54 protein-coding genes (1 of these 54 only partly in view) are annotated in these 56,118 nt (G+C 67.2%); 20 read left to right on the top strand and 34 right to left on the bottom strand.

Annotation, left to right across the window (positions count from 1 at the left end):
- On the bottom strand, nt 1-212 hold the 5' portion of the coding sequence (locus AC57BR_RS14840; RefSeq protein WP_102972999.1) for a 3-hydroxybutyrate dehydrogenase. The gene continues 538 nt to the left of window position 1, outside the view; 212 of the gene's 750 nt are visible here — the first part of the coding sequence; it begins with the start codon at nt 210-212; the stop codon falls past the left edge of the window.
- Nucleotides 213-364: 152 nt separating this feature from the next.
- Here AC57BR_RS14840 and AC57BR_RS14835 point away from each other — a divergent pair, with 152 nt between their 5' ends.
- Nucleotides 365-1,306 carry a LysR family transcriptional regulator gene (locus AC57BR_RS14835; protein WP_496361872.1) on the top strand — a complete coding sequence of 314 codons (942 nt, stop codon included), beginning with the start codon at nt 365-367 and terminating at the stop codon, nt 1,304-1,306.
- On the opposite strand, the gene AC57BR_RS14830 is transcribed toward AC57BR_RS14835, so the two are convergent.
- From AC57BR_RS14830 to AC57BR_RS14820, 3 genes are all read right to left on the bottom strand, one after another.
- On the bottom strand, nt 1,285-2,316 hold the full coding sequence (locus tag AC57BR_RS14830) for a spermidine synthase (RefSeq protein ID WP_496361836.1): 1,032 nt from the start codon (nt 2,314-2,316) through the stop codon (nt 1,285-1,287). The genes AC57BR_RS14835 and AC57BR_RS14830 overlap by 22 nt on opposite strands.
- Before the next feature lie 103 nt (nt 2,317-2,419).
- Nucleotides 2,420-3,919: a D-glycero-beta-D-manno-heptose 1-phosphate adenylyltransferase gene (gene rfaE2 / locus AC57BR_RS14825; RefSeq protein WP_496361870.1), complete on the bottom strand. Its 1,500-nt coding sequence runs from the start codon at nt 3,917-3,919 to the stop codon at nt 2,420-2,422.
- Between the two features lie 128 nt (nt 3,920-4,047).
- Nucleotides 4,048-5,466, bottom strand: coding sequence for an aldehyde dehydrogenase family protein (locus AC57BR_RS14820; RefSeq protein ID WP_496361834.1), 1,419 nt, complete (start codon nt 5,464-5,466; stop codon nt 4,048-4,050).
- A 242-nt stretch (nt 5,467-5,708) separates the two neighbouring features.
- On the opposite strand from AC57BR_RS14820, the gene AC57BR_RS14815 reads away from it, so the two are divergent.
- Complete coding sequence (locus AC57BR_RS14815; RefSeq protein ID WP_496361832.1) at nt 5,709-6,980, top strand: glycosyltransferase family 9 protein; 1,272 nt, start codon at nt 5,709-5,711, stop codon at nt 6,978-6,980.
- On the opposite strand, the gene AC57BR_RS14810 is transcribed toward AC57BR_RS14815, so the two are convergent.
- The 7 genes from AC57BR_RS14810 to AC57BR_RS14780 are packed head-to-tail and all read right to left on the bottom strand — an operon-like array spanning nt 6,946 to nt 13,751.
- Nucleotides 6,946-7,647 carry an SDR family oxidoreductase gene (locus AC57BR_RS14810; protein WP_496361830.1) on the bottom strand — a complete coding sequence of 234 codons (702 nt, stop codon included), beginning with the start codon at nt 7,645-7,647 and terminating at the stop codon, nt 6,946-6,948. The genes AC57BR_RS14815 and AC57BR_RS14810 overlap by 35 nt on opposite strands.
- 43 nt (nt 7,648-7,690) lie before the next feature.
- A complete protein-coding gene (locus AC57BR_RS14805) occupies nt 7,691-9,064 on the bottom strand; it encodes a PfkB family carbohydrate kinase (RefSeq protein ID WP_496361828.1) in 1,374 nt (457 codons plus the stop codon).
- On the bottom strand, nt 9,061-9,789 hold the full coding sequence (locus AC57BR_RS14800; protein WP_496361826.1) for a D-sedoheptulose-7-phosphate isomerase: 729 nt from the start codon (nt 9,787-9,789) through the stop codon (nt 9,061-9,063). The genes AC57BR_RS14805 and AC57BR_RS14800 overlap by 4 nt, the downstream gene beginning before the upstream one ends.
- Nucleotides 9,786-11,039: a glycosyltransferase gene (locus AC57BR_RS14795; RefSeq protein ID WP_496361824.1), complete on the bottom strand. Its 1,254-nt coding sequence runs from the start codon at nt 11,037-11,039 to the stop codon at nt 9,786-9,788. The genes AC57BR_RS14800 and AC57BR_RS14795 overlap by 4 nt, the downstream gene beginning before the upstream one ends.
- Nucleotides 11,036-12,115, bottom strand: coding sequence for a glycosyltransferase (locus AC57BR_RS14790; RefSeq protein ID WP_496361822.1), 1,080 nt, complete (start codon nt 12,113-12,115; stop codon nt 11,036-11,038). The genes AC57BR_RS14795 and AC57BR_RS14790 overlap by 4 nt, the downstream gene beginning before the upstream one ends.
- Entirely contained in the window at nt 12,112-13,188 is a 1,077-nt protein-coding gene (locus AC57BR_RS14785) for a glycosyltransferase family 9 protein (RefSeq protein WP_496361820.1), read from the bottom strand. Before AC57BR_RS14785 ends, AC57BR_RS14790 begins: the two co-directional genes overlap by 4 nt.
- Nucleotides 13,185-13,751 (bottom strand): D-glycero-alpha-D-manno-heptose-1,7-bisphosphate 7-phosphatase, encoded by a 567-nt coding sequence (locus AC57BR_RS14780; protein ID WP_496361818.1) that lies wholly within the window; start codon nt 13,749-13,751, stop codon nt 13,185-13,187. Before AC57BR_RS14780 ends, AC57BR_RS14785 begins: the two co-directional genes overlap by 4 nt.
- Nucleotides 13,752-13,865: 114 nt before the next feature.
- Between AC57BR_RS14780 and AC57BR_RS14775 the strand changes: the two genes are divergently transcribed.
- The gene (locus AC57BR_RS14775; RefSeq protein WP_496361816.1) at nt 13,866-14,810 is read left to right on the top strand and encodes a glycosyltransferase family 9 protein; all 945 of its coding nucleotides are present in this window, start codon (nt 13,866-13,868) and stop codon (nt 14,808-14,810) included.
- On the opposite strand, the gene AC57BR_RS14770 is transcribed toward AC57BR_RS14775, so the two are convergent.
- On the bottom strand, nt 14,705-15,655 hold the full coding sequence (locus AC57BR_RS14770) for a sigma-70 family RNA polymerase sigma factor (protein ID WP_496361814.1): 951 nt from the start codon (nt 15,653-15,655) through the stop codon (nt 14,705-14,707). The two genes, AC57BR_RS14775 and AC57BR_RS14770, sit on opposite strands and share 106 nt — an antisense overlap.
- A 199-nt stretch (nt 15,656-15,854) precedes the next feature.
- Here AC57BR_RS14770 and AC57BR_RS14765 point away from each other — a divergent pair, with 199 nt between their 5' ends.
- Entirely contained in the window at nt 15,855-16,919 is a 1,065-nt protein-coding gene (locus AC57BR_RS14765; protein WP_496361812.1) for an NAD-dependent epimerase/dehydratase family protein, read from the top strand.
- 59 nt (nt 16,920-16,978) lie between these two features.
- Here the strand turns inward: AC57BR_RS14765 and AC57BR_RS14760 are convergent, their stop codons facing one another.
- A complete protein-coding gene (locus AC57BR_RS14760; RefSeq protein ID WP_496361810.1) occupies nt 16,979-17,536 on the bottom strand; it encodes a hypothetical protein in 558 nt (185 codons plus the stop codon).
- A gap of 204 nt (nt 17,537-17,740) precedes the next feature.
- Between AC57BR_RS14760 and AC57BR_RS14755 the strand changes: the two genes are divergently transcribed.
- Together AC57BR_RS14755 and AC57BR_RS14750 are read left to right on the top strand one after the other, a co-directional pair.
- Nucleotides 17,741-18,019 (top strand): hypothetical protein, encoded by a 279-nt coding sequence (locus tag AC57BR_RS14755; protein WP_496361808.1) that lies wholly within the window; start codon nt 17,741-17,743, stop codon nt 18,017-18,019.
- Between the two features lie 118 nt (nt 18,020-18,137).
- Entirely contained in the window at nt 18,138-19,316 is a 1,179-nt protein-coding gene (locus AC57BR_RS14750) for a YihY/virulence factor BrkB family protein (protein ID WP_496361807.1), read from the top strand.
- A gap of 60 nt (nt 19,317-19,376) precedes the next feature.
- Here AC57BR_RS14750 and AC57BR_RS14745 read toward each other — a convergent pair whose 3' ends face one another.
- The 6 genes from AC57BR_RS14745 to AC57BR_RS14720 all read right to left on the bottom strand — a co-directional run bounded on the left by AC57BR_RS14745 (nt 19,377) and on the right by AC57BR_RS14720 (nt 25,594).
- Nucleotides 19,377-20,132, bottom strand: coding sequence for a glycosyltransferase family 2 protein (locus AC57BR_RS14745; RefSeq protein ID WP_496361805.1), 756 nt, complete (start codon nt 20,130-20,132; stop codon nt 19,377-19,379).
- Nucleotides 20,129-21,496, bottom strand: coding sequence for a PIG-L family deacetylase (locus AC57BR_RS14740; protein WP_496361803.1), 1,368 nt, complete (start codon nt 21,494-21,496; stop codon nt 20,129-20,131). The genes AC57BR_RS14745 and AC57BR_RS14740 overlap by 4 nt, the downstream gene beginning before the upstream one ends.
- The gene (locus tag AC57BR_RS14735) at nt 21,490-22,755 is read right to left on the bottom strand and encodes a hypothetical protein (protein ID WP_496361801.1); all 1,266 of its coding nucleotides are present in this window, start codon (nt 22,753-22,755) and stop codon (nt 21,490-21,492) included. The genes AC57BR_RS14740 and AC57BR_RS14735 overlap by 7 nt, the downstream gene beginning before the upstream one ends.
- Before the next feature lie 72 nt (nt 22,756-22,827).
- Nucleotides 22,828-23,307, bottom strand: a complete 480-nt coding sequence (locus tag AC57BR_RS14730; protein WP_496361799.1) for a Dps family protein — start codon at nt 23,305-23,307, stop codon at nt 22,828-22,830.
- A gap of 119 nt (nt 23,308-23,426) precedes the next feature.
- Nucleotides 23,427-23,876: a signal peptidase I gene (lepB, locus tag AC57BR_RS14725; RefSeq protein WP_496361797.1), complete on the bottom strand. Its 450-nt coding sequence runs from the start codon at nt 23,874-23,876 to the stop codon at nt 23,427-23,429.
- A 113-nt stretch (nt 23,877-23,989) separates the two neighbouring features.
- The gene (locus AC57BR_RS14720) at nt 23,990-25,594 is read right to left on the bottom strand and encodes a multicopper oxidase family protein (RefSeq protein ID WP_496361795.1); all 1,605 of its coding nucleotides are present in this window, start codon (nt 25,592-25,594) and stop codon (nt 23,990-23,992) included.
- Nucleotides 25,595-25,956: 362 nt separating this feature from the next.
- Between AC57BR_RS14720 and AC57BR_RS14715 the strand changes: the two genes are divergently transcribed.
- Complete coding sequence (locus AC57BR_RS14715; RefSeq protein WP_496361793.1) at nt 25,957-28,110, top strand: FG-GAP-like repeat-containing protein; 2,154 nt, start codon at nt 25,957-25,959, stop codon at nt 28,108-28,110.
- Nucleotides 28,111-28,204: 94 nt separating this feature from the next.
- Here AC57BR_RS14715 and AC57BR_RS14710 read toward each other — a convergent pair whose 3' ends face one another.
- Together AC57BR_RS14710 and AC57BR_RS14705 are read right to left on the bottom strand one after the other, a co-directional pair.
- The gene (locus AC57BR_RS14710; protein WP_496361791.1) at nt 28,205-28,882 is read right to left on the bottom strand and encodes an O-methyltransferase; all 678 of its coding nucleotides are present in this window, start codon (nt 28,880-28,882) and stop codon (nt 28,205-28,207) included.
- A gap of 46 nt (nt 28,883-28,928) precedes the next feature.
- Nucleotides 28,929-29,276 carry a thiamine-binding protein gene (locus tag AC57BR_RS14705; RefSeq protein WP_496361789.1) on the bottom strand — a complete coding sequence of 116 codons (348 nt, stop codon included), beginning with the start codon at nt 29,274-29,276 and terminating at the stop codon, nt 28,929-28,931.
- Between the two features lie 112 nt (nt 29,277-29,388).
- Here AC57BR_RS14705 and AC57BR_RS14700 point away from each other — a divergent pair, with 112 nt between their 5' ends.
- Nucleotides 29,389-30,009, top strand: coding sequence for a TetR/AcrR family transcriptional regulator (locus tag AC57BR_RS14700; RefSeq protein ID WP_496361787.1), 621 nt, complete (start codon nt 29,389-29,391; stop codon nt 30,007-30,009).
- A 199-nt stretch (nt 30,010-30,208) separates the two neighbouring features.
- On the top strand, nt 30,209-30,406 hold the full coding sequence (locus AC57BR_RS14695; RefSeq protein WP_496361785.1) for a hypothetical protein: 198 nt from the start codon (nt 30,209-30,211) through the stop codon (nt 30,404-30,406).
- A gap of 94 nt (nt 30,407-30,500) precedes the next feature.
- Here AC57BR_RS14695 and AC57BR_RS14690 read toward each other — a convergent pair whose 3' ends face one another.
- The 4 genes from AC57BR_RS14690 to AC57BR_RS14675 all read right to left on the bottom strand — a co-directional run bounded on the left by AC57BR_RS14690 (nt 30,501) and on the right by AC57BR_RS14675 (nt 33,330).
- A complete protein-coding gene (locus AC57BR_RS14690; protein WP_496361783.1) occupies nt 30,501-31,154 on the bottom strand; it encodes an SIS domain-containing protein in 654 nt (217 codons plus the stop codon).
- Between the two features lie 137 nt (nt 31,155-31,291).
- Nucleotides 31,292-31,603 carry an AzlD domain-containing protein gene (locus AC57BR_RS14685; RefSeq protein WP_496361781.1) on the bottom strand — a complete coding sequence of 104 codons (312 nt, stop codon included), beginning with the start codon at nt 31,601-31,603 and terminating at the stop codon, nt 31,292-31,294.
- A complete protein-coding gene (locus AC57BR_RS14680) occupies nt 31,600-32,394 on the bottom strand; it encodes an AzlC family ABC transporter permease (protein WP_496361779.1) in 795 nt (264 codons plus the stop codon). Before AC57BR_RS14680 ends, AC57BR_RS14685 begins: the two co-directional genes overlap by 4 nt.
- Before the next feature lie 12 nt (nt 32,395-32,406).
- Nucleotides 32,407-33,330 carry a glycerophosphodiester phosphodiesterase gene (locus tag AC57BR_RS14675; RefSeq protein ID WP_496361777.1) on the bottom strand — a complete coding sequence of 308 codons (924 nt, stop codon included), beginning with the start codon at nt 33,328-33,330 and terminating at the stop codon, nt 32,407-32,409.
- Between the two features lie 50 nt (nt 33,331-33,380).
- Between AC57BR_RS14675 and AC57BR_RS14670 the strand changes: the two genes are divergently transcribed.
- Entirely contained in the window at nt 33,381-34,751 is a 1,371-nt protein-coding gene (locus AC57BR_RS14670; protein ID WP_496361776.1) for a DUF445 domain-containing protein, read from the top strand.
- A 176-nt stretch (nt 34,752-34,927) separates the two neighbouring features.
- Nucleotides 34,928-37,120, top strand: coding sequence for a M1 family metallopeptidase (locus tag AC57BR_RS14665; protein WP_496361774.1), 2,193 nt, complete (start codon nt 34,928-34,930; stop codon nt 37,118-37,120).
- A 20-nt stretch (nt 37,121-37,140) separates the two neighbouring features.
- On the opposite strand, the gene AC57BR_RS14660 is transcribed toward AC57BR_RS14665, so the two are convergent.
- From AC57BR_RS14660 to AC57BR_RS14650, 3 genes are all read right to left on the bottom strand, one after another.
- Nucleotides 37,141-37,890, bottom strand: coding sequence for a LamB/YcsF family protein (locus AC57BR_RS14660; RefSeq protein ID WP_496361772.1), 750 nt, complete (start codon nt 37,888-37,890; stop codon nt 37,141-37,143).
- Nucleotides 37,874-38,656, bottom strand: coding sequence for a hypothetical protein (locus AC57BR_RS14655; protein ID WP_496361868.1), 783 nt, complete (start codon nt 38,654-38,656; stop codon nt 37,874-37,876). Before AC57BR_RS14655 ends, AC57BR_RS14660 begins: the two co-directional genes overlap by 17 nt.
- A 119-nt stretch (nt 38,657-38,775) precedes the next feature.
- A complete protein-coding gene (locus AC57BR_RS14650) occupies nt 38,776-39,366 on the bottom strand; it encodes a hypothetical protein (RefSeq protein ID WP_496361770.1) in 591 nt (196 codons plus the stop codon).
- Nucleotides 39,367-39,426: 60 nt separating this feature from the next.
- Here AC57BR_RS14650 and AC57BR_RS14645 point away from each other — a divergent pair, with 60 nt between their 5' ends.
- Nucleotides 39,427-40,716, top strand: a complete 1,290-nt coding sequence (locus tag AC57BR_RS14645; protein ID WP_496361768.1) for an MFS transporter — start codon at nt 39,427-39,429, stop codon at nt 40,714-40,716.
- Nucleotides 40,717-40,788: 72 nt separating this feature from the next.
- Here the strand turns inward: AC57BR_RS14645 and AC57BR_RS14640 are convergent, their stop codons facing one another.
- The 3 genes from AC57BR_RS14640 to AC57BR_RS14630 all read right to left on the bottom strand — a co-directional run bounded on the left by AC57BR_RS14640 (nt 40,789) and on the right by AC57BR_RS14630 (nt 45,225).
- Nucleotides 40,789-43,158, bottom strand: coding sequence for a glycoside hydrolase family 65 protein (locus AC57BR_RS14640; RefSeq protein ID WP_496361766.1), 2,370 nt, complete (start codon nt 43,156-43,158; stop codon nt 40,789-40,791).
- Between the two features lie 85 nt (nt 43,159-43,243).
- A complete protein-coding gene (locus tag AC57BR_RS14635; protein WP_496361764.1) occupies nt 43,244-43,990 on the bottom strand; it encodes an HAD family hydrolase in 747 nt (248 codons plus the stop codon).
- A 617-nt stretch (nt 43,991-44,607) separates the two neighbouring features.
- Nucleotides 44,608-45,225: an alpha/beta hydrolase gene (locus AC57BR_RS14630; protein ID WP_496361762.1), complete on the bottom strand. Its 618-nt coding sequence runs from the start codon at nt 45,223-45,225 to the stop codon at nt 44,608-44,610.
- 171 nt (nt 45,226-45,396) lie between these two features.
- On the opposite strand from AC57BR_RS14630, the gene AC57BR_RS14625 reads away from it, so the two are divergent.
- From AC57BR_RS14625 to AC57BR_RS14595, 7 genes are all read left to right on the top strand, one after another.
- Nucleotides 45,397-45,654, top strand: coding sequence for a DUF6458 family protein (locus tag AC57BR_RS14625; RefSeq protein WP_496361760.1), 258 nt, complete (start codon nt 45,397-45,399; stop codon nt 45,652-45,654).
- A 231-nt stretch (nt 45,655-45,885) separates the two neighbouring features.
- Nucleotides 45,886-46,692 carry a DeoR/GlpR family DNA-binding transcription regulator gene (locus AC57BR_RS14620; protein ID WP_496361758.1) on the top strand — a complete coding sequence of 269 codons (807 nt, stop codon included), beginning with the start codon at nt 45,886-45,888 and terminating at the stop codon, nt 46,690-46,692.
- Nucleotides 46,689-47,687 carry a 1-phosphofructokinase family hexose kinase gene (locus AC57BR_RS14615; protein WP_496361756.1) on the top strand — a complete coding sequence of 333 codons (999 nt, stop codon included), beginning with the start codon at nt 46,689-46,691 and terminating at the stop codon, nt 47,685-47,687. The genes AC57BR_RS14620 and AC57BR_RS14615 overlap by 4 nt, the downstream gene beginning before the upstream one ends.
- Before the next feature lie 2 nt (nt 47,688-47,689).
- On the top strand, nt 47,690-49,732 hold the full coding sequence (locus AC57BR_RS14610; RefSeq protein ID WP_496361754.1) for a PTS fructose transporter subunit IIABC: 2,043 nt from the start codon (nt 47,690-47,692) through the stop codon (nt 49,730-49,732).
- Between the two features lie 51 nt (nt 49,733-49,783).
- Complete coding sequence (locus AC57BR_RS14605) at nt 49,784-50,062, top strand: HPr family phosphocarrier protein (RefSeq protein WP_314193380.1); 279 nt, start codon at nt 49,784-49,786, stop codon at nt 50,060-50,062.
- 254 nt (nt 50,063-50,316) lie between these two features.
- Nucleotides 50,317-50,796 carry an SRPBCC family protein gene (locus AC57BR_RS14600; RefSeq protein ID WP_496361751.1) on the top strand — a complete coding sequence of 160 codons (480 nt, stop codon included), beginning with the start codon at nt 50,317-50,319 and terminating at the stop codon, nt 50,794-50,796.
- Nucleotides 50,797-50,849: 53 nt separating this feature from the next.
- On the top strand, nt 50,850-51,116 hold the full coding sequence (locus AC57BR_RS14595) for a DUF7218 family protein (protein WP_496361749.1): 267 nt from the start codon (nt 50,850-50,852) through the stop codon (nt 51,114-51,116).
- A 40-nt stretch (nt 51,117-51,156) separates the two neighbouring features.
- On the opposite strand, the gene ku is transcribed toward AC57BR_RS14595, so the two are convergent.
- The gene (gene ku / locus AC57BR_RS14590; protein ID WP_496361747.1) at nt 51,157-52,311 is read right to left on the bottom strand and encodes a non-homologous end joining protein Ku; all 1,155 of its coding nucleotides are present in this window, start codon (nt 52,309-52,311) and stop codon (nt 51,157-51,159) included.
- A gap of 40 nt (nt 52,312-52,351) precedes the next feature.
- Here ku and AC57BR_RS14585 point away from each other — a divergent pair, with 40 nt between their 5' ends.
- Nucleotides 52,352-54,991, top strand: a complete 2,640-nt coding sequence (locus AC57BR_RS14585; protein ID WP_496361745.1) for an ATP-dependent DNA ligase — start codon at nt 52,352-52,354, stop codon at nt 54,989-54,991.
- A gap of 83 nt (nt 54,992-55,074) precedes the next feature.
- Here the strand turns inward: AC57BR_RS14585 and AC57BR_RS14580 are convergent, their stop codons facing one another.
- Together AC57BR_RS14580 and AC57BR_RS14575 are read right to left on the bottom strand one after the other, a co-directional pair.
- The gene (locus tag AC57BR_RS14580; protein ID WP_496361743.1) at nt 55,075-55,335 is read right to left on the bottom strand and encodes a hypothetical protein; all 261 of its coding nucleotides are present in this window, start codon (nt 55,333-55,335) and stop codon (nt 55,075-55,077) included.
- Nucleotides 55,336-55,561: 226 nt separating this feature from the next.
- Nucleotides 55,562-56,068 carry a hypothetical protein gene (locus tag AC57BR_RS14575; protein ID WP_496361741.1) on the bottom strand — a complete coding sequence of 169 codons (507 nt, stop codon included), beginning with the start codon at nt 56,066-56,068 and terminating at the stop codon, nt 55,562-55,564.
- Between the last annotated feature and the right edge of the window lie 50 nt (nt 56,069-56,118).

Here is a 56,118-nt window from a genome sequence, read left to right as displayed (position 1 = left end):
AGGCTCAGCGCGGCCAGTGCCTCGACGTCCAGGAGGTCGACTGCCCAGGACGTGCCGCCCACCTCATCGGCGAGGGCCGCGGCGCCGGCTTCGTCGACGTCGGCCACCACCACTTTGGCTCCCCTCGCGGCCAGTTCCCGTACACACGCCGCGCCGATGCCGCTGGCACCGCCGGTGACCAGGGCCTTGCGGCCGTTCAGGTTCTTTTCCACGTCCGGACCTTGTGCGTCCACAGTCTGCTCCTCAAAGTGTCCACGTTGACACGTGCCGCCACGTGCAGCACTTCCGATTCACCCGAGTATTCCTGCAGAAGGAACGCGGTTCAATGACTAATCAGGCACTGGATTCGTGCAAAATTGCAGATATGGATGCCAACCCGGACGACCTGCTGGTGCTGCTCACCGTCTCACGCTCGGCGAAGTTCACGACGGCGGCCCAGGTCCTGGGCCTGAACCACACCACCGTTTCACGCCGGATTGCCGCACTGGAAAAAGCCCTGGGCGGCCGCGTTCTGGCCCGGGCGTCCGGGGGTTGGGAGCTGACCGAACTCGGCGCCCAGGCCGTGCTGGTAGCCGAGCAGGTGGAAACGGCGGTGCGTGCGCTGGGACCGTCAGGCCGCGCGCCTGACCCGATTACCGGCGTCGTACGCATGACGGCGACCGACGGTTTCAGCGCGTACATCGCCGCTCCGGCGGTAGCCCGGCTGAGGAAGGATCACCCCGGGCTCAGCGTCGAGATCGTCACCGTCACGCGCCGGGCCCTGCAGCAACGCTCGGGACTGGACATCGAGGTGGTGGTGGGCGAGCCGCAGGTGCACCGGGCCGAAGCGTTCCGGCTGGGCGAGTACGAGCTCGGGATGTACGCGTCCCGCTCGTACATCGAGGCCAACGGAACGCCGGACTCGGTGGAGGCCCTGACCGCCCATCCGCTCGTGTACTTCGTGGATTCGATGCTGCAGGTGGACGACCTCGATGCACCGCGGCGGCTGGTGCCGGCGATGCGCGACGGCGTCAGCTCCACCAACGTGTTCGTGCACGTCGAGGCCACCCGGGCGGGCGCCGGGGTGGGGTTCCTTCCCTGTTTCATGGCCGACCGGCACGAGGACCTGGTGCGTCTGCTCCCCCGGAACATCGCCGAACGGCTGCCCTACTGGATGGTCCTGCGGCCCGACTCGATGCGCCGGCCGGCCGTCGCCGCGGTGGTGACGGCGCTGCGCGAACAGACCACGGCGCACCGGGAGTGGCTCCTCGGGCGCGGACGCGGCAGCTCAGGCGGGGTCGCTACTCAGCCGCTGACAGAACGCTGAGGCCCGGCGTCGGCGGCGGATCCCACAGCGGTGATCGCGGCCTCGGTGCTGGGCCGGGCATTTGTGCCTGGCACAGGGTCGTGGCGCACCTGGGCTCCGGCGGCGAAGGCCCGGACCCTGGCATCGTCCCAGATGTGGGCGGGTACCGCGCCGCCCAGGAGCCGCCGCGCGAGCTGCGGATCGTCGTCGAACGGCAGGTCGCTGCCGGCCATCACCATATTGCCGTAGCGGCGTCCCTTCAGCATGGCCGGGTCCGCGATGATGATGGTGTGCTCGAACGCGGCCGCGATGGTGGCGGCATCCTCACGGGCGTTTTTCAGGTCCGGGCCGTCGCCCGAATTCACCACGTAAATGCCGCCGGGCGCCAGCACCCGACGCACATGCGCGTTGAACTCGGCGGTGGTCAGCGGAAGGGGGGTCACCGCGCCGGCGAACACGTCCCGGATGATGAAGTCGCGGGTGTCGGGGGTGAGGGTTTCCGTCACAGCGCGGGCCTCGCCGACGCGCAGCCGCAGCAGCGGAGCCTTGGGGAGGTCGAACCAGCCGCGGACGTATTCGGCAAGCTTCCCGTCCAGCTCCACCACCACCTGCCGGGCGTCCGGGTAGGCAGCATGGAAGTACCGGGCCAGCGAGCAGGCCCCGCCGCCCAGGTGCAGGCCCCGCAGCCGAGGCTTGGCCTCAGTCGGCCAGCGGGATTCGATCAGGGCGGACATCCAGCGCATGTACTCGAATTCGAGGAATAGCGGATCGGCAAGGTCGATGTGGGAACTCATCACGCCGTTGATGCGCAGGAGCCAGCCGGTGGAGTTGTCCTGGTCGGCAATGAGCTCGCAGTCGCCGGTATCGATGTAGTAGATGCCCTCAACGGGGCCATCTGCACGGACTCCCCCTGGACGCGCTTGCCTGGGATCTTCCAGCACGTCGGAGGCCGCTGCCGTGCCATTCCTGCCGCCGGATCTGGTGCCGGCCTTGGGCCCCGATTTCCCGCCTGACTTGACGCGCCGTGCCATCAGTTCCCCGCCGCTTCCGTCATGCTTCAAGCCTAGTTGACCGCAGGTGCCCCCGATTCCGCTCCCCGCCCGATCAGCGGGCAACAGGCCCGACCAGCGGGTTCTACCCCTCCGGCACGGGCGCTCCCTCGCCGTTGCGGATGCGCTGGACCATGGCCGTGGTGGAGCGCTCGGCCACGTAGTCGAGGATGGTCACCGTGCCGCCGTAGGCCTCCACGGCCTCGGTTTCGGCCAGCATCTCCGGCGTGTAGTCCCCGCCCTTGGCGTAGATTTCCGGCCGCAGTTGTTCAATCAGGGGAATCGGCGTCGGGGTGTCGAAGACGGTCACGTAGTCCACGCAGCTCAGGGCGGCGATCACGGCTGCCCGGTCGGCCACGCTGTTAATCGGGCGGTCCGGCCCCTTGAGCTTCCGCACGGAGTCGTCACTGTTGAGCGCCACCACCAGGATGTCGCCGAGCTGCTTGGCTTGGTTCAGGTAGCGCGTATGCCCACGGTGCAGGACATCGAAGCAGCCGTTGGTCAGCACGACGCGCTGGCCGTCGTTACGGTGGGCACGGATGTGCCGCTCCAGTTCGTCGGCGGACAGCGCGGTGTCCGCGAAGCTTTCCAGGTAGCGGCCCAGCTCGTCCGTGCCGCATACCGACGTCCCGGGATGGTGGACCACCACGTCCGCCGCCGCCTGGGCCAGGTCCAGGCTGGCCGTCAGCGGCAGCGACGCGGCACGCGCCAGGGTCAGCGCCGCCACGAAGGTGTCGCCCGCGCCGGAGGCCTGCTTCTCGGTAGCCGGCCGCGCCCACGTCCGGTGCGGGTTTCCGGCCGCCGGGATGAGGACCGTTCCGTCCCGGTCCAGCGTGACCACGACGGCGCGCGCTCCCGTTGCCCGCAGCAGTTCGGCGCCGTGCGCGGTCACCACCTCGGCGCGCTCGGGCCCGCTGCCCAGCCGAAGGTCCAGCATCCTGGCCGCCTCCTGCGCGTTGGGCGTGACCAGGTCCGGTTCAAGTCCTGCCCACGGACGGGGATCGTGCGCGTCCACCACCACGAGCGTGTCCTGCCCGCGCCCCGCCAGCGATTCGATGAGCCGGCTGCGCACCGGTTCCGCGAGGACTCCTGTTCCGTAGTCGCAGATCACCACCGCATTCTGGCGTCCGACGGCGGAGGGCACCGCCGCTTCGAACGTCGCCAGGGCGTCGGCCGGGACAGCTTGCGCGGAGTCGTCGAAGCGCAGCAGGACCTGGCCACCGCTGCTGATCCGGATCTTCGTGGTGGTGACCATCCGCGGGTGCTCGGCGAGCAGGGTGGTGTCCACCCCGGCGGCGAGCAGTTGGCGCTTAAGTTCCGCGCCGGCGTCGTCCGCCCCGATGATGCCGGCCACGCTCACGCGGGCGCCGAGGGCGGCCAGGTTCATGGCGGTGTTGGCGGCGCCGCCGGGAGCAAAGTCACGCCTGTTGATGTCCACCACGGGAGCCGGGGCCTCGCGGCACATCCTGTCGATCGAGCCGGTCCACCAGCCGTCGAGCATGAAGTCGCCCACGACCGTGATGGCCGGCTGCTCCTCGGCCAGCCTCCGGGGAAGCCACGCCGCAAGGCCGCGCTGTTCGGACAGCGCCGGTTCGGAAAGCGCTGCGTCGGAACGTTCTGCGTCGGAACGTTCTGCGTCGGAAAGCACCGGCTCGGAACGCTTCGGCCCGCCGTCGTCCCCCGTGAGTCCTCCGGCGCCCCGGGCTGCGGCCGTCACGACGCTGCCCCGTGGGTTCCATCAGCAGGCGGCGCAGCGATGTGCACCACCTTGACCCGGGTGAATTCATCGAGGAGTTCTGGGCCGTAGCCAAACCCGTGCCCGCTTTCGCCGCGGGGCTGGGCAGCCCCGCCGGGTGCGCCACCGAACACCTCGTTGACCTTGACGGTCCCCACCGGCAGCGCTGCGACGGCTTGCTGGGCGTGGGCGATGCTGCCGGTCAGGACAGTGGCGGCAAGTCCGTACCGGCCGGCTGCGGCGAGCGCGAGCCCTTCCTCGAAGCTGTCCACCACACACACGGGAGCAACTGGGCCGAACGCCTCCTCGGCCATGACGTCCATGGTGTCGTCGCAGTCCACCAGGACCGTGGCCGGATAGAAGGCTCCCGGCCCCTCTGGGACCGCGCCGCCCTCCAAGGCCCTCGCGCCCAGCTGCAGCGCTTCGGCAACGTGCCGGTGGACCGTGTCCCGCATCCGGGTATCCACGAGCGGCGCGAGTGGGTGTTCCGTGTTGCGGTCCCGGGCCTGCCCGGCGAGCGCCTGGCAGAACTCTTCGGCGATGGACCGGTGGACGTAGATCCGCTCCACGGACGTGCAGATCTGCCCGCTGTTACTGAAGGCCCCGATCGCCGCCTGCTCCGCGGCCCAGCCAGGGTCCACGTCGGCGTCCACCAGCAGCGGATCGTTCCCGCCGTTTTCCCTGATGACATACGCGCCCGTCAACACCGCCGCCCGCGCAATGCGGGCACCGGTCTCACTGGATCCGACGTGGGCGAACATATTAACGTCCGGCTGCTGTGTGAGGAGGGTCCCGACGTCGGCCCCTCCCGTGAGCGTGACGAGCACGTTGGGCGGAAATACCGGCCCCAGCGCCTCCCCAAGCAGCTTCCCCAGGTGGGGGCACCGCTCGCTCGGTTTGTGGATGGCGGTGTTCCCGGTGACCAGGGCGGCCCCGATAAGTCCGCAGGCCACGGCCACGGGATCGTTCCACGGAGTCAGCAAGACTGCTACGCCGCGGGGCTCGGCGACGGTGTAATCAGCTGCCAGCGCGTTGCCGCGCAGGCTGTGCCCGCGGTGCACGGGACCAAGTTCCGCATATTGCTCCAGCGTGGAAACGCCGGCGGCAATCCCGGCAAGTGCCTCCTCCACCGGACGGCCGGTCTCCTGCGCGTTCAGTTCCGCAAGCCCGGCAGCAGCCGCCTCGAGCGCCCGGGCGGCCTCGCGCAGCAGCTTGCCGCGCTCCCCCGGAGGCGTTGCCGCCCAGCCGGGCTGGGCAGCGCGGGCAGCCGCTACGGCTCCCGCCACATCATCTGCGCCGGCGACGGAAAGGCTGCCAACGGTTTCTCCGGTTCGCGGGTTCAAGATGGTGAGCATGTCTTCCGCGTTGGCCAGATCGCTGGTCATGGTCGATTGCATGTGGCTCCTCACTGGGGATTGGCCTGTGACTGCCGGACCTTCAGTCCCGCCCTCTCTGAGGTGATCCGTACCCCGGCGCCAACGGGTTTACACGCCCCAGGTACAGGTGTTTCAAAGCTGGCGGGCCGGGTCTCATTGAGCTGGCAATACAGGGCCGATGCACCGTATGGTGGCTCCACTGAACCCATCCCGACCTGAACGCATCCTGACCTAAACCATCCGGAACCGAGAGGGCTGACACTTTGGAACTCTTCAACGCCGACTTCGGCGGAGCACGCGTCACAGGGCACGGAATCGGCCCCGTTTTGGAAGAATTCAGCGGTGTCTCCCGCATCGCCGTTCTCCGTGGCGGCGGGTTGGGTGACCTGATGTTTGCCCTTCCGGCGGTGGCAGCGTTGAAGGCCGCCTACCCCGACGCCAGCGTCACACTGCTGGGCACGCCGATCCATGCTGAGCTGCTGTCCCAGACCGTGGGACCGGTGGATGAGACGGTGATTCTGCCATTTTCGGAAGGGGTCCGCCCGGGGCCGGAAGACGACGACGAACTGGAGCGGTTCTTTGGCGGGATGCGCGCCAGGAACTTCGACCTGGCCGTCCAGCTGCACGGCGGGGGCCGGTACTCCAATCCGTTCCTGCTCCGCCTCGGCGCCCGCCACACCGTGGGCACCAGGACTGCGGACGCCGCTCGGCTGGAGCGGACCGTGCCCTACCTGTATTACCAGCATGAGCCGCTCCGGGCACTCGAAGTGGCGGGATTCGCCGGTGCCCCTCCCCGTGAGCTGGAGGCCAGGCTCCAGGCGCTCCCGGAGTTTCGCCGGCAGCTTGAGCAGGAGCTCCTGGGAAACGGCGGGCCGGGGATCGACGACGGCGGGCCGGGATACGGCCAGGTGCTGGTGATCCATCCGGGCGCGACGGATCCGCGCCGGCGCTGGCCGGCGGAACGCTTCGCGGCGGTGGCCCGGAGGGCCGCCGACGACGGCTTCCGAATTTATGTGGTGGGCGACAGCAGCGAAAAGGAACTGGCGGAGACAGTGGTGGAACTCGCCGTCGAACAGTCCGGCGCAGGACAGTCCGGCGCAGGACAATCCGGCAGCGGGCAGACCGGCACCGGGCAGACCGGCACCGGGCAGTCTCAGGGCGTCCGCCCGGCCGTTGAGTCACTCGCAGGCAAGCTCAGCCTCGGCGAGCTCGCAGCGCTACTGGCCGGCAGCGCAGTCGTGGTGGCGAACGACAGCGGACCCCGCCACCTCGCCCAGGCCCTGGGCACACCCACTGTGGGTATCTTCTGGACGGGCAATGCCATCAACGCCGCCCCGCTGGGACGCAGCGTGCACAGAATCCACCTCGGCTGGGTCACGCGCTGCGAAGTGTGCGGCGTGGACGTCACCCAGGTCGGGTGGACGGCCCCCCGGTGCCCGCATGACGAGTCCACCGTGAAGGCCGTCGAACCCTCAGAGGTTTACGAGGATGTTCTCCAGCTCACGGCCACGAACCCTCTTCCTCATGGCAGATAAGCATTTCGCGGACCTCGCAGCCGGTGGGCTGCGACAACGCGAATAAAATGGCCTGGGCCACGTTGCCGGGGTCGTTCAGGCGTGAGTCGTCCTGCGGCTTGTACTGCTCGGCGCGGTCATCGAAGAAGCGCGTCTTCATGCCACCGGGAATCATGGTGGTCACGCCGATCTCGCCGCCAGTTTCGGCCGCCAGTGAATGGCTGAACCCCACTACCCCGAATTTTGAGGCGCAGTACGCCGTAGCCTCCGGCAGTGCCCGTTTGCCCAGCGTGGACGCAATGGTGATCACCCGGCCCCGGGACTCCTTGAGGTAGGGCAGGGCCGCCCGGACGACGGAAACAGTGCCCAAAAGGTTGACTCCGATGACGCGTTCCCATTCGTCCGCGGCCACGTCCTCCAGCTTTCCGCAGCGGTCGATGCCGGCCGCCGTGACCACGGCATCCAGTCCGTCCAGGGTCTCAGCAGCCTGCCTGACAGCCTCGGTCACGGCAATGCGGTCCGAGACGTCCACTTCAAATGCCTTCGCCGCGGAGACGTTCCGGATGTCGCGGTCCAGCACCACCGGGGTTCCCCCGGCTTTCAGCACGGCATCGACGACGGCGGCCCCCAGTCCGGAGGCACCGCCGGTTACCAGGACCCGGCCAGGCCGGAAAGTCGATTCAGTCATGGTGTTCCTTTCGCTTGGGACAAATTCAGGATTGCTTTGCAGTTCAGCTGACCTTCGCCAGGGCGTCTGCGAGGACAGAGGTGGACCGGGCCTGGTGGAACGGCACCGTCACGCAGCGCCCGCCCCAGCTCTCGACCAGCCCTGCTTCGGGCAGCTCGGAGGCGCGGTAGTCGCCGCCCTTCACCCAGACGTCCGGGCGCAGCGTCGCCAGGCAGGCCTCCGGAGTGTCCTCCCCGAAAATCAGGACAGCATCCACGCACTCGAGTGCCAGCAGGAGCTCGGCCCGGTCCTGCTGGCTCACAATCGGCCGCTGCTCGCCCTTGATCCGGCGCACCGACTCGTCCGAGTTCAGGCACACGATCAGGCAGTCGCCGAGATCCCTGGCCGCCGCCAGCGTGCGGGCATGACCCGCATGCAGCAGGTCGAAACAGCCGCCGGTGGCCACAACGGTTCCCCCGTTGGCCCGCACCCGCAGGGCAAGGCCGAGGGCGTCTTCCTCACGGCTGTGGTGCCAGACCGGCCGCTGTCGGTCCGGCAGCGAGGCCACCCCGCCTGCGCCGAGGAAGGCGGCCGCTTCATCGATGGCCAGTTCCGCTGCCTCTTGGATGCTGCGGCCCTCTGCCAGATGCACGGCCAGGCTGGCCGCGAGCCGGTCGCCGGCGCCGCAGGGATCGGTGACTTCGGTGGGAGGGGCAGGGATTGCCATGGGCGGTGTGTCGGGCCGGGACAGCAGGCCACCCTGCTCGCCCATGGTCACGAGGACCGCCTGGCTTTGCCATCGGTCCAGCAGTGTTTCGCCGAGGGTACTGCCGACGCCGGCAACCGCAGCAGGTGTTCCGGTGCCGGAATCCGCAGCCTTGGCAGCCTCGGACAGGTTGGGGGTCACCACGGCCACGCCGGGGACCGGGACGGCACCGGAGGGATGCGGATCCCACACGATCGGAATGTCGCCAGCGCGGGCCTCGAGCAACTCGCGGATCTCCGGGTTCGCGGCAACGCCCCTGCCATAATCGGCCACGACGATCACCTCGGCCTGGGCCAGCGCCCGGAGCATGCCCGCGGTGGCCGCCGGTACTTCCGGCCGCTCGCATCCCTCATCCACCCGCACCACCGGCTGGCGGCCCGCCCGGACCCGGGTCTTCACCGGTGTCCTGGCGCCGGAGGGCCCGGACACAACCCGCACGCCGGCCAGCGCGCCTTCGAGTGCCAGGGAGGCATCGTCGTCGGCGAGCACTGTCACCAGAGTGACCGGGTGGCCGTCGTGGGCCAGCATCCGGGCCACGAGCCCGGCACCGCCGGCCCGGCGCCGGACATCGGAAACGTCCACCACCGGCACTGGCGCGTCGGGGCATAGCCGGGTTGCGTCACCGGAAAGGTCCACGTCCAGCAAAACGTCACCCACCACTGTGATCCTCACCCGCGATCAGCCTCCAGCCCGGGAACGCCCTGGCCCCTGCGGGCCACCTCGGCCTCAAAGGCGCGGCAAATGGCGTGCAGCGCAATCAGGTGGCCCTCCTGCGCATTGGCAGAGATGGCATCTATGGCCACGGCATCATCGCAGCAGGACGCCAGCGGGTTGGGCGCCGGCCCGGTCAGTGCCCAGGTAGTCACGTTTAGCCTGGCCGCTGCCTCGGCTGCCCGGAGCAGGTTCGGGCTCTGGCCGCTCGTGGACAGCAGCACGAGGATGTCCCCCGACCTGCCGTGGGCGCGGACCTGCCGCGCGAAGAGCTCCGCGTAGCCGTAGTCATTGGCGATGGCTGTAACGGCCGAACTTTCCGCGTGCAGGGAGATCGCGGAAAAGGGCATCCGCTCGCCGTCGAACCTGCCCACGAGCTCCGCGGTCAGGTGCTGCGCCTCGGCCGCCGAGCCACCGTTCCCGGCGGCGAGCAGCTTCTGCCCGCTAAGCAAGCGCTGGGCCAGCTCCACGCCCCAGGCAGCCAGCCTGTCGGTTTGGCTTTCCAGGGACCGCAGGGCGGGCAGGACGTTCTCAAGATGGGTCCGCACTGCCTCCCGCGAACCGGCACGGGCCCCCTGTTCGGCGTCATCCTGTGAGGAGACCGCGTCCGGAGAGGGGAAACCGGGTGTGGCGCCAACCCGGTGCATGGCAGGAAGCTCAGCCTCCCGCAGGGATTCAGCAGTCACAGTGCCGCTCCTTCCATCGGTTCCAGGCTGCCTGCGTCCGCAGAGCCTGCGATGGCCAACTGGTAGGCCTTTTCGGTTTCCGCTGCCACCCTGTTCCAGGAGTAGCGGGCCTTCGCCCGCCGCTCACCGGCCCGCCCGAGTTTTGCGCGAAGGTCCGGGTTGGCCAACAGGGTGCCGATGGCTTCTGCGATGGCTTCGGGGTCTTTCGGCGGCACGTGCAGGCCGGTTCCCCGGTCCACCACGCTGTCAGTCAGGCCTCCCACCGCCGCGGCGACTACCGGAACGCCACACGCCATCGCCTCCAGGGGAACGATGCCGAAGGGCTCGTACCAGGGCGTGCACACCACAGCGTCCGCGCTTCGGAAGATGCCGGGCATGGCCTCCCGGGGCACCTGGCCCCTAAGCTCCACATGCGCCGCCACGCCGAGGTCCCGGGCCAGGTCCAGCAGCCTTCGCGCCTCCGGATCCTGCCCACCCTCATCGGCGCCGCCGCCCACGATGAGCAACTCGACGTCGTCGAACCCCTCCTTCAGCAGATAAGGAAGCGCGCGGATCACCAGGTCAACGCCCTTGCGCGGAACCAGCCGGCCCACGGAAAGGATCCGGTGGGAACGGGAAGGCGCGTCGGACAGGCCGTCGCTGGAGAAGAGGTCCAGGTCCACACCGCAGGGAGCGATGGAAACCCTGCGGGTATCAATCCCCATCGCCCGAAGCTCGAAGACCTCGTCGGAGCAGGTGGCCACGATGCGGTCAGCCGACCGGCCCACGGACGGTTCGAGGAAGCGCCGCTCGGCGGGGCTTGTGTCCGCGGCACCCTGGTGGCGGCGCTTGACCGTGCCCAGCGCGTGGAAGGTCTGCACCACGGGAACCCGGAAACCGCCGGGCTCCCGCCGGGCGGCGTCCAGCGCGGCGACGCCGGACATCCAGAAGTGACCGTGGACCACGTGCGGCGGCGAGTCACCCCAGTCCTGGACAACGCCATCCGCCAGGGCGCCCATGTAAGGGAGGAGCTCATCCTTGGGCACATGCTCAGCCGGCCCGGCGTCCACGTGGACCACCTCGAGCCGGGGATGCACCCGGACCCTCGGAGGCAGATCGGGCGCGTCCCGCCTGGTGTACACGGTCACGCGATGGCCCCGCCGGGCCAACGCTGATGAAAGCGCGGCCACGTGCACGTTCTGGCCGCCTGCATCCACTCCGCCGAGCGCTGCCAAAGGACTGGCGTGTTCCGAAATCATTGAGATCTTCAATGGGTATTCCTTTCTCGCGCCGCGGACAGGGCATCCGGCCCGGACCCCTCTGAAGCTGCGTCCTCGGATGCAGCCACCTCCTCAGACCCCCGCTGCCGACCGTCCCCCAGATGTCTCGGGGCCAGATCCGCCAGCACCTCATCCCAGTCCGCCAGGAAACGCTCAAGCCCGTAGCGCTCAAGGGCGGCCTCCCGTGCCGCCTTACCCCGCCGTCGGGCTTCCTCGGGGTCGTTGACCAGCAGCCGGGCACACCGGCGCAGTTCCTTAACATCTGTGGAGATGCAACCGGCCTCAGGCGGGACAGCCCGGGACGCCTCGGTGGTGGCCAGCGCCAAAACCGGCATGCCGAGGTGCATCGCTTCCAGCAGCGCCAGCCCCAGGGAGGTCCAGCGGAGTGGGTGCAGGTAAGCCCGGCAGCGCGCGAGTTCGCGGTGGAGTTCGTCGGTTTTCAGGTCGCCCCGGACCGTTAGCCGCGGCGCCGGAATTCCGGTGGCCTCCGCCAGCCCATCGCTGCCCATGCCGAAGACCTGGAGCGGGGCTGTGGTGGCGAAACGGGACAGCAAATCCGTGCCCGTCACCCGTCCGCGGCGGACCGGTTCATTGACCACCACGCCCAGCTCAGGGGCCTCGCCTGTATAGAGGTAGCCGGGGTCCGCGATGCCATGCTCGATAACCTTGGTCCGCGCGCGGCCGCTGTCCCAGAACAGCTCGTTGAAATGGGTCACGTGGACGATAGGAATCTCGCGTTGCTCCCCGAGCGGATGGACGGTGAAAGGAACATCGCCCTTGGGGGTGTTGTGTTCCACATAGACCGCGGGAAGATCGGTGCCGGGCCGGCGGCCCAGGACGCGCCTGACCTCCCCGGATTCCTCCGGACGCTGGAGCACCACGGCGTCAATGCTGCTGGCCTCCAGCCCGGCGAGCGGGACCTCACGCACGGAGGCTGGCCAGTTCCGACCCGCCCGCCCGAGCCCCCAGGGACCGCCCTCCGGCAGGACCGGCAGCAGGTACTCGTGCCGGCCACGGACAAATGCGTCCGTCCACGACCCGTGCACGTGCCAAAGCAAAATTCTCATCCTTTCCGGACCTTTCTCCGTGTGCTGAGCGAGGAGACCCCGCTCAGCAGCCGTTCGACCGCTTCCACCACCTGTTCTGGCGAGACCGAGCCAAGGCAGGGATGTCCCGGTACCGGACAGATGCGTGCGCGGCTCAGCCTGCATGGTGCATTTTGGTCTCCAAGCAGTTCCAGCGGAACGCCGTACGGCGCCCAGCGGACGGCCGGCACAACGGGCGAAAACAGGCTCACCACGGGGGTTCCGACGGCGGCCGCCAGATGCGCAGGTCCGGTGTTTCCGGTGACCACAACGTCAGCGTTGGCAAGGACACCGGACAGCGTGGAAAGGTCAGTCCGCCCGCCTAGATCGATGGCTGAAGGGCCGGCCACCGTTGCGGTAAGGGCTGTTTCACCCGAGCCCCCGGTCACGACCACCCTGTGGCCGGCGCCCTCCAGCAGCTCCACGGCCGCCGCATGGTGCAGCGGAGGCCAGGCCCGGGCCGGCACCGTGGCTCCGGGATGGACCACCACGTAGGGCCCGTCCCCCACCAAGTGCCGGACCGCCGGAGGATCCTTGACCATCAGCTTTCCGTCGTCTCCGGTCTTGAGCTGGAATCCCGCCGCGCGGGCGATGCCCAGCGCCCGCACGGACTCCGGCTGGTCCTCCGGGAAGTCCTCGCCGGGTTTCAGCCGGACGTCCAGGAGGGAGCCCGCGTAGTCGGTGGAAACCCCGGTGATGCGCTCTACACCAGCCAGTCGCAGGAGGAGCGCCAGGGGAAGAGGCGACTGGTGGAAAGAGGTGAGGATAACCGCTTCGGTGATGCGGGAATTCCGGACAAAGCCCACCAGCGAGTCCAGGTGCGGGCCCGTCACCGGCGGTGCTGGATTGGTGATCCACGGGGCATCCCAGGCAAAAACGTCCGCAACGTTGGGCAGCAGCGAGGCGGCCGACTGGCCCTGCGGCCCGCAAAGCACGACGACGTCGTTGGGGCTGCCGCCGTCGGCCCGCCGTCCGTTCGCGACTGCCCGGACTGCCGGGCCTGCCAGAAGAACGTCGCCGACGCTGTCCAGCCGGGCCACCAGGACCCTGCTCATGCCGGTCCTCGAAGCAACGGTTTCTGATGCAACGGTCCCTGAAGCAGCAGGGCGACGGCCTGTTCGAGGTCCGCGGCTACCTCGGCGGCCGCCTCGACTTCTTCCGTTCGGGTTTGGGGAGTGGGGACAAGGACGCCCCGTGCGCCGGCGGCCGTGGCCGCCTCGATGTCGCTGCCGATGTCTCCGATGAATGCCGCCTCTGACGGGTCGATGCCAAGACGCCGGCACGCGCTGTGGATCATTCCAGGCGCCGGCTTCCGGCACAAGCAGCCATCGCCGGCTCCGTGCGGGCAGACTTCCCAGACGTCAAAGGGGCCCAGCAGATCCTCCACCCGGGCGTTCACGCTGTCCACCTCTTCCGCTGTCAGGAGGCCGCGAGCAATGCCCGACTGGTTGCTTAGGACACCGGTCGCCAGGCCCAGGCTGCGGACCTCGTCGAGGACCTTCCGTGCCCCGGGCAGTGGCCTGACCAGCTCCGCATTGCCGTTGTAAGGCACGTCAAACACCAGCGTCCCGTCCCGGTCGAACAGCACGGCCTTGAGCGTAGAAGCATCAGTTGCCATATCCCCTTCGTTCCCCGCCCACCTGAGACCTAAACAAAAGGCCGCGTACTTCTTCTCGGCTAAAATCCTCGACAGGCGGCCCAGCCGGACCACCTGAAGACGAGGAAGGCCTCAGTGGAAGCTCCGAACGGCAAGCACGAACAACCTGTCCTGCTGGTCCTGCGGGCCCTGAAGCTTGGCGACCTGCTGGTTGCTGTGCCGGCGCTCCGCGCCTTGCGCCGCGCCTATCCCGAACACCGCCTGCTCTACGCGGCGCAGGGCTGGCTGGAGGACGCCCTGGAGCTGGTGGGGGGCTACGAACTGCTTCCGACCCACGGCCTGGATGTTCCGATTCCCATCGAGGCAGGCAAGGTTGACATCGCCGTGAATCTGCACGGCAGCGGACCTGAAAGCGAGGCACGGCTCGCCGCCGTGCGCCCCAGAACGATCCTTGGCCACCGCACGTCTGCCCGGCCCGGCCCGGAGTGGATGCAGGACATCCATGAGCGTGAGCGGTGGACCAGGCTGCTGCAGTGGCATGGCATTGACGCCGCACCGGACGATTTCCGCCTTCTCCCGCCTGCCCTTCCCAGCCCCTGCCCCGGCGCCACGGTGCTGCACGTAGGGGCCGCCTATGGCAGCCGGCTCTGGCCGGAGGACCGCTTTGCCGAAGTAGCCCGCACCCTCTCGGAGGATGGCCACCAGGTCGTGTTCACGGGCAGTTCAGGGGAACGGCCCCGGGCCGTGGACGTCGCACGGCTCGCGGGGCTACCGGAAGCACAGGTCCTGGCGGGAAAACTGCGGCTGGCAGAATTCATGGCCGCAATCGCGGAGGCCCGGCTGGTGGTCTCCGCAGACACCGGCGCAGCGCACCTGGCCTCTGCGTATTCGCGGCCCTCGGTGGTGCTTTTCGGTCCCGCCCCGGCCGAGGTCTGGGGCCCGCCGCCGGGGCCGCATATTGTGCTGACAGACGCTCAGGCGCGCCGCGGTGACACCTTCGCGGCCACGCCGGATCCGGCCCTGCTGGCGGTTTCGGTGGAAGATGTCCTGGATGCTGTCGGGAGGCTTCCGCTGCGCTGAGCTGAGGGGGCACTGTCCGGCGCGGCCGCACCATCCTGGCTGGCCGGCACCTGCGCCCGGCCAAGCTTGCCTGCGGTCCGGCCCTCCTCGTCAAGCAGCCGGTGCTGAAGCCACACCAGAATTCGGGACAGGCGCCGGGATACCTGCATCTGGGAAATGCCGAACCGTTTGCCCAGTTCTGCCTGGGTCTCCTCCCGGAAGTACCGCCGGTAGAGCATCTCGCGGTCGTCGGGGTCCAGTTCCTGGATGGCTTCGTTGAGGCATACCAGTTCCTCGAGGTGCTCGATCGGCTGGTCGGGCGAGACCAGGCCCTCGCCCATCGTCGGCCCTCCCCACGGGTCCGGACTGTCCAGCGAGTCGGGATGCATGCTGCTGCCTGCCGCCTGCGCTTCCCGCACGTCGGCGGTACTGACGCCCAGCTCGCTTGCAAGTTCCTGCGCCGACGGGGTCCGCCCCAGCGACTGGGCCAGGTCCGGGGCGCTGTGCAGGAGCTGTGTCCGAACGTCCTGGACACGCCGCGGCGGCCGGACGGTCCAGCACCGGTCACGCAGAAAACGCTTAAGTTCGCCGCTGATGGTGGGCGCGGCGTAGGCGGGAAAACTTTCGCCCTTCTCTGCGTCAAAGCCCCGCGCTGCCTTGACGAGTCCCAGGTAGGCCACTTGGACCAGGTCTGAACGTTCCCGTCCTCGAGCGGCGTACCGCGAGGCAAGGGACTCCGCCAGGTCAAGGTAATTGAGTACCAGCTGGTTCTGGAAGGCATCGTGCAGCCGTCCCGTTTGCGTCGAAGGCCGGGAGGCTGCCTGCGGTGGGCCCGTCATGGACAAGGAGGGCGGAGTTTCTGGCATTGTCGGGGTTCCTTCGATCGAGATCTCGAGAAAGCCTGCGGCAAGACTTAGAAGAAGGAAATCATAAGCGTGCTTATTACACAATGGTCCGAGGGGCTAGGCTCGAAGGAAGCACCACGGTAACGGCCCGCCGTCGGGCGCCCTGAGCGGAACGCCCACGGGGGCAACGGGCAACAAGCTATGGACGGGGAGCACTTTCATGCGTATCGCGATCACGGGCGCCAGCGGCAATGCGGGGACAGCGCTCCTGCGCAGGCTTCAGGACGCCAGGCAGGAACACACGGGTGGACTGGACCTGGTGGGCATCAGCCGCCGCGCGCCGGACACTTCACGGCCGCCCTTCGCCGGCGTCGAGTGGCACACGGTGGATGTGGGCGGGGAGGCTGCGGCACAGGACCTGGCCAAGGCCTTTGCCGGAGCCGATGCCGTGGTGCATCTGGCCTGGCAGATCCAGCCGAACCGGGACCTCCCCCAACTGCACCGCACCAATGTCACGGGCACTGCGAACATGCTGGCGGCTGCCCGGGAAGCCGGAGTGAATCACGTGGTGTGTGCCTCCTCGGTGGGCGCGTACAGCAAGGCACCCAAGGACCGCCGAGTGGATGAATCCTGGCCTGCCGGAGGCATGGAGGGCTCACATTACAGCCGGGACAAGGCTGAGCAGGAAAAGCTGCTGGACAGGTTCGCGGCGGATAATCCGTCGGTTGCCGTGGCCAGGCTGCGCCCCGGGCTCATCTTCCAGGGTCAGGCCGGAAGCGAAATCGGCAGGTACTTCCTGGGGTGGGTCCACCCTAGGTTCGTCCCGCGCCGGCCGGCGTTGCCAATATTGCCGATTCCGGAGGAACTGATCTTTCAGGCGGTGCATGCCGACGATGTCGCTGACGCATACTGGCGTGTACTTGAGCGCCGGGCCAGCGGCGCGTTCAATGTGGCGGCCGAGCCGGTGGTCACGCCCCAAAACCTGGCCCTGCTCTTTTCCGCCAGGAGGATCCTTCCCGTCCCGGTCCGCGCGCTGCACGCCATCGTCGGTGCCACCTGGCGGCTGCGGCTCCAGCAGACCGACTCGGGATGGGTGGAGATGGCGGCAGGCGCGCCGATCATGGACACCGGGCGGATCCGGAACAAGCTCGGCTGGGAGCCGCAATCGTCGTCATTGGAAGCCATCCGCGAAGTGATTGACGGCATGGGTAAAGGCGCCGGCGTGCCGGCGTCTCCCCCGCTCAGGCCGCGGCGGAGGCTCCTGACGTTCGTGCGCCGGAGTTAACTCCACGGCCGCCTGCTGCGGCGGGCATCAACCCGGCGGGCATCAGCGGCCGACGATGGCTACTCGCGGGGGGTGTTCCGCCGGGTAGCGTCCGAGGCGTCCGCATCCGGGCGGGCGCCGACGTTGCGCGTGTCATCTGCCCGCGCGTCGTCGGCCCGCGAACCCATGTCGCGCGCAGCCCTGTCCCGTTCACCCATGCGCGCGTCATCAGCCCGAACATCGCCACCCGCGGCATCCGTCCGTGCTTCGTCGCGCCGGTTGCCGTCATCGTCCACATCCGGGTCCAGAGCATTCGCTTTGTACTGGTGCTTCTCGGCATCCGTTCGGAAGTCCTGCGCGGCCGACTGCCGCTGCTCCGCCTCCTGGCGAAGCCGCGCTGCCTCAACCTGCGCCTTCTCGGCATCGGCCTTGGCATGCATGGCCCTGGCTTCGTTTTCGCGCGCCTCAAGGTCGGCGTTCTCCGCTTTCCTGCGGATCTCGGCGGCGTGCTGGCGGTTCTGCTCATCCCGCTTCTGCCGGAACGCCTCCCGGCGCTTTCGGCTGGACATCAGAAGCACCACGATGAGCGCGATGACGACGATTACAACGACGATCCAAATCCAGGCAGTTGGGTCCACCGTGGATCCACCTCTCTCTATTCCAGCACGTCATTTCCGGCAGAATCCGGCCGCTGGCACCCGGCATAGCACTGCCGGAGGGCGACCGATTGAACTAGCGGCAATCAGGGTACTTACGATCTAATAGTAACCATGCTTACTATTTTATAGCGAGTGATTGCCGGGCAGCACTCGGCAACCCGACATGCTGGAGAGGGATCAACCATGACGGAGAACCAACGGCCGAAGGGTGCCGGCGCTCCCCCGCCCGGCGCGGAGAGAACCGGCGCGGACAGGACCGGCCCCGCAGAGGCCGGGGCCAGCGCTCGCAACAGTGGGCAGGACCCCAACCCGCTGGCTTCCAGCCAACTGGCCGAGAGTCCGCAGTCGGACACCCGGATGGCGGACGATCCGCTGGGTGAAAAGCAGCCGGCGGACGATCCTCTGGGGAGTGACCCGCTCACCCTGGACCGCCGCAATCCGCCCCGGTCGCCCGGATCGTAAGCGACCCGAACCCCTCATGCCTCCTCACGCACGACCCGCGAGCCCGAACCCCTGATAGCGGGCAGGGACCGATCCGCGACGCCGGAACACGTCCTGCCCGCGAACGAAAGGATGCCCCATGGCTACGAAAGAAGCCCCGGAAACCAGCACCGCAAAGGCTGGCAGCGCACCTGCCCCGGATGACGACCGGAAGCCTGACAGTCCTCCGGACCTGGACAAGCCGTCGTGGAAGTACATAGCCCGCAAGACGCTGCGAGAATTCACGGCCGACCAATGCCAGGACCTCGCCGCCGGGCTTACGTACTACGCGATCTTTTCGATGTTCCCCGCACTTCTCGCCCTTGTTTCGCTGCTCGGCATCTTCGGGCAAGCGGAAAAGACGACGGCGGCACTCCTGGAAATCGTCCAGGGCATCGCGCCCGGGCAGGCTGTGGAGATGATCCGCGAGCCTATCCAGGAACTGACCACCTCACCGGCAGCCGGCTTCACCCTGGTTATCGGCCTCCTGACAGCCCTCTGGTCCGCATCAGGGTATGTGACCGCGTTCGGCCGGGCCATGAACCGGATATACGAAATTGATGAGGGCCGGGGCTTCGTAAAGCTTCGCGGCACCATGCTCGCGGTGACCCTGATTTCCTTGATCATCGTTGCGCTGCTCGCAGCCATGCTGGTCATCAGCGGTCCTGTTGCAGAGGCCGTTGGCAATGTCCTGGGCCTGGGCGGCGTCTTCCTGACCGTGTGGAACATCGCCAAATGGCCGGTCATCGTTGCGCTGGTCATTGTGGTCATAGCCATCCTGTACTACGCCACCCCCAACGTCCGTCAGCCAAAGTTTCGCTGGATGAGCCTGGGTTCCCTCATCGCCTTGCTCATTTTTGTGCTGGCCTCTGTGGGTTTTGGGTTCTACGTAGGCAACTTCAGCAACTACAACAAGACGTACGGCGCCATCGGCGGCGTGATCGTCATGCTTCTGTGGCTCTGGATCCTGAACATGTCCCTGCTTTTTGGTGCGGAGTTCGACGCCGAGATGGAACGTGGCCGGCAGCTGCAGGCGGGCATTGAGGCCGAGGACACGCTCCAGCTGCCGCCCCGCGACACCAAGAAGAGCGACAAGCTCCAGGAGAAGGAAGAGGAGGACATCCGGCTGGGGCGTGAACTGCGCGAAAAGTACAGCGAGCAGGGCAACGGCCAGGAGGGCAAAGGCCAGGACGGCAGCGACCGCCACAACCGGGACGCCGACCGCCGGAACGGCCGTGGCGGAGCCACCGCCCGTGAAGGCAACGGCAACAGCCGCTGAACGACCCGACTTCACCCCGGGCAGCTGCCCACCGGCGGCTGCCCGGGGGCGTTTCCGGCTTCAGCTGCTCCGGAGGGCCGCGGCCGTCTCCACGCCCAAGGCACGGAGGTATGAACCAAAACCTTGTGGTGCACGGGCAGCGGTCCGGCCGGAAGTCAGTACACGCGTGCTGTCCGTGGCGGTGATGGAGAAGCCCCTCCGCCGTAACAGTTCCACGAGGGCCCGGTCTTCCGAGGACGGCAGCGGCGGAAATCCGCCGGCCTGGCGGTACGCCAAGGCACGGACGCCGAGGTTGGCGCCGTAGACATTGCCGTGCCGTTCCTCCAACGGATGTCTGAGGCGCCACCTGCGCAGCAGCTCCGGATCCATCCCCGCAGAGTCCGGCTCCACGGAACCCAGCAACACATCCCAGCCGGCGTCCGCGAAGTGCAACTGGCGGACGAGCCAGCTCTCAGGAACCCTGGAATCGGCATCCGTATTTGCCAGCCAAGTGGTGTCCAGACCGTCGCTGTCGAGGTCCCGGATGGCTGCCGCGGCTCCCGCCGCCCTGCTGGCACCCGCGTTGCGGAACCGGCGGCGCAGCACTCTTACCCCCGGCTGGGACCCGGCGAATCGGTCCGCGATCCCTGCCGAACGGTCGGTGCAATGGTCGAGCACAACGGTGATTCCCACGCCCACTGAGGGTCGCCGGCGGGCCAGGTCTTCGGACGCGGTGCGGAGCGCGGAAAGGGCAGCCCCAAGGTGGCGCTCCTCGTCATGCACCGGCATCACCACCTCAACCCGGCTGATGGCCGGCCGGGAGCTGTGCGGAGTCACGCGCTGGTTCCGGCGTCACGCGCGGTCTCCGGCGCGATGAAAGTTTCGAGCACAAAGTCCCGCTCCCGGTACATGCCGGCCGACGGCCACCGCAGCTGGCTCCGTGCCATCGCGTGGACAGTGTCGCCGTCGAGCTCCCAGTCGGCAACCGGATGTCTCCAGTGGCAGAGCAGCAGCGTTCCGCCCGGGGCCAGGGACGCGGAGATCCGGGTGAACAGCTCCGCCAGTTCCGCGGCCGCAAGGTAGTAGCCCATCTCGGAGACCACGACCAGGTCAAAGCTCCCCGCCGGCCACTGTTTGGGCAGGGTCAGTTGCCGGGCTTCGGCACCCGGGAACCGGGCGAGCCGTTCGGCGGCCCGCTTCACTGCGGTGCCGCTGGCGTCCACGGCCAGGAACCTCCCGCACCGCCCTGCCAGCTCCGCGCTCAAGGTGCCGATCGAGCAGCCGGCTTCCAGGCCGGCGTCGTACTTCTGTTCAGGGAGCGCGGCGAGCGTCAGGCTGCGTTTGCGCTGCTCATACCAGCTGTCCTGGTACCTCCATGGATCCTCGGCGCTGCGGTGCAGGGCATCAAAGACGGCCTCGGCATCCCGGGCGCTCCGACTTCCGGCGACCGGCGGCTGCCACGCGAACACTTCAAAGGGCCGGGAAAAGTGCGCAAGAAACTGTTCCGACAGCAGCACCTCGTCGCCCGGCTGGTCAGAGAGCGGCTGCAGCTGGGATGCATGGGCGTTCAGGGCCTCGCGTTTGGTCCGCTGTTCAGCGGGACTCAAGGGCAGTCGCACCCAGTTCCGCCACGCGGTGTCCCCGGGTGTGGCCCACAGCCAGTACCAGAGGGGGTATTCCAGTAACCCGTGGCCTCCGGCCTCGGCGGTCTCCGCAGCCACGGATCCCAGGGTGTCGTGGTCGATGTGTCCGTCTCCGCGGTACGGGGCAACAATGGCCACGGTCCGCTGCCCAATAGCGTCCGCCAGGCGTTCGGCGATGACGTCGCGGTGCCGGGCCAGCCCGCTGTCCGGAAGGTCCAGGAACTGCCAGTGGTCCACCAGTCCGAACGCAGCCATGGCAGCCGCGAACTCCTCCCGGCGGACGGCGGCAAGCTGCTCCGGCGTCGTGGTGGGCGAACCCGGGTGGGACGCCTCCCCTGCCGAACACAGCAGCACCTCAACGTGTGCACCGGCGGAAGTGAGGCGGGCAAGCAGCCCCCCGGCACCGAGGGATTCGTCGTCCGGATGGGCAACCAGGACCACGAACTCCATCCTGGCCAGCTCAGCCGAATCCAGCGGGAGTTCGCCGATCGTGGCCAGGCCGCTGGCTGCCCAGGCAGCCTCATCTGTGCCGGCATCCGCGTGCGAAAACGTCACCACGCGTGTTCCCCTTTGAGAGTGAGGGCGCCCAGCTGGGCGTCGTCACGCGTGGCGTGGTGCTGCCGCACGTAGAGTGACAGGTCCGCCATGCACTTGCCGTACCGTTCGTCGAAGGCCAGGGGGCCGGGTCCCAGGTTTTGGCTCACCAGGAGCTGGACGCGTTCGACGGCGGCGGCAACAGTTCCCCGGACACGGAGCGCCTCGCTCCACCCGCCAACGGCGCTGCTGTCCAACCCGACTCCGCCGTTGGTGTTGGGCTTGCCGTCGGCCGCTTCCATGGCGGACACCCGATCCGCCCCGGCGCCGTCCACGGCGTCAGCAGCACGGGCGAGATACTGGAGGGTAGAGGTCAGGATCCGGTCCACTTCGCCGAGGGCGGCCAGCGCCACCTGGTCCGGTTCGCGCTGCGACCTGGCCCCGCGCAGGAGGGCGGCTTCGAAGTGCCGGCCCAGCGCCACGGCGCCGCCCAGCCAGCACGCGGCCACGCCCATGCCGCCCCGGGCAAAGCCCGGGCGCCGGAAGTACCAGCCATCGCCGCCGAGCGGGACGGCCGGAACCCGGTCAAAATGGACAGTTCCGCTGGGGATTTCGCGCAGTCCGCGGCTGGTCCATTCCGGGACATCGCACGTGACGCCGGCGGCTCTGAGATCGACCGCAAAGGAGGCCCGGCCGCCGGTCTCGGTGTGCGCGGTCACCACGGCGTGGTCCACGAACTGGGCCAGCGAGCACCAGGGCTTGGAGCCGTTCAGCTGCACGCCAGCGGCCTTCCCGCCGGGTTCTGCCTCGCCGCGTTCTGCGTCACGTGGTCCTGCCTCGCCGGGCGACGGCCCGTCTGCGGAGGTGGAGACCGGCCCGGCCGTCAGCCGCGTGCCGGGGGCCTCGGCTGCGTACACACCCCATGATCCGGTAAACGCTTCCGGTGTTCCCGCCTGGGACAGGATGGCGCCGGCATCCAGATGCGGTTCCAGAACCCGCGCGGCGGCCACGTCCACTGCCGCCACGGATGCCAGCAGCTCCCAGAGCCGGGCTGTCCGTCCGTCACCGGGCTTCGGAGCGGAACGGCCGGCCTGCTGGGCGATGGCCAGCAGGGCAGGGACGTCGCCCACGGCCGAAGCAATCCTGTCGAGCAGTCGCCCGACGTCCAGCGAAGGTTCGGAATCCAGCACAGGTCCGGTTTTCAGCACCGGTTCGACGTCGGCCTTCCGGCCCGGAGTCGGGCTGAGGCGGACGGGTTGCCACTGGCGGTGCGGTGTGTTCATGCAGCGACTGCCGAAAAATCGTGCGCTGCCGAGTCGTCCGCTGAAAAGCGGGGTGGACAGGTCATGGCGTTGCTAGTCCTTTTCCGGTGCGGTCACGGACGCCGAGGCGGGCATCACTTCCGCGTTCACCATCCACGCCAGCTGCTCCAGTCGGGTGATGGCCTCGTGCAGGAGGTCTGCGCTCGTGGGGTCCTCTTCATCAACCTCATCGTGGACATCGCGGATTGTGCTGACTGTTTGTTCCAGCCTCGCGGTGATGAGTTTGGCGGTGTCCTTGGTGACGGTCAGGCCGGCAGGATACTGCTCCAGCCTGGTGCCGGACGAGACGGTAGCGCTCCGGCCGTCCGGAAGTGCGTGAAGGGACCGCATGCGCTCAGCGGTCTGGTCGGCGAGCAGCCGGGCACTGTCCACGATCTCGTCCAGCTGCAGATGCAGGTCACGGAAGTTGGTGCCCACCAGGTTCCAGTGCGCCTGTTTGCCCTGGACGTGCAGCTCGATCAGGTCGGTGAGCACCTTCTGCAGATTGCTGGCCAGAGTCTCGGATGCTTTCATGTCTTCCTCCGCTGCAGTCACCGATGCGTTTCCATGCCTGGCCGGCAGGGCAGCCGGCGAGGATGATTCCCAGCATACTTATCTTTTCCGCGCGGGTCTTTTTGGCAGGCGCACCTGCGTCAGCGGCCGAAGGGCCAGAGCACTGTTGCCTGCAGCGATTCCAGCGGCACGCTCCCATACGTGCGCGAATCTATTGAGCCCGCCCGGTTATCCCCCAGGACAAAAACATGCCCGGCAGGCACTGTGACCGGACCAAAGTAGGTGCCGTCGATGCGGCTGTGGTCGATCCCAGGCTCGGCCTGCGGAATCCCGTCCACCACCAGCACCGAATCCTCAATGGCAACGGTCTGGCCCCCGAAGGCAATGGCCCGCTTCACGGCTGGGTTACCGTCCTCGGGGCTCGTGAACACCACCAGGTCTCCGGTCCTGAGGGAACCCAACGCCGGCCCCGGCTTGAACATCAGCACCGTGCTGCCCTTGGGCAGTGCCGGTTCCATGCTTTCAGAGCTCACCGTCACCGGCTCCACCAGCCACAGACGGGAGGCGAGCAGACCAGCGGCCAGCAGCACCGCCGTCGTGATTGTTCTCCCCCGAAAACCCTGCCGGGCGGATCCGGCAGGGTTCCCGGTGACGGCTCTGCTGTCAGGGACCACCCTGGATTTCGGGTCGGCCCTGTGCGCCGCTAGCCGTCCCATTGGGGCAGCGCCGCCGTCATGGGATCGTTGGGATCGTTGTCATCTTCCTTCAGCCCCACCCTGAACTGAACCATCATGTCGTGGTCCTCGTGGGGCAGGTTGTGGCAGTGCACCATGTAGCGGCCGCGGTGCGGACCAAACTTCATCAGCAGGCGGACCGTCTCCCCCTCACCCACGTAGACAACATCCTTGGGTCCGAGCTCCTGCGGAAACGGTGCCCGGCCGTTGCGGCTCAGAACCTTGAAGTCCACGAGGTGAATGTGCACGGGGTGGAACCAGCCGCCGGACCTGTTCTCGATTTCCCAGACCTCGACGGCGCCCAGGTCAACCTCCGCGGCCACCTTCTTGTAGCCGCTGGCAATGACGTCCTGCCAGCTGTCGTCGTCGATGGTCCAGATATTGGTGGCGTCGTTCCGCTTGACCCGGAACTTCCGGACCTTCGTGGCCTGCTTCTCGGTCATCGTCATGACCTCGTTCGCGGGTGCCAGCTGCGTGGGCACCGTATTCCAGGTCGAATCGGTGGTGTTGACCGGCTCATCCGTGACGTCGAAGGCCATCACCTTGTCGGTGAAGTCGTAGTCAACGTTGTTCGGGTTGGACAGGTTGCGCAGCTCGATCCTCTGGCCGGTCTTGTACTTCCGGAAATCTACGAGCACCTCGTAGCGCTCTGCCCCGCCATGGCGGTAGTTGGCCACCTTTTGGGGTGTGGGGACCAGGCCGCCGTCGGTACCGACGATGATCAGCGGATCGCCCGTGCTCAGGGTCAGCCTGACGGAGCGGGAAATGCTGCAGTTCAGGACCCGGAAGCGGTAGATGCGCTTCTGCACCTTCATGACCGGCCACGGCTTGCCGTTGACCAGGATGACGTCCCCCCACAGGCCGGAGTGGGTGTTGTCGTCATAGCCCAGGGCGCCGTTCGCGGCGAACATCGCGTCGGAAATGATGAGCGGCACGTCGAAGTCGCCTTGCGGGAGCAGCTGCCGTTCCAGCGGATCGTGCATGTGGTACTGGGCGGCCAGGCCTGAGTAGGCATTCTGTGCCGTGAAGTGCACCCCGTGGTCGTGGTACCAGAGCGTGCGGGCGGGCTGGAAGTTCGGGTAGTGGTAGTCCTTGAAGAACCCGGTATGGGTGACGTCGCTGGCATATCCGTCGAATTGCGGCAACGAGGCTGAACCGTGCAGGTGGGTGGACGTGGAGAGCACGTGGCCGTCGTTCGGGTGAGTTGCGGGCAGCTGGTTCCGGACCCGCACCACTGCCTTGGTGCCCTGGTCCAGGCTGATCGTGGGGCCGGGGAAAATCCCGTTGTAGCCCAGGATCGGTGTTTGGAGCCGCGGCAGGATGGATGCCATGGCTGCCTTCTCGGTCACCGTGTAGTAGTTGACAGGCTGGCCGTCGGCGGGGTCCACGCCCACCCTGTCCGGTGCCAGCACCGGTGGCTTCACGAAAGCGGACTGGAACGGTTTGGGCATCTCTGCGCTGCTTAGCCTGCTGGCGGACTTGGCCTCCACCTCGCCCCGTGGGAGCGAGAGAACGCCTGCTCCCACAACGCCGAGTCCGCCCAGTAGAAGGACATTTCGTCGGGACACGGTCATTACCGGGCCTCCTTTCGGTAGGGATGGTTCGAGACCGGTTAGGGATGCTTCGAGGATGTCGCGGTGTACTTGGGAAAAGCCGGACCGGGCTGGGAAGGGTGGGGGTCGCCGGGGGCCACCCCCAATTGGGCCCCCTCAAATCGATGGTCTAATTCCCCTTCACCGGCCGGACTTTGCAGAATTACCGGGCTGCGGCCGAGGATGCACCCGGGCTTTGGTCCGCGCAGACCCTCCGCCCACCGGTTTTATACGACCTTTGTCCAAGGTGCGGCGCTCACTCTGGACGCAGTTGGGAACGCACCTCCCGGCTTGGCCTTGAAGGTACTGGGGGCCACAAATCGAGTGTCCAATAAGGAGTTACCATGTCCTCGCATTCCGCGATGAGGCCCATGATGCCTGACGGAGCCAAGCGCTCCCGGCCGGCGCATCCCAGGCCCCTCACCACCGCCGGTCGACTTGCCCCGGCCGTTGCCGGCGCCCTGCTCGCCGCCGCCCTCTCGCCCCTCGGCGCTGTTCCCGCTCAGGCGGAAACGGCCGGGATGGGCCCGGTTGACCCCGCAAACGGGTTCCCCACCTGGTATTCGGACGGAACGGTCCGGCTGCAGTTCTGCTACCAGGCAGGGCAGGGCTGCCTTTCTGAGCCGCCTGATCCAGGCTCACCCGCGTCCTACCCGGACAACTTCCCGGACGAAGCCTTCTGGTTCGCAGCCGAGGCTGCGGCGGGCAACCTGCGCCTTTACGAAGCCGCCCTCGAAGGCGCTCACGCCAACGGACCCGTGGTCGACGGCGACCAGATGGGCTTCGGACGGCTACGGTTCCGCCTGAACGGCCTGACGGCTAATGCCAGTTACACCATCACCCACCCGTACGGCATCCACACCTTCACCGCGGACGCCACCGGGGTCATCAACCAGACCCTGGACCAGGGGGTCTGCGCTCCATCCCTCGCCACGCCCTGCGACTGGGCCGGCGTCGGTGCTGCCTTCCTGGGCGACTTCGGCAGGGGGACCACGGCAACCTTCCTCCGCCAGGACGGGGCAGCAGCCGGCACCCTCGGTGACATCAATACCGCGCGGACAGTCACTGGCGCCCCCTCGGGCAACAACTTCGTGCGCGTCGTCGGCCCGAATGCCGGCGGAGCCGGGGTCAACACCCTCACCGTGAACACCTTCACGGTCCAGGGCCTGATCGCGACCGATTCCGTTGGGGGCCCGAACACGCCTGACCTGGCTGCTGCCAGTGACAGCGGCCGGTCCAACACGGACAACATCACAAGGGTGGCAACGCCTACCATCACGGGCACGCTGCCGGCGGGAACCGCCGGCCCCGTTCAGCTCATTGTCGACGGCGGCGCTCCCCGGGCGGCCACGGTTACCGGCTCCACGTACTCACTGACGCTGCCAGCGCTGGCCAATGGCCCCCACTCCGTGCAGGCTGTGGCCGGCGGACAGAATTCCGGGACCCTCAGGTTCACCGTGGACACAATTGCTCCCCCGGTTTCGATCGTGGCACCGTTCCCGTCCACGCCCAGCCTGGACAGCACCCCGACGCTGAGCTTCACGAGCAGTGACCCGCAAGCCCGGTTCGAATGCCAGCTGCAGCCCACCAACACGGTCTGGGATCCGACCTGCGCCTCCCCGAAGACGTGGGACGGACAGGTCAGCGGAACCTACAACTTCCTGGTCCGCGGCACGGACGTGGCCGGCAACGTCAGCCCGCTGGCCAGCCGCACCGTGCAGATCGGCACCACCGTGACCGCCCCGTACCGCAAGGTGCAGGACTTCAACGGTGACGGACGGGCGGACGTCGTGTCCCGCGATTCCACTGGAACGCTCTGGCTCTACCGCGGCAACGGCACCGGCGGCTTCCAGGCCAGGACCAAGGTCGGCGTCGGCTGGAACTCGATGACCTCGATCATCAGCGCCGGTGACTTCAACAACGACCGCAAGGCCGACGTCATCGCGAGGTCTTCCACCGGCCTGCTCTACCTCTACAAGGGCAACGGACTCGGCGGCTTCAGCGGGCGTACCCAGATCGGCTCCGGCTGGAACACGTTCACGGCCATCACCGCCGGGGGCGACTTCAACGGCGACCGCAAGGCCGACCTTGTAGCCCGCGACAGTGCCGGCAGGCTCTACGCCTACCTCGGCATCGGCAACGGCGGCCTCTCCGGGCGGATCCAGATCGGCAGCAGCTGGAACACCCAGAACACCATCCTGGGCACCGACTTCAACGGTGACGCCAAGCCCGATATCGTCTCCCGGGACGCTGCCGGCAGCCTGTGGCTCTACCGGGGCGACGGCGCCGGCGGGTTCCTCGCCCGGGTCCAGATCGGTGCCGGCTGGGGCGGCCTGAGCTCCCTGGCCGCTCCCGGTGACTTCAGCGGTGACGGCAGGGCAGACATCATCGCCCGCGATTCCCGCGGAAGCCTGCTCCTTTACCGCGGCAACGGCAGCACGCTCGTCAGCAGGACTGTCGCCGGCACCGGCTGGAACTCGATGAGCTCGATCCAGTAGTTGCAGAAGACATAGCAGCACCCAGCAAGAAGGGCACCGCCCGCGTACAGCCAGTACGCGGGCGGTGCTTCGCTGCGGGGCAGCGCCGGGCCAGCTAACGGACAACGGCCAGCGCGAAGCCGTCCCAGCCCTTGGACCCGACGGTCTGGATGACGGTGGCGTCCAGCCGGCTGTCCTCCCCCATCATCTTCAGCGCCCCGATGATCCCCGGGGCGTTGACCTCATCCATGGAGGGGTCCAGCGCCACCCCCTCCCACACGACGTTGTCCATCACGATGCTGGTACCCGCCCGGCCCAGCCGCACTGCCCACTCCAGGTACTGCGGGTTGTTCTCCTTGTCCGCATCAATGAAGACGAAGTCGAACGGGTCTGCTCCTTCGGCCTCAAGGGCCGCGAGCGTGTCCAGCGCCGCGCCTGTCCGGATCTCCACCTTGTGGCCCACGCCGGCCGCGTCCACGTTGGATCTGGCAACATCGGCGTGCTTCTGGAGGTATTCGCACGTCACCAGCCGCCCGTCGTCGGGCATTCCCTGGGCCATCCAGATGGTGCTGAACCCGGCCAGCGTGCCGATCTCCAGCACCCTGCGGGCGCCGGATGCCGTCACCAAAAGCTTCAGAAGCTTTCCGGCGTTCGGGGTCACCTCGATCGGCGGCATCCCGGCCACTTCGGCGGACCGGACGGCGCGCTGGACGGCAGCGTCGGGGTGGACGACGACGTCGGACAGATACTCTTCTACGGCCGTCCACTCGGGCCGTGGCTTGTGCTCAAACATGCGCACAGTCTTACAGCAACCGCCCGGCCCGGCTAGGCTGCCGCCGTCAGTCGCCTTCGGCCTGGGGGCCGTCCAGGGCACCTTCCAGTCGCTCGACCTTCGCGGTGAGCTCGCCGGAATAGCCGGGCCGGATGTCGGCCTTGATCACCAGGGCCACCCGGCTGCCGAATTTCCCCACGGCCTCGGTGGCGCGCTTGACCACGTCGAACACCTCATCCCAGTCACCCTCGATGGTGGTGAACATGGAATCCGTCTTGTTGGGCAGACCGGACTCCCGAACAATCTTGACGGCGGCGGCCACGGCGTCGTGCACTGACGCATCCCCGGCACCCGCCGCAGCGTAGGCAGGATCAGCTGGGATTCCGGAAGGGGCGACTGAAAACGCGAGCAACATGGGTCCAGTCTGACACGGCGGAACCTGCTGCCCGGACCGGGTGCTGTGTCATATTCGGCGCTACCAACCGGTAACGGAGTCAGGCTGACACAGCGTTGCTAACCTTGATTTCATGAACCTCGCAGTAGAGCGCAAGCCACTCCGTGCTGACGCTGCACGCAATGTGGACAAGATCATTAATGCCGCCCGCGAGTGTTTCCGGCAGTATGGCCCGGACGTTCCGCTGCAGACTATTGCCGCCACCGCCGGAGTGGGTCCGGCGACCCTGTTCCGGAATTTCTCGGACAAGGAACAGCTGGTCCTTGCGGCCCTTAACCGTCAGCTCCGGCTCAACGTGGACCCGGTTATCGACGTCGCCCTTGCCGGCACCGATGCGGCCGAGGGCCTGTTCCGGGTCATCGACGCCGTGATGGCAGCGGCCAGTGACAACGCCAATCTGCTCGGCGCCGTGGCCGGCCGGCGGGACCTGCTCACCGGCATCACCGGAAGCCTGATTGAATCCGTTGGCGTGCTCCTCGGCCGCGGCCAGGACCAGGGTGCCCTTCGGGTAGACATTTCACTGACGGACATGGTGCGGCTTCTGGCCATGCTGATCGGGGTGGTCGACACGATGGAGCCCGGATCCGACGCCTGGCGCCGTCCGGCTGCCCTTGTAGAGGACGCCATTCGCGCCGAGCGGCCGGCCAGGACGCTCCCTCCCCAGGTGCCGCTTCCGGGATCACAGTTCGAGTAGACAAGGGCTTGCGGCCGGGCAGGCGTGGAAAGACGGATCGGCATATTCCGCACACAGTGCTTGCACAGTAAGCTAGGCACACCGGTGGGTTAGGCAGTTAGCCTCGGGCATTTCCAAATACGGAGCACATCATGTCATTCGTTCTATGTGTTCATATGAAACCGGTGGCACCATGAACCGCTCACAGCTTGCTCAGTTCATGAAACACGCACCGGACCCTGAAATCACCCTGACGACAGCCTCCACAGATGAGCTCGCCATCATCGTGGACGCGCTCTACCGGAACCTCGATACCCCGACGCCGGTGTTCGGCGCCCAGGACTGGTATGACCTGGCCACTGAAGAGCTCGCGCGACGGTCCGAGCCGGCTTCCCCTGACGCCTACGGAGCCGCCTGAGTCCAACCGTCCAAGCCCGGCGAAGTAGCCCACCGGCGTTTCGGACTCACCTGAGCTCTTGGACTCACCCGGGCTTCGGAGTCACCTGCGCGGCTCAGGCCGAGCGGGACAGCGCATGCAGGGCCGCAGCCAGGCATTCGCTCATCGCCTGGAGCGCGATCAGCTGCGCTTCCCGCACCTGAGGCTTGGGAGCGTTGATGCAAATCGATTCATCCGCAGCCTGGGCCAGCGGGTTGGGCGCCGCACCCGTCACCGCCCAGACGGTGGCTCCGGCTGCCCGCGCCGCCGCGGTCGCCTCCAGCAGGGCATGCCGGTGCCCGCTGGCAGAGACCACCAGGAGGACGTCGTCAGAACGGATGTGCGCCCGCACCTGGCTGGCGACCTCTTCGGCGTGGCCCTGCGCGATTTCGATGGCACTGACGGGTGCAGCGCCTGCTGCCACCCCTGGCTTTAGGGCGATAACGGAGAATGGCTGGCGCTCACCGGCGTGGCGTCCCAGCAGCTCCGCGGTGAATTGCTGCACCTCCGCCGCCGAACCGGCACTTCCGGCCGTGAGCAGGCGGTTTCCGGACAGCAGGCGGCGGGCCAACTCCTCGCCCCAGCCAGCCAGGCGCGAGGATTCATTCCGCAGGGAGGCCAATGCGGGGCCCACCTGGCGCAGGTGCTCCAGGACGATATCCACCGGGGCTTTCATTTCGAACTGCGCGTCGGTGGCGCGGGTCCGGGACAGTCTGCTGACGGCCTTCATTTTGTACAACTCCTCTTCACTTAGAGCATACAACGCCTGTGATCCGCATCACTCCGAAGTCACGGCTGCCGGATGACAGCGCCGCCCTGTTTTAGTTCGGACCCGGTTCAGTTCCAGCCGGTTCAGTTCCAGCCGGTTCAGTTCCAGCCAGCCAGCCGGAGCAAGGCCGCAGCTCCCGCCCCTGCGAGCACAACCACCAGAAAGGGAGCCCGGAGGAGCAGGGCAGCAGCGGCGGCTGCCAACGCGCCCAGCCGCGCGTCGAGTACCAGGGCCTGCCCGCTGGCCAGGGTGTTGACGATCGTCAGTGACGCGAGCAACCCGATGGTCATGGTTCCGGCCATCCGGGACATTCTGGGGTTCTGCAGCAGGCTGGCCGGAAGCAGGTAGCCCACCAGCTTCCATGCGTAGGCGAAGAGGCAGGAGATCAGCAACCACACCCACAGACTCATTTGGCTCCTCCGGGGGTTGCCCCGTTGCCCTTGTAGTGCCCGGTGCCCGGGTGATGGCCGGCGTGCCGCTCCGTATAGGGGTCGATGTCCGGTTCAAGCCCTTCGTCCTGCCGGCCATGGCTGAGCCAGCCGATGACGGCCGCCACCACCGCGGCAATCAGGATGGGGACGCCCGCCGGGACGAACGGCACAGCCAGCACGGTCGCCAGGGCACAGACGACGGCGATCGCCACCGGCTCCCGTCCCTTGAGCCGCGGCCACAACAGACCGAGGAACGCCGCGACGGCTGCGCCGTCGAGCCCCCACTGTTTCGGGTCTCCCAGCGCGCCTCCGGCCAGTGCGCCAACTGCGGTGAAGACGTTCCAGAGGACAAAGATCCCGATGCCCGCGGCCCAGAAACCCCGTTGCTGCTCGGCAGGGTCCGACTGCCCGGTACTGGTGGCCGTGGACTCGTCAATGGTGATCTGGGCGGCGGCGTAGCGGCGCCACCCCCGCGGCCGGAGCAGCACGTTGAGCTGCATTCCGTATATTCCGTTGCGCATTCCCAGCAGCGTGGCGGCTCCCATGGCCGCGAATCCCGAGCCGCCGCCGGCAACCACCCCGATGAATGCAAACTGGGAGCCGCCACTGAACAGCAGCAGGCTCAGTGCCATGGTCTGCCAGAAGTCCAGGCCCGAGGTCACGGAGAGGGCCCCGAAGGACACCCCGTACAGGCCGGTGGCGACGCTGATGGACAAGCCAACACGGACCGCAGGGGAACGCAGGAGTTTCGGGGGCCAGGTGATGGGCATGCCACCACTCAATCACAGCGGCGGCTGGGTTGTGGCCGAGCTTGCCGCCAGGGCCGGCTGCCGGAGTTGGGCCAGGACCTGCGCCGGCCGGTTGGTGGTGACCTCATGGATGCCCAGCGCCCGGCACAGCGCCACGTCGTCGTCCCCGTCCACCGTCCAGACCCGGAACCGGCGTCCGGAATCCAGCCAGCGCCTCACAGTCCCGGGATGCTGGCGGACGTAGTCGATGCCGGGCCCGGCAATTTCCACTTCGCCCTCGTTGAGAATCCGTTCACCCTCGAGCTGCGCGGCCTTCATCACGTTGGCCACCGCGCTGCCCGTGAAAGGCCCAAGCCCCAGCTCCTCACGGATTCCGGTGACGTTCACGTCATCGACGAGCTGGCAGATGAACTCGCCGGGCACGGCCTTGCGCAGGTGCCTGACAGAGTCGGGGCTAAAGCTCATGAAGGTCACCCGGATGTTGCCCAGCCTGGATGTGGCGGCGTCCCAGCCTTCGGCCCGCAGCACTTCCAGCAGCCTGTCCTCCAGCTTCAGCTGGTAGGGGCTGGGATGCTTCAGCTCGATGGCCAGTCCGATTTCCCGCCCGGCAGCCTGGAGCAGGTCCAATAAGTCCGGCAGGGTCAGGAACTGTTCGGACCTTGGCCCGTAGGCCTCAGGGATCCGGACGCCCTTCCAGGATGAAAAATCCAGCATCCGAAGCTGGTCGACGGTGCGTTCGGCCACGGGGCCTGTGCCGTCCGAGGTCCGGTCCAGGTTGGAGTCGTGCAGCAGGACAACGTGCTGATCGCGGGTGAGGTGCACATCGCATTCCACGCCGTCCGCGCCGTCGGCGAGCGCGCGGAGGTAGGCGGCACGGGTGTGCTCTGCGAAATCCGCGCTGGCACCCCGGTGCGCGTAGACCAGGGGACGGGTTGGGGCTGACTCGTCGGCTGTCATGGTCACACGTTAGCGGACCGCGGCCGCCAAAGCGGGGCTAGGCTTGGCACATGCAGGTGAACTCTGAGCCAACCACCCAGCAAGATTCGGCGGATGAGCTTTCCCCGGAAAGCCCCGGGCGGAACGACGAACACGGCGGCCGCACACCGGCGCGTCCCGCCGTCGTACGTCAGCTCACGGCGGGTGACGCCGAAAAGGCGGCCGCACTCCGGAAGATGAAACTGGTGGCGCTCTGCCTGCTCATTGCCATGGCTGTGGTGTTCGTCGTGGCCTTCGCGCTGCAGAAGCAGTACCCGTGGCTGGAGTATGTCCGGGCGGCGGCGGAAGGCGGCATGGTGGGCGCCCTGGCCGACTGGTTCGCCGTGACGGCCCTGTTCCGCTATCCCCTGGGGCTGAAAATCCCGCACACTGCCATCATTCCGCGCCGCAAGGACCAGATCGGCGCGTCCCTGGGCGAGTTCGTGGAGACCAACTTCCTCTCCGAACAGGTGGTCCAGGACAAGCTGGCCAGCATCAACATCTCCGGCAAGGTGGGCAGCTGGCTGTCGGGGCCGGGCGGCGCCGAACGCGTGGCCAAGGAGGGCGCCGCCGTAATCCGCGGTACGTTCAAAGTGCTGAACGACGACGACGTCCAGGCCGTTATTGAGGGCATGGTCCGCAGGCACCTCCTGGCTCCGCCGTGGGGCCCGCCCGTGGGACGCATGGCCGAGCGGATCTTCGCCGACGGGCACCACCACAAGCTGGTGGACCTCCTGGTGGACCGGGCGGCGGACTGGGTGGCAGCCAATCACCAGATGGTAAGCCGGCTCGTCACGGAGCGCTCCCCGCAGTGGGTTCCCAGCTTCGTGGACGGCCTGGTGGGGGACAAGGTCTACATCGAGCTGCTGAAATTCACCCGCGCGGTCCAGGACGACCAGCAGCACCAGGTCCGGCTGTCCATCGACAAATACCTGACGGACCTGGCCCAGGATCTGCAGCACGATCCCGCCATGATCGCCCGCGCGGAGGGCATCAAGGCGCAGGTGCTCGGCGATCCGGAGGTCCGTGAACTTGCTTCCCGGACCTGGGCCACCATCAAGGGCGCGCTCCTCAGCGCCGTCGACGATCCGGACAGCGAACTGACGGTGAAGTTCAAGGCGGCCGTCCGCGATTTCGGCAGCCGGCTGGTCAACGATGAAGAGCTGGCGGGCAAGGTCAACGCCTGGATCGGCGATGCCGCGGGCTACCTGGTCCGCACCTATCGGTCAGACATCGCCGGGGTGATCACGGAAACGGTGGCCCGCTGGGATGCCGAGGAAACATCGCAGAAGATTGAACTGCAGGTGGGCAGGGACCTGCAGTTCATCCGGATCAACGGCACGGTGGTGGGGTCCCTCGCCGGACTCGCCATCTTCACGGTGGCCCACCTGACGTTCGGCTAACGGGCTGCGCCCACAGATGGCACGGCGCCGCAGATGCACCGAAAGACGCTTGACAGCCTTGGCGGCCAGGGCCACCTTGGTGTCAACTACGCCGCCCGGTCTCCTGCCGGTCCATGGGTGGCCAGTCCACGGACCGGCACCGCGGCGCTCCGTTCGGGAGTTTCGAATGAGGTGCCATGAATCCCGCGACTTACCGGCCGGCAGCGTTCCACCGCGCCGGCCTTTTTCTGTGTGCCCTGGTTCTGTCAGCTACGCTGCCGGCCCAGCTTGCCCTGCCTGCTGTGGCGGCCGTCCCGGCCAGTGCGGCCAACACCGGCGACCGCGGTTTCAGCCCCGGCGCGCCCGGTCTCGGGGATCCCTACTATCCGCTGGACGGCAACGGCGGCTACGACGTGGGGCATTACCGCCTGGAGCTCAGCTACGACCCGGCAACCGGGTTCCTCGCAGGGTCCGCCACCATCCGTGCCCGCGCCACCGAGGACCTCTCGTCGTTCAACCTGGACCTGCAGGGGCTGACAGTGCGCAGTATCCAGGTTGACCACCGGGACGCCACTTATGGGCGCAGCGGTGCGGAGCTTACGGTGACTCCGCAGCAGGGCATCAGGAACGGCCGGGAGTTCAGCACCGTTGTGTCCTATGACGGCGTGCCGAAACCGGTCATTGACCAGTTCGGAGTCTCGGGGTTCCTCCGGACCGACGACGGTGCGCTGATCATCGGGCAGCCGCACGTGGCAGCCACCTGGTTCCCGGCCAACGACCACCCCCTGGACAAGGCGAGCTTCACTTTCAAGATCACTGTCCCGGACGGGTTGGCTGTGGTGGCCAACGGCCTGCTTCGCGACGAGGAGTCGCAGGACGGGAAAACCACGTGGACGTGGCACGCAGCCGAACCCCTGGCCACGTACCTGGCCACGGCGAGCGTTGGCAAGTTTAATCTGGACCGCTACCGGGACGGGCGGGTCCGGTACATCGACGCCATCGATCCCGACCTGTTCGCACCGGCGGTCGTTGCCCGGACAGGCCACAATTTCGCCTGGTCGGACAGCCGCGCGGGAACCTATACCCGCCTGACCAGGACGCTTACGGTCCCCCCGGGCGGGGCGAAGCTCTCTTTCTGGCTCAACCGGACCATCGAATTCGGGCGCGATTTTGCCGTGGTGGAAGCGCGTACCGCCGGCGCGCAGGACTGGACGACCCTCCGGGAAGCGAACGGCCGCACGTCCGCCGAAAGCGGTCCCGGCTGCCAGCAGCTCCTGGCCATTCATCCCTTCCTCGGCCACTACCTGACGGCCAGCCGCAACGGCTCATGCAGCCCGCGTGGAAGCTCGGGAACGTGGTGGGCAGCCACCGGACCCAGCCAGGGATGGGAGCAGTGGGGATTCGACCTCTCCCGGTTCGCCGGGAAGGCCGTTGAACTTTCTATAACCTACGTAACCGACAATGTCGTCGACCTGGACGGGGTGTCACTTGACGACGTCACCGTATCAACAGGGGAAGGCACCACCTCGTTCGAGGATGACGGCAACACGACGGACGGCTGGTCAGCTTCCGGTCCGCCGCCTGGGAGCCCACGGAATGACGCAAAGTGGAGCGCGGACAGCTCGGGACCACCCTCCACCGGTGACCGGGTGCAGGCGTCGTTCAACAGGCAGCCGGAAATTATCAAGTTCCTGTCCGATATCTTCGGCCCGTACCCGTTCAGCGCCGCCGGGGGAATCGTCGACGACCTGAAGAACCTCGGCTTCGCGCTTGAGAACCAAACAAGGCCGATCTACTCCAGGCTCTTCTTCACCAGCCCTGAATCGGGCGACTCGGTGGTGGTTCATGAACTGGCGCACCAGTGGGTGGGCGACGATATGGCCGTCGGCCGCTGGCAGGACATCTGGTTGAATGAGGGGTTCGCGACCTACGCCGAGTGGCTCTGGAGCGAAAGCGAGGGGCGGGAAACCCCTCAGCAGCTGTTCGACTTTTATGCCGCAGCGATTCCTGCCCAGACGCCGTTCTGGACAGTGAAGATCGGCGACCCGGGAACGACAGCCCTCTTCGACTTCGCCGTGTACGTCCGCGGTGCGATGACACTGCAGGCGCTGCGCAACAGGGTAGGGGACGAAGTGTTCTTCGACATTCTCCGGGAATGGACTGATGCCCATGCCGGCGGCAACGTTTCCAGCGCCGACTTCATGCGACTGGCCCAGGACCTTTCCGGCCAGGACCTCGGGAGCTTCTTCCACGACTGGCTGTTCACCGCCGCCAAGCCGGCCGGAACCGCGCCGCCCGTGCTGCGCGGCACAACCACCCCTGCCACCAGCCCCCCTGCCACAGCACGGGTGCTGGAGCAACGGATTGAGGCGCGCCCTGGGCCTCGATAGCTACAACGTGCTGGCGCCGCTTAGGCGAACGGTGCCAGTTCCACGCCGGCTTCCTCCAGGCCGGCGCGAACGGCGGCAGCCATTTCCACCGCACCGAGGGTGTCGCCGTGAATGCACAGGGAATCCGGGTCCACCCGGACCACGGTCCCGTCCACCGCCAGCACCTCGCCCTTGAGCGCCAGGCGCACTGCCCGCTCAACGATCGGCCCGACGTCGTGCAGCACGGCACCTTCCTGCGAGCGCGGCACCAGGGTGCCGTCCGGCAGGTAGGCGCGGTCCACGAACGCCTCACGGAATACGGGGTGCCCGGCGTCCTGGGCCTGCTTCAGCAGCTCGGACCCCGGAAGCCCCAGGATAGGCAGGCCGGGATCGTAGGCGTGGATGGCTGCCACCAGCGCGGAAGCCTGCTCGGCATCGTGGAATGCCCGGTTGTAGAGGGCGCCGTGCGGCTTGACGTAGTCAACGGTGGCACCCACCGCGTGCGCTACCCCGTCGAGCGCCCCGAGCTGGTACAGGACGTCGCCGAAGAGTTCGTCGAAGGACATGTCCAGGGAGCGCCGTCCGAAACCGGCGAGGTCCCGGTAGCCAACGTGGGCGCCGACCGTGACGTCCAGTTCATAGGCGGCGCGGCAGCTGTCCAGCATCGTTACGGGGTCTCCGGCATGGAAGCCGCAGGCCACGTTGGCACTCGTGATGAGCTCGAACATGGCCGCGTCATCACCCATGGTCCAGGAGCCGAAGGACTCCCCGAGGTCAGCGTTCAGATCCACCCGTACTACCTTCCGTTGTGAGCTCGCCGGGTACCGTGTCCGGCATCGGCCCGAAGGCCTCTTTCGCGTTGGCGACGACGGCCCTGCCCATCATGAGGTTACCGGCACCACCCACCACCGCTCCAATGCCGAAAGGCAGCGCACGTCCGAGCAGGGCGGTTCCCTGCCGCCTGAGCAGGTTCCGCAGGAAGGCTTTCTGGATGCGCTCGCGGATGAACCCGAACCCGGACGACGACATCCTGCCTGCCAGCGCATTTCCCCAGGCCTGGCTGGCGCCCTTGCCGCGGCCCATGGCCTGGCCGCTGAGCGAACCCAGCAGCGCGGTGCCCTCCTCACCGAGCATCACGGCCATCACCAGGGTGCTGGCCTTCTCCGGGTCCGTCATCCGGATCCCGTGCAGTTCGGCCAGCGAGGTGGCGTACAGGGCCGTTGCCTCGAGGAAACCGACGGTGGCGGCGGCCGAGAGGCCCAGGGACGCCACCGTGCCGACACCGGGAACGACGGCGGTGGCCCCGACCAGCGCTCCCCCGCCGGTCACTGCACGAAGATAGTCGCGTTCCAGGATGTCCGCGAGCTGGGCGGCTGATGCGCGCGGGTTCCGGCGCTGGAGCCGGCGGATGTTCGCAACGACCAGTGGGCGCTGGATCTCCACCGCCCTTAGCAGCACGTTGTGAACGCCGGGCTTGGGGTTGCCGTGAGCGTCGAACACGGCGTTGTGGGCTGTTTCCTGCGCGATTCTCATCGCGGGGTTGCGTCGCTTGGCCATCATCACCTCTACCTCGGAACAACCGGCAGCCATTTACCGCCGTCTAGCCTTAACACTAGGCCACACGCCAACATACCAAGCATGCTGATCACCGCGGCGCCGTCACAGCGCCCGGTGCGTCACATCACCCAGGACTCGGCCACGGCCATGTACGCGGACGAGGAAGGCCCGCGGGGTCCGGGGTAGACGGTGGGGGCGCCGGGCCATTCGACGCCGAACTCGGAGAGTTTGCCTCCGCTGCAGGGGTGGTAGACGTTGCTCATTGAGGCACTGGCGGGGCCCAGCTGGAAGTCCGGCGCGGCGAACTGCCGCCGGTCCAGCACCCCGGAGATCTCGAGGGCGGCCCGCCGCCCGGTCGCCCGGAATCCGCGCTCAAGGTCCAGTTCGACGTCGAACTCGTCCTGGGTGTGGCTGACCGCGCCGAGCGGAAAGCGGGCGGCCTCCGGAAAGAAGCGCGTCAGTTCGGTGGCGAGGGAGGAGGCGAAGAATTCGTTGGAGCCGTAGCTGCGCCAACCTTGGAGCGTGGCCACCATGAGGACCGTTCCGGTTCCCCACCGGGACCAGTCAGCCACCCAGAACGAGGCGAAGCAACTGGCAGGCTCGCCGGCAATATGAACGCCGTTCCGGTCCACCGGGTGCAGGGCAAGGCCAAAGTTTGCGCCGATCAGCGCCACATTGCGCCGGCCCGGCCGGGCCGGTGTGTTCCCCATGGCTAGAGCCTATCCCGCCGGGCAGGCTCCACACGCCAGAGCCTCGCCTAAGATGGCCTTGTGCCCCTCCCCCGCGCCCTTCGGCCCTTTTCCCACCGCGAATACCGCGTGCTGATCGGGGCCCTTGCCATATCCATCTTCGGTTCGGGTATGTGGGCCGTGGCCATGGTGTACCAGGTCATCCATATCGGCGGCGGCCCGCTCGAACTGTCCCTCGTGGCCGCGGCAGGCAGTGTGGGACTCGTGGCGTTCGTCCTTGCCGGCGGCATCGCTGCGGACCGCGTTCCGCAGCGGCTGCTGATCATCGCCGTCGAGGGGACCAACCTTGCCGTGATCGCGACCGTCAGCGGGCTGGCGATGGCAGGCTGGCTTCAGCTCTGGCATTTGGTGGCCGGCGCCTTCGTCCTTGGGGTCGGGGCGGCGTTCTTCTTCCCGGCGTACTCCGCGATTCTGCCGCGGATCCTGCCACCGGAGGACCTGCTGGCTGCGAACGGCATGGAAGGGACGCTGCGTCCCACGCTGCAGCAGGCGGCGGGTCCCGCCGTGGCCGGTATCGTCGTGGCGGCGCTGTCCCCGTCGCACGCGGTGACGGGCGTGGCCGTGTGCCACCTGCTGGCCTTCATCGTCCTGAACTTCCTCGGCCAGCACGCCCTTGAAGCCCCCGGCGCCGCCCGCGCACCGGCCAAGACCTCTTTCTTCTCCGACCTTCGTGAGGGCGTCAGCTACACCGTCCGGACGCCGTGGCTCCTCTGGACGCTGCTGTGGGCCTGCATTTCGGTGCTGTTCCTGATCGGGCCGATCGAAGTGCTCCTGCCCTTCGTGATCCGGGACCAGCTGGGCGGGGACAGCCGCATGTTCGGTTTCCTGCTGGCCGTCATGGGAGTCGGCAGCGCCGTGGCCTCCCTGCTTACGGCGTCTGTCCGGCTTCCCCGCCGCTACCTGACCGTCATGATGGTGTGCTGGGGAGCGGGCACCCTGCCCCTGGCAGCGGTGGGGCTCATGGACAGCTTCTGGCTGCTGGCCCTGGCACTATTCATCTTCGGCGCCACGGGCAGCGTGGGCATGGTGATCTGGGGAACGCTGCTGCAGCGGCGCGTGCCGCCGCACCTGCTGGGGCGGGTTTCCAGCCTGGACTTCTTCGTGTCCCTCGCGCTGATGCCGGTCTCGATGGCGCTGGCCGGTCCCGCCGCCTCCGTGCTCCCGATCTGGCTCATCTTCCTGGTGGCAGGCGGGGTCTGCCCGGTCATGGCGGTGGTGGCCCTGCTGGTGGCCCGGATGTCCGTGGACGAAATCGCCCATCCACTCGACCGCCAGGAGCCACTGCCCGCCGACGCGGAAGCCAGCACCTGACCCTGTGCCCGCTGACGCCCGACACCTAACCGGGCGCCACCAGGAAATAACCGGGCGCCACCAAGCCCCGCGTCACTCGCGGGCGCGCACCACCGGGATGCTCGCCGTCGGCGGCCCGCTGGGGAACACCGAGGGCTCGGGGACGTGCACCGGTTCCAGCGATATCCGCACCGGGTGGGAAGCCACCGAGTGCCGGACCCCGCGCACGTCGATGTCCAGCGCTTCGCCGTCGAGGATCGTCAGGGTAATGGCGTCCTGATCGAGTTGCACCAGGAGCCGGCGGCCCTGGAGCCGCAGGTGGAAGCGCAGCGTGTCCCACTCCTCGGGCAGCCGGGGATCAAAGAAGGGCACGGGGCCCTGGTCGCGGAGCCCGGCGAAGCCGCACACCAGCGAGCTCCACACTCCGCCGGTGGAGGCGATGTGGACGCCGTCGATCGTGTTGCCGTGGGAGTTGTCCAGGTCGATGAACACGGCATTGGTGAAGTGCTCCAGGGCAGCCTTGCGGTAGCCCACCTCGGCGGCCATGATCCCCTGGACACACGCCGACAACGTGGAGTCCCCAGTGGTGATCGGATCGTAGAAATCGAAGGCCCGGCGCTTTTCCTCCGCAGTGAACTCCTGCCACTGCAGGAACATGGCCAGCACCGTGTCCGCCTGCTTCAGCACCTGGTGGCGGTAGATCACCAGCGGGTGGAAGTTCAGCAGCAGCGGGTACTTGGAGCGCGGCGTTGTCCAGTCCCACGGCTCCAGGGTCATGAAGTCGTTGTCCTGCGAGTACACCTGGAAGTGCTCGTCGAAGGGCAGCTGCATCCGCTCCGCAGCCGCTTCCCACAGCTCCCGTTCGGCGTCGTCGACCGCCGCGTGGTTCAGTGCGGCGGCTGCCCGGAGATTAAACCGGGCCATGACGTTCGTGTAGAGGTTGTCGTTCACCACCGCGGTGTACTCGTCCGGCCCCGTCACACCGTGGATATGGAACAGGCCGTCCTTGCCGAAGAAGCCCAGGGAAACCCACATGCGGGCAGTCTCGATGAGCAGGTCGGCGCCCATCCCGGCCCGGAACTCCGAATCACCACTGGCCCAGAGGTACCGGTTGGTGGCGAAGGCAACGGCCGCGGCAATGTGGAACTGCGCAGTACCGGCAGCGTAGTAGGCGCTCGCCTCCAGGCCGTTGATGGTGCGCCAGGGGAAAAGCGCGCCGTCCACGCTCAGCTCCTTGGCGCGGATCTTGGCGTCCGGGAGCATCTCGTGACGGAACTCCAGGACCTGGCGCGCGCCGTCGGGGTTTGAATACGTCATGTACGGCAGGAGGTAAACCTCCTGGTCCCAGAAGTAGTGCCCGTCGTAGCCCGAGCCGGTGACACCCTTGGCCGGGATGCCCGCGACACCGGCCCGTGCGGTGGCCTGCGCGAGCTGGAAGAGGTTCCAGCGGATGGCCTGCTGCAGTTCCGGCTGCCCGCCCACCTGGATGTCTGCGCTGGCCCAGTAGCTGCGGTAGTGTGCCGCGCTTTCGGCGAAGACATCGCCAACCGGCTTCAGCCCGGCTTCCGCGGCGACGGCCGGGTCCTCCCCGGCTTCCGCGTCCGCAGCACCGGGCACACCCGTCCGGGTTCCCCGGGACACGGCGTAGCTGACACTCTTTTCAAGCCGGAACGGCTCGTCGGCGGCGACCGCCAGCACGTAGCGGACGCTGCTGTCGTCCTGGTCCACCTGTGTATCGAACGGCTGGTGGCCGGCGGACGTCCAATGCTCGACGGCCATCCCCACCCGCTGCTTGGACTCAGCGGCCTCCCACGACAGGCGCAGCGAACCGTCGCCACCCTCCAGTTTGAGAGGCAGCAGGACGCGGCCCGCGTGCCGGCCGGACCGGCGCGGGTCGTGGGTGGAGTGGTCCTCCACCGGCTGGTCCTGCCGGTTGATGACAGACGAGGTGACGTCCACGGAGACTGCCCGGTCGGCAGAAACCTCCAGCGAGATGCCCAGGCTGCCGCGCGCCTCGAAGCCAACGGCCCGGCGCTCCACCGTGGTCACCGTGGCGCCGGAACGGCACTGCCAGACGATGCTGCACTCGTAGATGCCGGTGGTGAAATCAACGGACCGCCGGTAATCCAGCACTCCCGATTCGGCGAGGCTGAGCATCTCGCCGTCGATGATGACCGTGAAATTGTTGGCGTCCGGAATGTAGAGGATGCGCTGGCCCGTCCGCGCGAAGCCGTAGGCATTCTCGGCGTGCTTAATGTCCCAGATCTCGTGGAACCCATTAATAAAGCTGCCGGGCAGTTCGGCATCGGCTGACGCCCAGTGGGCGCCCCGGACACCGAGATGTCCGTTGCCGAGGGCGAAGAGCGTCTCGAGCGTCCCGGCGTCGCCGGGTGCGTGGCTCGTTTCCACGAGCTTCCAGGGATCACTGGGGAAGCGGACGCGGTCAGCGTTGATGAGTGCCATGAGTGGCGTTCCTTAGACGGTCGAAAGTGGTGCTGGAAGTTCTGGGGGCATGCGGGGCCCGGACGGTATACGAAAAGCTGCGGGACTAGAGAAGTTCCTCGAGGTCGTTCACCACGAGGGTGGCGCCGGCGTCGAGCAGCGTCTGCCGCCCGGCCCCGCGGTCGACGCCGATAACCGAGTGGAAACTGCCGGCGCTGCCCGCCTGCACGCCGGACACGGCGTCCTCGACGACGACGCACTGCTCGCTGGGCAGGTCCAGGAGCCGGGCGGCATACTCGTAGGTCGCGGGGTCGGGCTTGCCGGGCAGCCCTTCCTCGGCGGCCACGACGCCGTCCACGACCACCGGGAATCGGTCCGCCAGGCCCGCCGCACGCAGCACCGAAGGGGCGTTCCGTGAGGAGGAGACGACGGCGACCTTCAGTCCGCGGTCCAGCGCGGCTTCCAGGAAACGCACCGATCCCGCGAAGGGCTCCACTCCGGAGCTGACAATGTCGTTGAAGATCCGGTTCTTCCGGTTGCCCAGGCCCTGGACCGTGATGTTGTCCGGATCGTCGTCGGCGGGGCCTTCCGGAAGCGTGATGCCGCGGGACGTCAGGAAGTCCCGGACGCCGTCGAATCTCGGCTTGCCGTCGATGTGGTCAAAGTAGTCGCTCTCCCGGTACCCGTCCTTTTCGGGAACGGTTTCGAGGTAGCCGTCGAACAGTTCCTGCCAGGCGCGCTCGTGGACCACTGCCGTGGGCGTGAGCACGCCGTCGAGGTCAAAAAGGATGGCGGCGGCGCCGGTCCAGCTGTTTGGCCGGCTGCCAGCGCTGGTATTCAGGGTTTTGGTCATGCTTTGTTCCGTGTCCTTTCGGGGGTCGGACAGCAATGTGTTGGGAATTACCAGGAACGTGGTCGCCGGTGACCAAAGGGGGCGGTGCGCTCGCAGAACCGGCCGCCTGCAGAACCTGCCGCCCGGCGCAGCGCGCTTGGCGGGTTCCGTTACGGTGATTCTGCAGCTTGAACAACAGTCCGGCGCATCCTGCGGACCGGGCTGCGTTGCCCTGGCCACAAACAGAGTTCCACTGTTTGCGCGGCCGGTTTGGTTAGGTACCGGCCGGGTTATGTCCGGCGGGTGAATTCTCGCGGTTCCGCCACTTTCGCCGCGGCGTTGCGGGCCAGGCAGAACGCGTCAACGCGCGGTCGCACGATTTTTTGCCTATGTCCATGATGGGGGCGCGGGCGGTTCAGGGCAAGCCAGCGGAACATCCCCGCGGGACGGGTGGCGCAAGGATGCATGGCGCGGTCCTGCCCTTTCGAACACTCTTGAGTGGTGCACTGCCAGCCGCCCACCGCCGGGAGGACGCCTGCTGGCCGGGTCCCGGCCGAAGAAGAGTGTAAGCGCTTGCAGTTTTACCCCGCAACTGTTTTTAATTCCACTCTTAATCCCGCCCCGGCCGGGGCCCGGATTCAGCGGAGTACGTAATGGCGCAGAAAAGCACTGACATCCACCATCTCGGCCTTCGACATGGCATGACCCATGCGGGGATATGTCCTCGCCGTGAGCCTGGTATGCGTATTGAGCCACTCCTCCGTGTAGGCCGTTGCGTCGCCGTTGATCACCAGGTCGGCCTTGTCCCTGCCCCAGAAGAATGGCGGCCGTTCATCAAAGGACTCACTGAGCGCCAGCAGGTCGTTGTTCAGGACGAACCCGGAAAGCCCCACCACGGCCGGGAAGTCCCGGGGCCGCAGGCGCAGGAGCGTGCTCGCCATGGCCATCCCCTGCGAATAGCCCAGCAGGCTCACGCTGGTGTGGAGCTGCCGGACCGAGTCGATCCAGGCGAACACGGAATTGGCGGCCGAAATGACATCGGCAAAATCGTTGGTAAGGAAATAGTCCAACAGGAACCAGCCGTAGCCGTTCGCGATTGGCATAGGTGCCCGGAGCGCCGCGCAGGTGAATTCCGCGGGGAGATAGTCGAAGAGATTGACCATCCTGGATTCGTCAGTGCCGTAGCCGTGCATCATCACCAGCAGCGGGGTGCCGGCGCGCTCCCCTTCCGGCTTGGACCATACAACCGTCTCCATCCGACCAGCCTATCGAGTTGCCGAAAGCCGTCTTCGCCCTGACCTGCGGATTTGATTGAAACGGGGGTTACCCGGATGTAGCCTGACGCTTGACAGCATGCTTAGCAAGTGACGCACGACAAAACGTAAGTACCCAAGTTACGAGAAGTCCGCGAACGCAAGGAGCAAGTCATGAGAATCGGTTCCGCCATCTTCCTCATCGCCCTGGGCGCCATCCTCGCCTGGGCCATCACACCAGGCCTTATCCCCAACGTGGATCAGACCCTGATCGGGTACATCCTGATGGCGGTTGGGGTTATCGGCCTCATCGCCTCGCTGGTCGTCGCCTCCCCCGGCAGGAGCCGCCGCATCAGCGAAACACGCTCGGTTGTTGACCCCAACACCGGCGAGAGGATCACCCGGAACGAAAGCCGCGACGGCGGCCTCTAGTGTGACAGCGAAAACGAACGGGCAGCCGTGAAGCCAGCAGCATGGCCGGACCGGACCTTCGGGTCAGGTCCGGCCATTTTGGTTTTCTGTTGTTTTTTCGTTGACAAACCAACAAGAACGAAGATAAAGTCAAGTACTTGCAGATTTGTGACAGCGGTCACTGATCGGCAAATGGACCGGCTTAAGGGCAGCGCAGACGCACTGCAGCAGTAACTACGCAATGGAGGGTATGTGTTTGCCGAGGAGCGTCAGCAGCAGATCGCCGGGCTCGTGGCAGCCAGCGGCCGCGCCAGCGTGACCGACCTCGCTGAGCGCTTCCGCATCACCACCGAGACTGTCCGCCGGGACCTCGCCGCCCTGGAATCAGCCGGCACGGTGCGCCGCGTGCACGGCGGGGCCGTGTCCGCAGACCGCTTCAGCACCACGGAGGAGAGCATCCTCGAACGGACAATCCAGCGGCAAGCGCAGAAGCTCCGCATCGCCGAGGCCGCCCTTGACTTCCTTCCGAAGGGCCCCTCCAGCAGCATCCTCCTCGACGCCGGTTCCACCACCGAAGTCCTCGCCGACCTCCTCGCCCGCCGAGGCGCCGCAGCTCCGGCCAAACCGGCCGATCCGGCCCAGGAACTCCTTGTCATCACCCATGCCGTTCCCATCGCCGCCAAGCTCGCAAGCACACCCGGCATCGCCCTTCAGATTCTCGGCGGCCGGGTCCGCGGACTCACGCAGGCCGCGGTGGGCCAGGGCACCGTGGAAGCCGCCGGCAAGCTGCGTCCGGATATCGCTTTTGTGGGGACCAACGGCATCCACGCAAGGTTCGGGCTCAGCACACCAGACTCAGAAGAAGCCGCAGTCAAGGCTGCCTTCGTCCACTCGGCACGCCGCATCGTGGTGCTGGCCGATTCGTCCAAGCTGGATGCGGAAACGCTCGTCCAGTTCGCCTCGTTGAAAGATCTGGATACCGTGATCACTGACCGCAAACCCAGTTCGGAACTAGCCGCGGCCCTCGCCGAGGCCGGCGTGGAGGTGGTAGTCGCATGATTGTCACCCTCACAGCCAACCCAAGCCTGGACCGGACGGTTGCACTGCCCGGCCCGCTCGAGCGGGGCGAGGTCCAGCGCGCGGTGTCCGTCCGCCAGGAATCCGGCGGCAAGGGAGTGAACGTTTCCCGCGCCCTCGTAACTTCCGGACTTGAGACACTTGCGGTGCTGCCCGGCGGAGAGTCAGATCCCGTCCTTGCGGGTCTGCGGGATGCCAAGGTGCCTTTCGCGGCGCTGCCCATCCACGAACCGCTGCGCACCAATGTGGCGCTCACCGAGCCCGGCGGCGTCACCACCAAGATCAACGAGCCGGGACCGGTCCTCAGCGAAGAAGCGCAGGAGGCCCTCATCGACCTCCTCCTGGAACGCTCGCAGGGCGCCAGCTGGGTGGTCCTGGCGGGTTCGCTTCCGCCCGGCGTCCCGGCTGACTTCTACGCCACGGTCACCCGGCGGCTGCGCAATGCCCACGCCGGGGCCGGCGTTCCAATGATTGCCGTCGACTCCTCCGGCGCTCCGCTGGCAGCGGCCGTCGCCGGCGATGCAACCCAAGCGGCGTCCGGAAAACCGGACCTGCTCAAACCCAATGCCGAGGAGCTGGCCGAACTGGCCGCAGCAGCAGGTTTTGCCTCGGCGAGCACGGCTGAGGAACTCGAAGCGGATCCGGAGGCTGCCGCCGCGGCAGCTGCCGCCGTCGTGCGTTCCGGTGTGGGGGCCGTGTTGGCAACGCTCGGTTCAAAGGGCGCTGTCCTCGTGACGGCCGACGGCGCGTGGCTCGCCACGCACCCGCCGGTCACCGCAGTCAGTACGGTCGGCGCCGGAGACTCGTCGCTTGCCGGATATCTGCTGGCCGCCAGCCAGGGCGCTGCCCCCGCTGACTGCCTCCGCCAGGCTGTGGCGCATGGCGCCGCCGCCGCTTCCCTGCCGGGCTCCACCGTCCCGGCAGTCCACCAAACAACCCCCGACGCCGTAACCATCACGGCCCTCCGGAAGGATTGACAGTGACTCAGCTCATCACCGCGGACCTGGTCGAGCTCGACCAGAACCTGGGCAATTCGCCCGAGGACGTGATCCGGCACCTGGCCGGCCGGGTAGCCGCAAACGGACGTGCCAGCGAAGTTGAAGGCCTCTTCACCGATGCCTTCGCCCGCGAGCAGAAGACCGCCACCGGCGTTCCCGGCGGCATCGCCATCCCGCACTGCCGCTCGGCCGCCGTGACCGAACCGACCCTCGCCATGGCACGCCTGTCCCAGCCCGTCGACTTCGGCGCCAAGGACGGTCCCGCCGACCTCATCTTCTTCATCGCTGCACCGGCCGGCGCCGACCAGGAGCACCTCAAGCTGCTGTCCAAGCTCGCCCGCTCGCTCATCAAAAAGGACTTCACCGGCGCCCTCCGCGCGGCCACGTCCCGGGAAGAAATCGTGGAGCTCGTGGACACCGCCCTGGCGGACAAGCCGGCTGCTCCCGCCCCCGCAGCAGCGGCCCCCGCTGCTGCCGGCGCCGCTACAGCCGGCGCTGCTTCCGGTGACGCTGCTGCCAGTGGACCGCGGCGCCTCGTCGCCGTCACGGCCTGCCCCACCGGCATCGCCCACACCTACATGGCCGCGGACTCCCTCGTGGCCGCAGCCCAGGAAATGGGCGTGGACCTGCAGGTTGAGACCCAGGGCTCCTCCGGCGCCAAGCCGCTGGACCCGGCAGTCATTGCCGCAGCCGATGCGGTGATCTTCGCCGTAGACGTGGACGTGCGCGGCAAGGAGCGCTTCGCCGGCAAGCCCGTCATCAACGCGCCGGTCAAGCGCGGCATCGACGAGCCCGCCAAGATGGTCCAGGAAGCACTCGCGGCGGCAGAGAACCCGCACGCCCGCCGCGTTCCGCACTTCGGCGCAGAGGAGCAGGCCGAGGCAGAAGCCGCGGAAAAGGGCGAGCACATCGGCCAGAAACTGAAGAAGGCGCTCCTCACCGGCGTCAGCTACATGATCCCGTTCGTGGCCGGTGGCGGCCTGCTGATCGCGCTGGGCTTCCTGCTGGCCGGTTTCGACATCGCCCTGGGCACCAAGGCCAACGACATCCTGGCCAACAACTCCCTGGTCAACCTTCCCGACGGCAACCTCGCCCTGTACCTCGGAACCGTCTTCTTCAAGATCGGTGCCCTGTCCATGGGCTTCCTGGTTCCCGCCCTCGCCGGCTACATTGCCTACGCAATCGCCGACCGTCCGGGTATTGCACCGGGCTTCGTTGCCGGTGCCGTCTCCGGCTTCATGGGCGCCGGCTTCCTCGGCGGCATCGTCGGCGGCCTGCTCGCCGGCTACATCGCCCACCTGATCGGAACATGGTCAGTGCCGCGCTGGCTCCGTGGCCTGATGCCCGTCGTCATCATTCCCTTGCTGGCCTCCATCATCGCCTCCGGCGCGATGTTCCTGTTCCTCGGCGGACCGATTGCCGGCCTCACCACCGCACTGAACACCTGGCTCTCGGGCATGTCCGGCGCTTCGGCCATCGTTCTGGGCATCATCCTCGGCCTCATGATGTGCTTCGACCTCGGCGGCCCCGTGAACAAGGTGGCCTACGCCTTCGCCGTCGCCGGCCTGGGTGCCGGCAGCGCCACCAACCAGGCACCCTGGCAGATCATGGCCACCGTGATGGCCGCCGGCATGGTGCCACCGCTGGCGATGGCCCTGGCCACCGTCCTGGACAAGAAGCTCTTCAGCCTGGCCGAGCGCGAAAACGGCAAGGCCGCCTGGCTGCTGGGCGCCTCCTTTATCTCCGAGGGTGCAATTCCTTTCGCGGCGGCAGACCCGCTCCGCGTCATCCCGGCCAGCATGGTCGGCGGCGCTGTCACCGGCGCGCTCACCATGGCCTTCGGCGTCACGTCACAGGCACCGCACGGCGGGATCTTCGTGTTCTTCGCCATCGGCAACGTGCTGATGTTCATCGTGTCCATCCTGGCCGGAACCGTGGTGGCGGCGTTCATCGTGGTTACCCTCAAACGCTGGGCTGCCCGCAAGGCCGTTGATACGGTGGAAACCGTTCCCGTAACTGTCTGATCCCGCTGTCCTTCAGCACTACAACCCACACTGCAATTGCAAGGAGCAGAAATGTCCGAACGTACCGCAACCGTCGCCAGCCGCGTAGGCCTGCATGCCCGTCCTGCCGCCATCTTCGCCGAGGCTGCTGGCGAGTTTGACCTCGACATCACCATCGCCCGCGAAGGGGAGCCTGCCGACGAGGCCATGGACGCCGCCAGCATCCTTTCCCTCATGAGCCTTGGCGCATCGCACGGGGACGTTGTGGTGCTCCGGGCCGAGGGTGATGGCGCCGACGCCGCCCTCGAACGCCTGGTCCAGATCCTGGAAACGGATCACGACGCCGAGTAGTCACCGCGCGCTTTACGGCCGGCCTCTGCTGCAGCTCCCGTTTCCGGGGCCGCGGCGGAGGCCGGCCGTTGCCGTTTCCGGATAGTTTTGCCGCGGCGCATGATCGTGGCGGGCATCGCACCTGATCAGCGGCCGTTCAGCATAAGTAAGCAACCTTAGTAGTTTCTTGTTTTTGATTCTGCGCCCCACTAGCTTGGAACTGTGGCCAGCCATTCGAATGCCCCGGAACTCCCGGGCTGAAGGAGGATGACAGAGTGGAAACCTTGCAGGAAAGCGTGGACGTCGAGGTACCAGTCAGCACGGCCTACAACCAGTGGACACAGTTCGAATCGTTTCCCCGTTTCATGAAGGGCGTCGAGTCCGTCGAACAGATCGACGAAACCTCCCTCCATTTCCGCACCAGCGTTGCGGGCGTCAGGCGCGAATACGACGCACAGATCCTGGAACAGACGCCGGACCGGTGCATCGCCTGGGTCAGCAAGGACAAGCCCCGCAACGCCGGCAGAGTCACGTTCGAGAACCTGGGCGAGGACCTCTGCCGCGTGAACGTGGAACTCGAATGGGAGCCGGAGAGCCTGCTGGAAAGGGCTGGAGCCGCCGCCCACGTTGATGAGCAGCAGGTGTCCTCCGACCTGGTGCGGTTCAAGGAGTTCATCGAAACCCGGGGCATCGAGACGGGCGCCTGGCGTGCCGCGGTGGACCGGGGCGAAGTAGACAGTCCGGGAGCCCACTGACCTGATCCACCGACCGTTACCTTATGGCCGATCGTTACATCACGGAGGTAGCCATGCCAGGGAAGCAGAACCCTAGCCTGAAAGATCCAAAACTCTACGAGGAGCTCCGCGACGAGGGGGCCTCGAAGCAGAAGGCGGCCCGCGTCTCCAACGCGGCAGCCAAGAAGGGACGCTCCGAGGTGGGCCGCAAGGGCGGCAAGTCCGGCGACTATGAGGACTGGACCGTGGATCAGCTCAAGGCCAAAGCCAAGGAAATCGGCCTCAAGGGGTACTCAGGCAAGAAAAAGAGCGAACTCATCTCCGCGCTCAGGAATTCCTAAGCGGGTGCACGTGCAGCCGCGCCGCGGGGCGCCCGCCCTTTCAGGCGCCCTTCCGCGCGGTCTTCGCGGTGGACTTGGCAGCGGTACCGGTCTTGGAAGCGGTGCCGGTTTTGGAAGCGGTGCCGGTTTTGGAAGCGGTGCCGGTCTTGGAAGCGGTACCGGTCTTGGAAGCGGTACCGGTCTTGGAAGCGGTACTGGTCTTGGAACCAGTACTCGTCTTAGCGGCGCCGGCAGCCTTGCTACGGGTTCTGGTGGTGCCGCTCTTGGCAGTTTCAGCGTCGGAATCTTCGGCGTCCTTTTTGGCGGAGCTGCTCCGGCTGCTGCTGGCGCTGCGGCCGCCGCGCTTGGCGGGACCGGACGGCTCGTCCTCGGACGACTCGTTTTCAGACGGCTCCTGCGCGGCGGCCCCTCCCCCGCGCTTCTTGTCGAGGCTCCGTTTCAGGGCCTCCATCAGGTCGATCACTTCTCCGTTGCCACCCTCGGCCTCGGCCCCGAACGTCTCTTCAGTATCCAGCGCGTCGCCCTTTTCCAGCTTTGCCTCGATAAGCTGCCTGAGCTGGGCCTGGTAGTCGTCGGTGAACTGCTCGGGCTCGAAGTCGGAGGCCATGGACTCCACCAGTGCCGCGGACATCTCCCGTTCCTGCGCGGAGATGCGGACGGACGTGTCCAGGGCAGGGAACGAGGCTTCCCGGACTTCATCCGCCCACAGCAGCGCCTGCAGCATCAGGACGTCGTCCCGGATCCGCAGCGCACCCAGCCGGGTCTTGTCCCGCAGCGCGAACTGCACCACGGCCACGCGTTCGGTGTCCTCCAGGGCCCTGCGCAGCAGCATGTAGGCCTTGGGCGACTTGGAATCCGGCTCCAGGTAATAGCTCTTCTCGAACATGATGGGGTCGAGCTGTTCGGAGGGGACGAACTGCACCACTTCGATTTCGTGGCTGTTCTCCGCGGGAATGGACTTGAGCTCCTCCTTAGTGAGGATCACTGTCCGGCCGTCGTCCTCATAGGCCTTCTCAATGTCGGAGTAGTCAACGATCTCGCTGCAGACCTCACAGCGGCGCTGGTAGCGGATCCGGCCGCCGTCGGCGTTGTGCACCTGATGGAGGCTGATGTCGTGGTCCTCGGTGGCGCTGTAGACCTTCACCGGGACATTGACCAGCCCGAACGCGATGGCGCCTTTCCAGATGGCTCTCATGGGACAAGTCAACAGCACACAACGCCGGAGGTGAAGCCCCATGGCCGGCGGTAAGGAACGCGTGCGGGTCGGCGGCCGGGAACTGACCCTGACCAACCTCGACAAAGTGATGTATCCCGCCACCGGCACCACCAAGGCGGACGTCATCGCCTATTACGCCGCCGTGGCCCCGGTGCTGATCCCCGCCGCCAGAAACCGCCCGGCGACCCGCAAGAGGTGGGTGCACGGGGTGGGAACCGAAGCCCAGCCCGGCGAGATGTTTTTCCAGAAGAACCTGGACGAGTCGGCCCCGGGCTGGGTGCCCCGCGCCGCCATCACGCATAAGACCAACACCATCTACTATCCGCTGGTCAATGATCCGGCCACCCTCACCTGGCTGGCGCAGATCGCCTCCCTGGAGATCCATGTGCCGCAGTGGACGGTGGACTCCCACGGCAGTGCCCTGCCTCCCGACCGGCTGGTCCTGGACCTCGATCCCGGGGAGGGCGCGGGACTGCCCGAATGCGTGGAGGTGGCCAAGCTGGCCCGGACCATCCTGCAGGACGTGGGGCTCGAGCCGGTTCCGGTCACCAGCGGCAGCAAGGGGATCCACCTGTACGCGGTCCTGAACGGTACCCAAACCTCGGATGAGGTGTCAGCTTTCGCCCGTGAACTGGCCCGGGCGCTGGAGTCCGACCACCCGGACCTGGCCGTCAGTGACATGAAGAAGACCCTCAGGACGGGGAAGGTCCTGGTGGACTGGAGCCAGAACAACGCCGCCAAGACCACCATCGTTCCGTATTCGCTCCGCGGGCGCCTGCACCCCACCGTGGCGGCTCCGCGGACCTGGCGGGAGTTGAGCTCGCCGTCGCTCAAGCATCTGGACTATGAGGAGGTCATGCGCCGGGTGGCAGCCGGCAAGGACCCGTTCGCCGCGGTCAGTGCGCGCACGGGCCACCCTGGCGCCGGTCACGCTGACTCCGCCCACGCCGGAGCCGTCCAGCCTGGCCCCGGTCAGGCTGCCCACGCCGGCGCCATCCACGCCGCCCCCGAGCCGCCAAAAACAGCGGGATCGCGCGGCGGCGGGCACGCGGATCCCCGGCTGAACAAGTACCGGTCCCTGCGCGACCAAGGCAAGACACCCGAGCCATTCACCGCGGAAGAGCACCAGGCGGCAAAAGGCAACGGCCTGCCGGCGCAGGCGGGCAAGGAGATCTTCGTCATCCAGGAACACCACGCCAGCCGGCTCCACTATGACTTCCGGCTGGAGCACGAGGGTGTGCTTGTTTCCTGGGCGCTGCCAAAGGGCGTGCCGGAGTCAGGGGACAAGAACCATCTCGCGGTACAGACCGAAGACCACCCCATGGACTACGCCGATTTCGAAGGCGACATCCCCAAGGGCGAGTACGGTGCGGGCAGCGTGAGCATCTGGGACAAAGGCGTCTATGAGCTCGAAAAATGGGTCAACGGCAAGGAAGTCATCGCCACGCTCACGGGCCGTGAGGGCGGCGGGCTGGGCGGCACCCGGAGGTTTGCCCTGATCCACACCGGGAAGGGCCACGGCGAGGAGTCACAGTGGCTCATCCATCTCATGGACAGGGTTCGGGGGGCACGGAAAAAGCCGGCCGGTACCAAAGAATGGGCCAGCACCAAGGAACCGGCTGGCACCAAAGAACCGGCGGCCCCGGCCCGCCCGGCGGCTTCCAGGCCGGCGGCACCCCGAAAGGACACCCTCCAGGAAGACCCGGCGCCCATGCTCGCCTCGGCGGGCACCCCGGCGGACCTGCACGGCAGCGACTGGCTCTTCGAACTCAAATGGGACGGGATCCGTGCCCTCGTGGTGGCTGACGGCGACCGGATCAGGCTCCTGAGCCGCAACGGCAACGACATGTCGGCCAGCTATCCCGAATTCACGGACAGGAGCTGCTGGCCGCCGCAGGACTTCATCGCGGACGGCGAGATTATCGCCGTCGGGCCTTCCGGCACGCCCGACTTCGGGCTCCTGCAGGGAAGGATGAAGCTGACCAGGCCGGGCGACGTGAAACGGGCCCGTGCCGCCATCCCGGTCCGGATGATGATCTTTGACCTGCTGGCCGACGGCGGCGACGACCTGCGCAGGCTTTCTCTGCGGAAACGGCGGGAATGCCTCGCTGACTTTTTCGAGCCGTCCGACTGCCCGGTGGAACTGTCGGAGACCCTGGACGACAAGGTGGAACACATCCTGGAAAGCGCCCGCGAGCTGGGCCTGGAAGGCGTAATGGCCAAGCGCGCGGACAGCCGCTACGTGAGCGGGCAGCGGACGCACACGTGGATCAAGCTCAAGATCGAGAAGACCCAGGAAGTGGTGGTGGGCGGCTGGCGTCCCGGCAGGGGCGACAGGTCCAACACCGTGGGCTCCCTCCTGGTAGGCATCCCAGAGGGCAAAGGCCTGCGGTACGTAGGCCGCGTGGGAAGCGGCTTCAGCATGCGTGAACTGGAGGAACTGCGGAAAAAGATGGAGGGGCTGGCCCGGAAGACATCGCCGTTCGACGACGTTCCCTCGGCGGACGCGGCAGACGCGCGCTGGGTGGACCCCGCCCTGGTGGGTGAGGTGACCTTCGGTGAGTGGACCGGAAGCGGCAAGCTCCGCCACCCGGTGTGGCGCGGCTGGCGGCTGGACAAGGAACCGTCGGAGGTAGTGATGGAATCCCCGCAACCTTGATGGAACAGCCCTGTCAGCCACAAAGAAACAGCCTGGCGACCCCCAATGTGGGCGTCGCCAGGCTGTTCGGTATTTTCAGCTGGTCAGGACGAGTGCGGCATCTGCGGGCGGCTGGTCCGGTGGACTGCCGTCACAGCAGCGCCCTGTCCAAGGCGGCCGGGGCTTGCGCCGTGTTCCTTGGGGTGGCGCCGTTTGCCGTTGCCATCCGGCCACTGTTTTGCCCCGCCCATTGCCGCGGTCACGGCCAGGGTCTCGGGAGTGGGCAGCGGCGGCATGTCCATCGATTCCGCCAGATGCGCAGCGACAGCCGGTTTAATGCTGCTTCCGTTGTAGGAGTCGGCCATTTGTTCTTCCTTCCGCGATGAAATGAAGTGTTCCCCATATTAGATCCGTGATTCCGCCGGTACCGGATGGCAAGGAAGCCCTGCCCCAGCAAAGGAGCATTGCGAAGCCAGAAACCTGAACAGCGGAGTTGATTGCGGCGGCGAATGCCAGAGCCGGCATTACTCGAAGATCAGTGTTCCCATGGGTCCACCTTAGGCAGAATCAGGCCGTCCGGGAAGAGACTTTTTAGTCGTCGGCCCCGGTCCGGAAGGATCCTTCCCAAACCGCCCTGGACCCTGATTCCCCGATCAGCGCCACGGCGGCTACTGCACCGCCGCAGAGCACCAGGGCAACCACGACGACGACAATCCCGGCGATGCGGGACCCGGCGGTGCCCATTCGCCGCCGCATCCCCTCTGCCTGCGTGGTGCCGTAGCGGAACCACAGCCACTGGGCCAGGGCCACGAGGAACACGCCCACCACCCACGGCAGGAGCGTCCCGGCAAGCTGCATGTGGGCATTGATCCGCGGGGTGGAATCAACACGGTCCAGGAGCCACGCGCCGGCAGCCGCTGTGACCGGCACCAGGACAAGCGCCAACAGGGCAATTAGCGGTGTGACGATCCCCAAACGCCGTCGGGCGGCGGGCCAAAGAAGGCTGAGCAGCGTGCAAAGGGCCGCCAACGGAACGAAGACCACCGTGGCGTGGACGAGCAGCACATGCATCGGCAGACCGTTGATCTCGTAGTCCATGGCGAACACCCCATCTGGAAGTTATGAACTGTCTGGAATTAACGAACTGT

The sequence above is a fragment of the Arthrobacter sp. BGA-UO-ETr-C19 genome, assembly GCF_059568005.1.
This window is presented reverse-complemented; position numbering and strand designations above follow the sequence as displayed.

Coding starts and splice junctions, on each gene's coding strand:
- AC57BR_RS14755 (WP_496361808.1), top strand. CDS start 17,741: ATGACGGAGAACCAACGGCCGAAGGGTGCCGGCGCTCCCCCGCCCGGC.
- AC57BR_RS14685 (WP_496361781.1), bottom strand. CDS start 31,603: ATGAGTCTGTGGGTGTGGTTGCTGATCTCCTGCCTCTTCGCCTACGCA.
- AC57BR_RS14770 (WP_496361814.1), bottom strand. CDS start 15,655: ATGCCAGAAACTCCGCCCTCCTTGTCCATGACGGGCCCACCGCAGGCA.
- AC57BR_RS14700 (WP_496361787.1), top strand. CDS start 29,389: ATGAACCTCGCAGTAGAGCGCAAGCCACTCCGTGCTGACGCTGCACGC.
- AC57BR_RS14655 (WP_496361868.1), bottom strand. CDS start 38,656: ATGGCCAAGCGACGCAACCCCGCGATGAGAATCGCGCAGGAAACAGCC.
- AC57BR_RS14605 (WP_314193380.1), top strand. CDS start 49,784: ATGTCCGAACGTACCGCAACCGTCGCCAGCCGCGTAGGCCTGCATGCC.
- AC57BR_RS14835 (WP_496361872.1), top strand. CDS start 365: ATGGATGCCAACCCGGACGACCTGCTGGTGCTGCTCACCGTCTCACGC.
- AC57BR_RS14750 (WP_496361807.1), top strand. CDS start 18,138: ATGGCTACGAAAGAAGCCCCGGAAACCAGCACCGCAAAGGCTGGCAGC.
- AC57BR_RS14575 (WP_496361741.1), bottom strand. CDS start 56,068: ATGGACTACGAGATCAACGGTCTGCCGATGCATGTGCTGCTCGTCCAC.
- AC57BR_RS14630 (WP_496361762.1), bottom strand. CDS start 45,225: ATGGAGACGGTTGTATGGTCCAAGCCGGAAGGGGAGCGCGCCGGCACC.
- AC57BR_RS14710 (WP_496361791.1), bottom strand. CDS start 28,882: ATGTTTGAGCACAAGCCACGGCCCGAGTGGACGGCCGTAGAAGAGTAT.
- AC57BR_RS14780 (WP_496361818.1), bottom strand. CDS start 13,751: ATGGCAACTGATGCTTCTACGCTCAAGGCCGTGCTGTTCGACCGGGAC.
- AC57BR_RS14650 (WP_496361770.1), bottom strand. CDS start 39,366: ATGGGGAACACACCGGCCCGGCCGGGCCGGCGCAATGTGGCGCTGATC.
- AC57BR_RS14585 (WP_496361745.1), top strand. CDS start 52,352: ATGGCCGGCGGTAAGGAACGCGTGCGGGTCGGCGGCCGGGAACTGACC.
- AC57BR_RS14785 (WP_496361820.1), bottom strand. CDS start 13,188: ATGAGCAGGGTCCTGGTGGCCCGGCTGGACAGCGTCGGCGACGTTCTT.
- AC57BR_RS14810 (WP_496361830.1), bottom strand. CDS start 7,647: ATGACTGAATCGACTTTCCGGCCTGGCCGGGTCCTGGTAACCGGCGGT.
- AC57BR_RS14690 (WP_496361783.1), bottom strand. CDS start 31,154: ATGAAGGCCGTCAGCAGACTGTCCCGGACCCGCGCCACCGACGCGCAG.
- AC57BR_RS14615 (WP_496361756.1), top strand. CDS start 46,689: ATGATTGTCACCCTCACAGCCAACCCAAGCCTGGACCGGACGGTTGCA.
- AC57BR_RS14720 (WP_496361795.1), bottom strand. CDS start 25,594: ATGACCGTGTCCCGACGAAATGTCCTTCTACTGGGCGGACTCGGCGTT.
- AC57BR_RS14715 (WP_496361793.1), top strand. CDS start 25,957: ATGTCCTCGCATTCCGCGATGAGGCCCATGATGCCTGACGGAGCCAAG.
- AC57BR_RS14730 (WP_496361799.1), bottom strand. CDS start 23,307: ATGAAAGCATCCGAGACTCTGGCCAGCAATCTGCAGAAGGTGCTCACC.
- AC57BR_RS14680 (WP_496361779.1), bottom strand. CDS start 32,394: ATGCCCATCACCTGGCCCCCGAAACTCCTGCGTTCCCCTGCGGTCCGT.
- AC57BR_RS14820 (WP_496361834.1), bottom strand. CDS start 5,466: ATGCAATCGACCATGACCAGCGATCTGGCCAACGCGGAAGACATGCTC.
- AC57BR_RS14635 (WP_496361764.1), bottom strand. CDS start 43,990: ATGACCAAAACCCTGAATACCAGCGCTGGCAGCCGGCCAAACAGCTGG.
- AC57BR_RS14765 (WP_496361812.1), top strand. CDS start 15,855: ATGCGTATCGCGATCACGGGCGCCAGCGGCAATGCGGGGACAGCGCTC.
- AC57BR_RS14640 (WP_496361766.1), bottom strand. CDS start 43,158: ATGGCACTCATCAACGCTGACCGCGTCCGCTTCCCCAGTGATCCCTGG.
- AC57BR_RS14790 (WP_496361822.1), bottom strand. CDS start 12,115: ATGAGAATTTTGCTTTGGCACGTGCACGGGTCGTGGACGGACGCATTT.
- AC57BR_RS14665 (WP_496361774.1), top strand. CDS start 34,928: ATGAATCCCGCGACTTACCGGCCGGCAGCGTTCCACCGCGCCGGCCTT.
- AC57BR_RS14695 (WP_496361785.1), top strand. CDS start 30,209: ATGAAACACGCACCGGACCCTGAAATCACCCTGACGACAGCCTCCACA.
- ku (WP_496361747.1), bottom strand. CDS start 52,311: ATGAGAGCCATCTGGAAAGGCGCCATCGCGTTCGGGCTGGTCAATGTC.
- AC57BR_RS14580 (WP_496361743.1), bottom strand. CDS start 55,335: ATGGCCGACTCCTACAACGGAAGCAGCATTAAACCGGCTGTCGCTGCG.
- AC57BR_RS14595 (WP_496361749.1), top strand. CDS start 50,850: ATGCCAGGGAAGCAGAACCCTAGCCTGAAAGATCCAAAACTCTACGAG.
- AC57BR_RS14675 (WP_496361777.1), bottom strand. CDS start 33,330: ATGACAGCCGACGAGTCAGCCCCAACCCGTCCCCTGGTCTACGCGCAC.
- AC57BR_RS14830 (WP_496361836.1), bottom strand. CDS start 2,316: ATGGCACGGCGCGTCAAGTCAGGCGGGAAATCGGGGCCCAAGGCCGGC.
- AC57BR_RS14735 (WP_496361801.1), bottom strand. CDS start 22,755: ATGAACACACCGCACCGCCAGTGGCAACCCGTCCGCCTCAGCCCGACT.
- AC57BR_RS14625 (WP_496361760.1), top strand. CDS start 45,397: ATGAGAATCGGTTCCGCCATCTTCCTCATCGCCCTGGGCGCCATCCTC.
- AC57BR_RS14670 (WP_496361776.1), top strand. CDS start 33,381: ATGCAGGTGAACTCTGAGCCAACCACCCAGCAAGATTCGGCGGATGAG.
- AC57BR_RS14705 (WP_496361789.1), bottom strand. CDS start 29,276: ATGTTGCTCGCGTTTTCAGTCGCCCCTTCCGGAATCCCAGCTGATCCT.